This window comes from Catellatospora coxensis (assembly GCF_016862635.1).
In the GTDB taxonomy this organism is placed as follows: domain Bacteria; phylum Actinomycetota; class Actinomycetes; order Mycobacteriales; family Micromonosporaceae; genus Catellatospora; species Catellatospora coxensis.
This window is the reverse complement of record NZ_BONI01000036.1, coordinates 1-56470: the sequence shown is the minus strand read 5'-3', so window position 1 is coordinate 56470 and position 56470 is coordinate 1. Positions and strand designations below refer to the sequence as shown.

Below are 56470 nucleotides of genomic sequence, written 5' to 3'. Positions count from 1 at the left end.
GTGTGCCGGGCCGTGGACAAGGCCGACGACCTCGACCTCGTGGCGATGATCGACCAGGGCGACTGGCTGTTCAACGCCTCGGACGCCGGCGCGCAGGTCGTGGTGGACTTCACCACGCCCGACGTGGTGATGGACAACCTGCACTGGTGCATCGACCAGGGCATCAACGTGGTGGTCGGCACCAGCGGCTTCACCGACGAGCGGCTGGCTCAGGTCAAGGGCTGGCTCGACCAGAAGCCCGAGGTCGGCGTGGTGATCGCCCCCAACTTCGGTATCGGCGCCGTGCTCATGATGGAGTTCGCCGAGCGGGCCGCCCGCCACTTCGACTCGGTGGAGATCATCGAGCAGCACCACCCGAAGAAGGTCGACGCCCCCAGCGGCACCGCGCTGCACACCGCCCGCCTCATCGAGCAGGCCCGCAAGGCGGCCGGCAAACCCGCGATGCCGGACGCCACCACCGACGAGATGGCCGGCGCGCGTGGGGCCGAGGTCGGGGGCGTACGCATCCACAGCGTGCGCGCCGCAGGCCTGGTCGCCCACCAGGAGGTCCTCTTCGGCGCCACCGGCGAGACCCTCACGATCCGCCACGACTCCTTCGACCGAGTCTCCTTCATGCCCGGCGTCCTCCTCGCCATCCGCGAGGTCGTCAACCGCCCCGGCCTCACCCTCGGCCTCAACCACCTGCTCTAACCCACCCCGCCCCCGCGAAGATCGCGACGATCTTGCTTGAACTGTGGGTACGACTCGCCCCTTCCGGGCAAAGTCCCAACAGTTCGCGCAAGATCGTCGCGATCTTCGCGCGAGGGGGTGAGCGCCGAGTTGATCATGAAGTTGTGTTCACGACAGACCGCTGACCCGTGCCATAAGTTCATGATCAACGCTGTGCGGCGCGGGGCGGAACGGCGCGGCACGGCACGGCTCAGAGTGGCGCGGCACGGAACAGTGGAGCGCGGCACGGCGCGGGATGGCGCGGCGCGGGGCAGGGTGTACGGCGTGGTCTGGTGTGTGCCCCTGCCGGGACCGGGTCAGAGGGTGGTGTGGAGGCGGAGCTGGGGGACGAGGAGGTCGTCGACGTCCAGGGCGCGGGTGGCTCCGTCGGGGGCCCAGCCGGCTGAGGTGAGGAACTTGCGGGTCGCGGCGTCGGCGTCGAAGGCCCAGCACACGGCGCTGTCGAACTTGTCGCCGCGCCACAGGTCGACGCTGGCGGCCAGCAGCCGGCTGCCGTGGCCGCGGCGGCCCCAGCGGGGCTCGACCAGCATGTCCGTGATCGCCGCCACGTTCTCGCGGTCCGGCGTGTGATCCTCGTCCGCGGCCAGGGCCCCGTCGTCGAAGGGACCGGAGGCGGCGAATCCCACCACGTATTCTTGGACGGCCTGCTCGACCGCGTTCTGCTCCACGGCGACGAGGACCCGGTGGCGGGCGCTGGGGGGCGTGGTCACCGCGTCGAGCCAGCGCTGCGCCAGGAACGCCTCGTCGATCTCGTCGAGGACGTGTTTGGGCAGCACCCGGCGATAGGCGACCCGCCAGGTCGCCAACTGGATACGTGCTATCTCGCCGGCGTCGTCGGGACGCGCCGGTCGGACGAACCCGACTGCCACGCCCGAAGCGTACCGAGCCCATCCGGGCACTGATCAGGAGGTCTGAGCTTGAGCCGCGGACGGCAGATCGCGACCGTGTCGGCACTGGCCGTCGCGTCGCTGGTGTTCGTCGCGCTTTTCGCGCAGCGGCACGGCTTCTTCGACCTGAACGTCTACTACGGCGCCGTCCGGTTCTGGGCCGACGGTGGCGAGATCTACGACTTCGTCCGGCCCTACAGCACGTACGGCTTCACGTACCCGCCGTTCGCGGCGCTGACCATGCTGCCGATGGCGCTGCTGTCCTGGCCTGCCGCGATCGTGGTGAGCTCGGCGGCGACGGTGCTGGTGACCTGGTGGCTGCTGCGGCTGCTGCTCGGCCCGGTCATCGCGGCCCAGCGCTGGACGCCGTGGTTCGTGGTGGCGGTGGCGCTGTGCCTGGTCACCGTGTACGAGCCGATGCGCGAGACGTTCCTGTTCGGCCAGGTCAACATGCTGCTGCTGGGACTGGTCGCGGCGGACCTGCTGCTGTTCGCGCGCAAGGGCAGCAGGTGGGCCGGGGTGGGCATCGGCCTGGCCACGGCGATCAAGCTGACCCCGGGCATCTTCATCGTGTACCTGCTGATCACCAAGCGCTGGCGGGCGGCGGCGGTGGCGAGCGGCACGGCCGCGGCGGCGACGCTGGGCGCGGCGGCGGTCGCCCCGGACGCCTCGCGCGAGTTCTGGACGAGCGCGCTGTGGGACACCGACCGGGTCGGCGTGCTGTCGTTCATCTCGAACCAGTCGCTGCAGGGCGTGGTGGCCCGGCTGACCGCCGGTCACCCGAGCAAGGCGCTGTGGGCGGTGCTGGTGCTGGCCGTGCTGGCGGTGTGGTTCGTACGTTCCCGGGCGGCGGTGGCGCGGGGCGACGAGGTCGCCGGGCTCGCCTTCACCGGCATCATCGGCGTGCTGATCAGCCCCGTGACCTGGGTACACCACCTGGTCTGGTTGATCCCGGCGCTGGTGCTGCTGGTCGAGCGCGGCTTCGCGGCCGCGCCGGGCAGCAGGCGGCGGTGGTCGTTGCTGGGGCTGGCCGGCGTGTCGTACGTGATCCTGTCCAGCCGGGTGGTCTGGCTGTGGGAGGGCGAGGTCGGCGGGGTCGGCACGCTGCTCGGCTCGAACCTGTACGTGTGGGTGTGCCTGGCGCTGCTGTGCTGTACGCCGCTGGGCGGGTCAGCCGCGCCGGAGGCTGCAGCGCAGCTCGGGAATGTCGACGTCGCTGCCGGTGGGCCGGTACGTCGCGCGAAGGCCGTCCGGGTGTAGCCCGTGCCGGGCGTAGAAGCGCAGCGCCCGGTGGTTGTCCGCGAGCGCCCAGAGGCGCACCTCGGGCTGCGGTAGCGCGTCGAGCGCGGCCAGCAGCAGAGCGTCGCCCGTGCCCGTGCCCCAGCGGTCGGGGTGCACGTAGATGGCGAGGATCTCGCCGTACTCCGGCTGCAGCGGGCTGCCGTCGTGTTCCTGGGCACGGTACGGGCCGTGGCAGACGAAGCCGGTGACCGTGTCGCCGTCGAGCGCGACGAGGTTGCGGAAGGGGCTGTCCGGGTCGGCCAGCCGTTCGAGCCGCGACGCGGTGCGGGCGGACACGTCGAGCGCGCTCAGCACGTGGTCGGGCACGATCCCGGCGTACGCCACCTGCCAGGCCCGTACATGCAGCTCAGCGACCGCCGCACAGTCGCCCGCCGTCTCACCCCGTACAACGATCCCCATACCGCCGAGCCTACGAAAACCCCAACCCGGGAAAGGAAGGGCACCTTCACATCGCTCCGCGTCGTAGAAGGTGCCCTTCTTAACCTGGCAGCGCCGGGACCAGGCGGGTTCGGGGGAGCGCCGCGCCCGAGGGGACATACAGCCCGCAAGAGCCCTGCTCACGCGGGGTGGGGAGTTAAGAAGGCGCCCTTCCTCTACCCATGGGGACGGTAAGATGCCCTTCCTTCGGGGAGTCGTCGGGGGTGGGGGGTAGCGTCGGGCGGCGTGGAGACGGTGACGGTTGCGCAGGCGCGGAGGATGGCGCTGGCGGCGCAGGGGTTTGCGGACCGGGGGCCGAAAGGGCCGGTGGGGGCGCGGCATCTGCGCAAGGTCGTGGGGCGCACGGGGCTGTTGCAGATCGACTCGGTGAACGTGCTGCAGCGGGCGCACTACCTGCCGGCGTACAGCCGGATCGGGGCGTACGACCCCGCCGTGCTGGACGGGGCGAGCGCCCGGCGGCCGCGCTGGCTGTTCGAGTACTGGGGCCACGAGGCGTCGCTGCTGCCGGTCGAGCTGCAGCCGCTGATGCGGTGGCGGATGGCGACCGCGCAGGGCGTGTGGGGCGGGCCGCGCAACATCGCCGCGGAGCGGCCGGACCTGGTGCGGTGGGTGCTGCAGGAGGTGCGTGACCGGGGGCCGGTGACCGCTGCCGTGATCGAGCAGGATGTGCCCAAGCCGAAGGACAACTGGGGCTGGAACTGGTCGGACGTGAAGAAGGCGCTGGAGTGGCTGTTCTACGCCGGTGAGATCACCTCGGCGGGGCGGACCAGCCAGTTCGCCCGGCTGTACGACCTCACCGAGCGGGTGCTGCCCGCCGCGGTGATGAACACCCCGACGCCGGAGCCCGCGGCGGCGTACCGGGCACTCGTCGAGATCGCGGCGCGCGGGCTGGGCGTGGCCGCGGAGCCGGAGCTGCGCGACTACTTCCGGCTGCCGCTGGCCGGGGCGCGCGCCGCGATCGCCGAGCTGACCGAGGCCGGGGTGCTCATCCCGACCCAGGTCAAGGGGTGGAAGCACCGGGCGTGGCGGCACCGCGACGCCGCCCTGCCCCGCAAGGTCGCGGTGTCCACGCTGGTCAGCCCGTTCGACCCGCTGATCTGGGAGCGTTCGCGCACCGAGCGCCTGTTCGACCTGCGCTACCGCATCGAGATCTACGTGCCCCAGGAGCAGCGGGTGCACGGCTACTACGTGCTGCCGTTCCTGCACGGAGACCGGTTCGCGGCCCGGGTCGATCTGAAGGCCGACCGCCGGGCCGGGGTGCTGCGGGTGCCCGCCGCCTGGGCCGAGCCCGGGGTCGACGAGCACGCCACGGCCGAGGCTCTCGCGGTCGAGTTGCGCAGGCTGGCGGCCTGGCTGGGGCTTGGCGAGGTGGCCGCGCCCGAGCGCGGTGATCTGGCTGCCGCGCTCGCCGACGCGGGTATGCGGGGCAGTGTAAGTTCGGTGTTGTGACCGAGGCCTCCGCCGCTGTGAACCCGCACGGCCCGCAGTTCGCGGGCGACCCCTTCACGCCTCCGCCGGCCGACCGGATCACCCGGTTCACCGACTGGCTGCGCGCCCACACGCCGGTCTGGGCGGGCCCGCTGGCGGCGCTGGCCTGCATCGGCGGCGCGCTGACCTACACCCAGCTGGCCGACCCGGCCAACGTCGGCGCGAACGCGACGCCGACCTGCCTGGTCAAGATGCTCACCGGCTTCGACTGCCCGGGCTGCGGGGGCACCCGCGCCGCCTGGTACCTGATGCAGGGCGACCTGCCCGCCGCGGCCCGCCACCACATCATGTTCGTCTTCGCCGTGCCGTTCCTGATCTACATGTACGTGGCCTGGGCCGGCAACACCACCTTCAAGTGGAAGCTGCCGCAGCTCAAGATCACCCCCAAGCACCTCGCCTGGTTCCTCGGCGCCTGGGCCGTGTTCATGGTGCTGCGCAACCTGCCCTGGGCGCCGTTCACGTACTTCTTCGTCTGACCGCTCTGACCACCCTGGCCGCACGCCGGACGCCCGCTCATCGGGCGGCGTGCGGGTTCACGGCCCGACTTGCATCGACGCTGGCCTATTACATCGACTTTTCGCGATCGCGAGTCGATGTGATAGGCCAGCGTCGATAGAAGGAGGGGTGGGTCGGGGCCGGTCGGTCTGGTCAGGCGGGGACGACGCGGCGGAGGGTGATGTCGCCGGAGGCGGTGCGGACCTTCAGGGTGAGGGTGCCGGCCGTGGTCTCGGTGGGCGGTGCGGTGGTGGACATGTTCAGATCGCTGCGGGTACGCCCGGCGGCGGTGCTCAGGTCGAGCCAGGCGCCCGTGCCCGCGGCGACGCCGACGGTGATGTCGCCGCTCGCCGAGTTCAGCCTGGCCTCGCCGGAGCGGGCCACGCCGACGGCGATGTCCCCGGAGGCCGTGGTGACCCTGGCGTCGCCGTCCACCCCGCCGAGTTCAACGTCGCCGCTGGCGGTGTGCACGGTGGCGGTGCGTCCGACGTGGCCGGTCCGCACGTCGCCGGAGGCGCTGCTGGCATTCAGGTGGCCGCCGACCGTGCTCAGGCGTACGTCGCCGCTGGAGCTTTTGACCGTGACGTCGCCGGTCACCGGCCCGAGGGACACGTCGCCACTGGCGGAGCTGAACACCGCGTCGTGGTAGGTGCCCTCGCACGCCGCGTCGGCGGAGGCGACCTTGACGCTCAGTGCGCTGCCGGTGGGCAGCTCGACGCGGACGAGGAGGCGGGCGCGGCGGAACAGCCGCCAGCCGCCGTGCTCGGGGGCCTGGACCAGCAGGTGCCGGCCCTCCACAAAGCTGATCTTGGTCTCGCGTACCGCCTCGGCGCTGGACTCGCTGCTGTCCATGGCGGTGACGCTGACCGTGGCGGTGTCGCGGTCGGAGGCGACCACCTCCAGGCGGCCGGCGGCGACGCGCAGGTCGGCCCGGATGGTGCCGGTGCAGGGGAAGGTCTGGTTCATGGTCGTCTCCTGGGGTCAGGCCTGGGCCCAGCCGGTGACCCGGCGGCCGAGGTGGGAGGTGGGCGGCGGGGTGACCGGGCGCAGCGCGTTCGCGGTGGCGCGCACCAGCCAGGAGTTGACCGAGATGCCCTCGGCCGAGGCGGCCCGCTCGGCCGCCTCCTTGAGCTGCTCGGGCAGGCGCAGGGTGAGCCGGGCCTGGTCGCCGCCCTCGGTGAGCAGCGGGTCGGGCGCGGCGGCGGCCGGCTCGTGCGCCGGGGCGGCGGGCGTGGTGACCACCAGGTCGGCCTCGCGCCCGCGGATGCGCACCTCGACGGTCGGGCCGTCGAGCTTCGTGGTGATCTCGGCGCTCGCGTCGGCCAGCACCTCGATCAGGCAGAGCCGGGCCGACGCGTCGAGGGCGAGGGTCAGCAGTTCGGCGGTGCGGGCGACGTCGTCGCCGGCGGGCGCGGCCGCCGCGGCGAGATCCCGCCGCAGCGACTCGAGGTACGGGGACAGGTCCATGACATCACTATGACGTCAGAAATGACGTCACGCAAGTGTCAGTTTGGTGTCGGGTCGACGCCGCACTGATGTCAGTCGCGAGAGACGGCTGCCGCTTATCGTCTTCCGGACAATGGCGGCTATATCCCACCAGCAGGCCGGCGGCCGCGGAACGCTAAGCTGGCGCGTGTGACTGAGATGGTGAAGCCCTCCGTGCAGCTGATCGCCTGGACGAACTTCCAGGCCCCGGCCGACGTGCCGTGGGAGACCGACGCCGAGGGCGGCCAGGCGCTGGCGGAGTTCGCCGGCCGGGCCTGCTACCAGTCCTGGTCCAAGCCGAACCCGGCCACCGCGACCAACGAGGGCTACCTGCGCCACATCCTCGAGGTGGGTCACCTGTCGGTGCTCGAGCACGGCACCGCGACGTTCTACTTCACGGGCGTCTCACGTTCTTTCACGCACGAACTGATCCGGCACCGGCACTTCTCGTACTCCCAGCTGTCCCAGCGCTACGTCCCGGAGCGCGACGCGGCCATGGTCGAGCCCGAGGTGATCGCGGCCAACCCGGAGCTGCACAAGAAGTTCGTCGAGGCCAGCGAGGCCGCGGTGCGGGCGTACAACGAGCTCCTGGAGGGTCTGGAGGCCACCTTCGCGGACGTGCCGAACGCCACTCTGCGGCGCAAGCAGGCCCGTCAGGCGGCCCGCGCGGTGCTCCCGAACGCCACCGAGACCCGGATCGTGGTCACCGGCAACTACCGTGCGTGGCGGCACTTCATCGCCATGCGGGCGACCGAGCACGCCGACGTGGAGATCCGCGAGCTGGCCATCGCCACCCTCCGTGAACTGCAGAAACTCGCACCGAGCGTATTCGGCGACTTCTCGATCAGCGCCCTTCCGGACGGCTCGGAGATCGCCTCCAGCGTCTACACCTGGGAGTCCTGAGGGCCACGATGGCCCCCGTCGTATTCCGCTAGGTTGTGTGCATGACGAACAACGCTCAACGGCCGTTCGGCCGCCTGCTCACCGCGATGGTCACGCCGTTCGGCGCCGACGGGGCCGTCGACGCCGACGGTGCCGCGCGCCTCGCGGCGTACCTCGTCGACGAGCAGCGCAACGACGCGTTGGTCGTCAACGGCACCACCGGTGAGTCGCCGACCACGACCGACGCGGAGAAGGACGCCGTGATCCGCGCCGTCGTCGAGGCCGTCGGCGACCGGGCCCAGGTGGTGGCCGGGGTCGGCACGTTCAGCACCCACCACACCGTCGAGCTGGCCCGCTCGGCCGAGAAGGCGGGCGCGCACGGCCTGCTCGTCGTCTCGCCGTACTACAACAAGCCGCCGCAGGCGGGCCTGGTCAAGCACTTCACCACGGTCGCCGACGCGGTCGACGTGCCGGTCCTGCTGTACGACATCCCGCACCGCACCGGCGTCGCGATCTCCACCGACACCATGGTCACCCTGGCCGGGCACCCGCGCATCGTGGGCGTCAAGGACGCCAAGGGCGACCTCGCCGCCGCGTCCTGGGTCATGCACCGTGCCGAGTTCGCCTACTACAGCGGCGACGACGCGGCCACCCTCCCGCTGCTGTCGATCGGCGGCGTCGGCGTGGTCGGCACCTCGACCCACTTCACCGGGGTCGGCACGAAAGACCTGATCGAGGCGTACGAGCGCGGAGACGTCGCCGAGGCGCGGCGCCTGCACCAGACGCTGCTCCCGCTGTACACCGGAATCTTCCGCACCCAGGGCACCATCCTGGTCAAGGCGGGCCTGAACGTCCGCGGCCTGCCCGCCGGGCCGGTCCGCCCGCCACTGGTCGACGCGACCGAGGCCGAGCTGGCGCAGCTGCGCATCGACTGCGCGGACGCCGGCCTGCCGCTCTAGACGCCACCGGGGCGCGAAGCCCCAGCACGAAACGGCGCGCCGCGTGCCGCAGCCCTGAGACGGCGGCACCCGCGCCGGAGAACATAAGGAGTGATGTTCATTGACCTCGCCGCAACTGGAGACCGGGCGTAGCGCCAATCTGGGCGCGCCCCCGCCGCTGCCCGAAGGAGGCCTGCGGATCATCCCGCTGGGCGGGCTGGGGGCCATCGGCCGCAACATGACCGTGTTCGAGTTCGGCGGCAAGCTGCTGATCGTCGACTGCGGCGTGCTGTTCCCGGACACCGCCGACCAGCCCGGCGTCGACCTGATCCTGCCGGACTTCGCGCCGATCCTGGACCGCCTCGGCGACGTCCAGGCCATCGTGCTGACGCACGGCCACGAGGACCACATCGGCGCCGTGCCCTACCTGCTCGCCCACAAGAACGACATCCCGCTGGTCGGCTCCCAGTTCACGCTGGCGCTGATCGAGGCGAAGCTGGCCGAGCGGCGCATCACGCCGTACACGCTGACCGTCGCCGAGGGGCAGCGCGAGCGGCTCGGGCCGTTCGAGCTGGAGTTCTTCGCGGTCAACCACTCGATCCCGGACGCGCTCGCGGTCGCCATCCGCACCGAGGCGGGCCTGGTGCTGCACACCGGCGACTTCAAGATGGACCAGCTGCCGCTGGACGGGCGCATCACCGACCTGGCCGGCTTCGCCCGGCTCGGCGCGGAGGGCGTCGACCTGCTGCTGTCGGACTCCACCAACGCGGAGATCCCGGGCTTCGTCTCGCCGGAGAAGCAGATCGGCCCCGTGCTCGGTTCGATCTTCGGCAAGGCGACCGGCCGCATCATCGTGGCCTCGTTCGCCTCGCACGTGCACCGGGTGCAGCAGGTGTTCGACGCGGCCGAGGAGCACGGCCGCAAGGTCGCCCTGATCGGCCGGTCCATGGTCCGCAACATGGGCATCGCCCGCGACCTCGGCCTGCTGAAGGTCAAGGCCGGCCTGGTGGTGAACATGGAGGAGGCGGCGAGCCTGCCGCCGAACGAGATCGTGCTGATGTCGACCGGTTCGCAGGGCGAGCCGATGAGCGCGCTGGGCCGGATGGCCACCGGCGACCACCGCCACATCACGGTCGGTCCCAACGACACCGTGGTGCTGGCCAGCTCGCTGGTCCCCGGCAACGAGACCAGCGTGTACCGGGTGATCAACCAGCTGGCCCGGCTCGGCGCGAACGTCATCCACAAGGACGTCGCCAAGGTCCACGTCAGCGGCCACGCCCCCGCGGGTGAGCTGCTCTACCTGCTCAACGTCGTGAAGCCGAGCAACCTGATGCCGGTGCACGGCGAGTGGCGGCACCTGCGGGCGCATGCTCAGCTCGGCGTCGACTCCGGGGTGGACCCGTCCCGGGTGGTGCTGTGCGAGGACGGCGACGTCGTCGACCTCGTCGAGGGCCATGCCAAGCTGGTCGGCCACGTCAAGAGCCGGTACGTCTATGTGGACGGTCTGGCCATCGGCGACGTCGGCGAGAGCCTGCTGACCGAGCGCCGGGTGCTGGGCGACGGCGGCTTCATCGCGGTCACCGTGGTCGTCGACTCGGTCACCGGCAAGGTGGTGGGCGGCCCGCTGCTGTCGGCGAAGGGCTTCTCCGAGGATCCGACCGCGTTCGACCCGGCGCTGCCGCTGGTCACCGAGGCCCTGGACCGCGCGGCGCTGGACGGCGTGACCGACGCCCACCAGCTCCAGCAGATCGTCCGCCGGGTCGTCGGCCGCTGGGTCAACGAGGCCTACCGCCGCCGCCCGATGATCGTCCCCTCCGTCCTGGAGGTCTGACCCCGACTGTCCGCCGTGGACCCCCTCCCGCGTTGATCATGAACTTAGGACAACGACACGCCGTCGAACCGTTCCATAAGTTCATGATCAACGTGGAGGGGTTACGGTGTGGGGCATGGCGGGCCGTACTTCCTCATCGAGCCGTCGTCGAGCTGCCACGCCGACGAAGGCCGCGGCCGCGCGTACCCGACAGACCGGCCGCGCGCCCGCCCGGCGCGCCCCCGCGCGGCGGCCCGCGGCGCGCCGCCGGACCCGCGCCACCATCAACCCGGCCGCGATCTTCGGCCGCCTGATCGGCGGCATCTGGATGGCGATCGCGCACGGCCTCGGCTGGATGGTGCGCGCCGTCGGCTCGCAGGCGGCCAAGGCCCGCGACCTCGACCCGGAGCACCGTCGCGACGGCCTCGGCCTGCTGCTGATCGCGCTGTCCATCCTGTTCGGCGTCGCCGTCTGGGGCTCGGCCCAGGGCAGTGGCGGCACCTTCGGCGCCTGGCTGGCCGACACCACCCGCTTCTTCATCGGCGCGACCGCCGCCGCGCTGCCCCTGCTGCTGTTCGTGTGCGGCGTCCGGGTGATGCGCTCCGAGCCCGACCCCGCCCAGCGCGGGCGGGGCATCGTCGGCTGGACGGCGCTCACCCTCGCCTCGACCGCGCTGCTGCACATCGCGTTCGCCCCGGTCGAGGTCCAGCAGATGGAGCAGAGCGGCGGGCTGCTCGGCAAGCTCGTCGGCGGCGGTCTCGCCGGTGTGCTGTCGGGCTTCGTCGCGGTCCTGCTCTTCATCCTGCTGCTGACCTTCGGCGTACTGGTCATCACGGCGACACCGGTCAACAAGATCCCGGAACGGCTCGCGCACCTGCGCGACAGCCTGCTCGGCGTGGCCACCCCGGAGCGCTCCGAGGAGGACGTCGAGGACGAGCAGGAGGTCCCCGCTCCGCGGCGCCGCAAGCGGCTCACCCCGCCCGCGGCGTTCAGCCCGCCGGATCCGGACGACGACTTCGACGACGCGGCATACGAGCGGCACCTCGCCGAGCAGGAGACCGTCGCCATCGAGCGGCCGGCCAAGCGGCGCAAGCCCGACCCGCCCCAGCACACCCCGCCGCCCACCAAGACCGAGCAGATGATGCTGCCCAGCCTCGGGGGCGACTACACCCTCCCGCCCGCCAACCTGCTCAAGCCCGGCGAGGCGGCCAAGACCCGGTCCAAGGCCAACGACGAGGTCATCGCCGCGCTCGCGCACGTGTTCGACCAGTTCGATGTGGACGCGGCGGTGACCGGCTTCACCCGGGGGCCGACGGTCACCCGCTACGAGGTCGAGCTCGGGCTCGGGGTGAAGGTGGAGCGCATCACCGCCCTGTCGCGCAACATCGCGTACGCGGTGAAGAGCCCCGACGTGCGCATCCTGAGCCCGATCCCGGGCAAGAGCGCGGTCGGCGTGGAGATCCCCAACACCGACCGCGAGGACGTGGCGCTCGGCGACGTGCTGCGCTCCCGGGTGGCCACCTCGGAGCAGCACCCGATGGTGGTCGCGCTCGGCAAGGACATCGAGGGCGGCTACGTGGTGGCCAACCTCGCCAAGATGCCGCACATCCTCATCGCCGGCGCGACCGGCGCGGGCAAGTCCTCCTGCCTCAACTCGTTGCTGGTGTCGATCCTGGCGCGGGCCACCCCGGACCAGGTGCGGCTGCTGCTGATCGACCCCAAGCGCGTCGAGATGACCAACTACGAGGGCATCCCGCACCTGGTGACCCCGATCGTCACCAACCCCAAGAAGGCCGCGGACGCCCTCGAATGGGTCGTCCGCGAGATGGACATGCGCTACGACGACCTCGCCGCCGCCGGGGTGCGCCACATCGACGACTACAACCGCAAGCTGCGGGCCGGCCAGATCAAGCCGCCGCCCGGCTCCGAGCGCGTGCTCAAGCCGTACCCGTACCTGCTGGTGGTCGTCGACGAGCTGGCCGACCTCATGATGGTCGCGCCGCGCGACGTCGAGGACTCGATCGTGCGCATCACCCAGCTGGCCCGCGCGGCCGGCATCCACCTGGTGCTGGCCACCCAGCGCCCGTCGGTCGACGTGGTGACCGGCCTGATCAAGGCCAACGTGCCGTCCCGGCTCGCGTTCGCGACCAGCTCGCTGGCCGACTCCCGGGTCATCCTGGACCAGCCCGGCGCCGAGAAGCTGATCGGCCGCGGCGACGCGCTGTTCCTGCCGATGGGCGCGAGCAAGCCGCAGCGCATCCAGGGCTCCTGGGTCAGCGAGAACGAGATGAACGACATCGTCGCGTTCTGCAAGCGCCAGCGCGAGCCGGAGTTCCGCCCCGAGGTGCTCGCCCCGGTGCAGGACACCAAGAAGAAGATCGACGAGGAGATCGGCGACGACCTGACGCTGCTCGTGCAGGCGATCGAGCTGGTCGTGGTGTCCCAGCTCGGCTCGACCAGCATGTTGCAGCGCAAGCTGCGTGTCGGCTTCGCCAAGGCGGGACGGCTGATGGACCTCATGGAGACCCGCGGCATCGTCGGGCCGTCCGAGGGCTCCAAGGCCCGCGAGGTGCTGATCAAGCCGGACGAGCTGGCGGAGGTGCTGGCCGCACTCGGCGTCGACGACGACTGAGGTGCTGGCCGGGGGCATCGTCACTGGGCCCTCGCGGATCGCGTTGTGGCTGGCCGCGGTCGTGGTGATGGCCGCCTCGCCGTACCTGCACCCGCTGGCGGAGTGGAGCATCTCCTCGGCGCATTTCGTGGAGCGGCACGGCCTCATCGTGATCGTGGCGCTCGGCGAGTCGATCGTCGCCATCGGCGTCGGCGCGGCCGGGCTGCCACTGACCGGCCCGCTGATCGCGGTCGCCGGACTCGGCCTGACGCTGTCGTTCCTGCTGTGGTGGACCTACTTCGGCGGCGACGACGTACGCGCCGAGCACGCGCTGGACGCGGTGCCCTCGATGCGGCGCGGCCGGGTGGCCCTGCACGCGTTCGGCTGGGCGCACGTGCCGCTGCTGCTCGGCGTGGTCGCCTTCGCCGCCGGGGTGAAGAAGGCCACCACGTACGCCGACGCGCACGTGTACCTCCCGCAGGCGCTGCTGCTGGCCGGTGGCATCGCCGTCTTCCTGCTCGGCGACGCGCTGTTCCGCGGCGTACTGGGCATCGGCCGGCGCCGCTACCGCCTGCTCGGCGCCCTCGCCGTCCTCGCCACCGTCCCCCTCGGCGTCCTGCACACCCTGGCCCAGCTCATCACCCTCACTCTCATCCTGGCCGCCATGCTCACCCTCGAATCCCGCCGCCCCCTCCCGCGTTGATCATGAACTTATGGCACGGCTCGACGGCGTGTCCCCACCACAACTTCATGATCACCCACCTGGCCCGCCCGCCCCGGTCGGGGCGGTGAGGCGCTGCGGTTTCGGGGAAAGTGCGCCTTTGCGGGTCGGCGAAGCTGCACTTTCCCCGAAACTGCGCGAGCGCGCGAGCGCGCGGGAGCGCGGGCGGCGTCGGGAGGGGCGGGTGGCGTCAGGAGGGGGTGGGGTTGGGGGTGCGGCGGGTGCGGAGGACCGCGATCAGGGCGAACGCGCTCACGGCGGACCAGACGCCCTCCAGGAGGAGGAAGCCCCAGTCCTGGCTGGTCCAGGCGAGCCAGGCGAGCACGCCGGCGCCGAGGGTGTTGGCGATCAGGTAGCCGAGCGAGCGGGGAGTGGTCCAGCCGAGCTGGGCCGCCACGTATCCGGCCAGCACGGTCAGCGCGCCCAGGATCTGCAGGACGTCATGATTCATGATCGTGTCTTCTGCGCGCCGTCTTGTCGTTCCGGGTACGGCAGGCACTCGTCCGGGGCAGGCGCCGGAGGGCGCGGCCGTCGGCAAGGGTAGCCCGGACGGGTTAAGAAGGGCACCTTTTACTACGCATAGCGATGAGAAGGTGCCCTTCCTTACATGGAAGGCAGTAGGCGGTATGTCGCCGGGGGCCGGTAGCCTGGGCGGGTGCCAGTTGACTCTTCCCATGATCTTTCCGTGCCCGAGAACGGGCGGCGGGTCGCGCTGCTGACCCTGGGCTGCGCCCGCAACGAGGTCGACTCGGAAGAGCTGGCCGCGCGCCTGGCGGCCGACGGCTGGCAGGTCAGCACCGACGGCGAGGGCGCGGACGTGGTCCTCGTCAACACCTGCGGCTTCGTCGAGAAGGCCAAGCAGGACTCGATCGACACGCTGCTGGCCGCCGCCGACACCGGCGCGAAGGTCGTCGCCGCGGGCTGCATGGCCGAGCGGTACGGCAACGAGCTGGCCAAGAGCCTGCCCGAGGCCGACGCGGTGCTCGGCTTCGACGACTACCCGTCGATCTCCGCCGCGCTCGGCTCGGTGCTGCGCGGGGAGAAGCACGACGCGCACACCCCGCGCGACCGCCGCAAACTCTTGCCGATCGCCCCGGCCGAGCGCCGCGAGACCGGCGTGATCGTGCCCGGCCACGCCGCGTTCACCAACGACTCGCGCGGCCGTGAGGCCGCGGTGGTCGACTCAGCCACCCCGGCGCACCTGCGGCCTGTGCTGCGGCACCGGCTCGACAAGAGCCCGGTGGCCTCGCTGAAGCTGGCCAGCGGCTGCGACCGCCGGTGCTCGTTCTGCGCCATCCCGGCGTTCCGCGGCTCGTTCGTCAGCCGTACGCCCGACGAGCTGCTGGCCGAGGCCGAGTGGCTGGCCGGCACGGGCGTCCGCGAGCTGGTGCTGGTCAGCGAGAACTCCACGTCGTACGGCAAGGACCTGGGCGACCCGCGGGCGCTGGAGAAGCTGCTGCCGCAGCTGGCCGCGATCAAGGGACTGGTCCGGGTGCGGGTGAGCTACCTGCAGCCCGCGGAGACCCGGCCCGGCCTGGTCGAGGCGATCGCCACCACACCGGGCGTCGCGCCGTACTTCGACCTGTCGTTCCAGCACTCGTCCGAGCCGGTGCTGCGCCGCATGCGGCGTTTCGGCTCCACCGAGCGGTTCCTGGAGCTGCTGGACAGCGCCCGCAAGCTCGCCCCCGAGGCCGGCGCGCGCAGCAACTTCATCGTCGGCTTCCCCGGCGAGACCCGCGCCGACTACGAGGAGCTGGTGCGCTTCGTCAGCGAGGCGCGCCTCGACGCGATCGGCGTGTTCGACTACAGCGACGAGGACGGCACCGAGGCCGCGACCATGGACGGCAAGGTGGGCACGAAGACGATCCGCGGCCGGTACGACCGGATGCTGAGCCTGGTCGAGGAGCTGTGCGGCCAGCGGGCCGAGGAGCGGCTGGGCAGCCTGGTGGACGTGCTCGTGGACACCACTGACGGTCGGACCGTCGAGGGCCGCGCCGCGCACCAGGCGCCGGAGGTGGACGGCTCGACCACGCTGGTCGCGGGGGAGGGCGGCGTCGACCTCGGCGCGCTGCACCCCGGTGACCTGGTGCGGGCCCGGGTGACCGGGACCGAGGGCGTGGACCTGGTCGCCGTACCGGTGGAAATGATCGACGCGGCTTCCGCCGGTCGGCCTGCGCTGGCCGTGGTGGCTGGTTAGCGTGTCTGCCGTGCAGGAACGTTCACGCCGGGTGCCACCGCTGCTCAACGCCGCCAACGTCCTCACGGTCGTGCGCATCGTGCTGGTGCCGGTCTTCGTGGCACTGGTGATCGTTTCTGGGATGACCGACAACCGCTGGCGGATCGCGGCCGCGATCACGTTCGGCGTCGCGTCGTTCACCGACTACGTCGACGGCTGGATCGCCCGGCGCTACGAGCTGGTCACCTCGTTCGGCAAGGTCGCCGACCCGATCGCGGACAAGGCCCTGACCGGTTCGGCGCTGGTCCTGCTGAGCTGGTACGACCTGCTCCCGTGGTGGGTCACCCTGGTCATCCTGGTCCGGGAGTGGGGCATCACGCTGCTGCGCTTCTGGGTCATCCGGTACGGCGTGATCGCGGCCAGCCGCGGCGGCAAGCTCAAGACCGTGCTCCAGATCGCGGCGATCGCCTGGTACCTGTGGCCGTTCCCGGCCCCGTGGTCGGCGGTCGGCCCGTGGCTGATGGGCGCGGCGCTGCTGGTGACCGTGGTCACGGGCGTCGACTACGTCGTGGCGGCGATCCGCCTGCGGCGCGGCGCGCTCCGCCCGGCCCCGTGATCGAGGCCTACCTGAGCCGGCTCGGGGTGCCCCGCCGGGCGCCCTCGGCGGCGTACCTGCGGGAGCTGCACCGGGCGCAGGTGACCCGGGTGCCGTACACCAACCTGGAGATCATGCTGGGCCGGCCCGGCACGGTCACCGCCGACGAGGCGCTGCGCCGGGTCACGGGCGGGGTGGGCGGCTACTGCTTCCACCTGAACGCGGCCTTCGCCGAGCTGCTGCGCGCGCTCGGCTTCACGATCACGCTGCACCGTGCCTACGTGGTGTCCGCCCTCGACGAGCTGGACGCCGCGCTGAACCACCTCGCCCTGCTGGTGCACGATCTGCCGGACCCGGCGAACCCGGGCGGGCGGTGGCTGGCCGACGCCGGGCTCGGGGACGCGCTGTTCGACCCGCTGCCGCTGGTCGACGGGGAGCACGTGCAGGGTCCTTTCGCGTACGCCCTGACGGCCTCGCCCCGGCCGGAGGCCGGCTGGCGGCTGCGCCACGACCCGGCCGGGTCCTTCGCGGCCTGCGACATCGCCGCCGCCCCGGCGGTGCTGGGCGACTTCGCGGCGGCGCACGCGCACCTGTCGACCTCGGTCGAGTCGCCGTTCACCCGGTTTCTCACGGCCCAGCGCCGCACCGCCACCGGGGTCGACATCCTGCGTGGCTGCACGCTGCTCGGCATCGACGCCGCGGGTCGGCGCGAGGAGCAGCTGACCACCCGGGAGCGCTGGCGGGAGGTGCTCGCCGAACTTTTCGCCCTGACCGGCGACGATCTGGACGAGTTGTGGCCCGGCGCGGTGGCCGCGCACGAGGAGTGGCTCGCCCGGCGGGCCGCCCAGGAAGCCGGGTCCTCCGCGGTGCCGGAATCCGCCGGTCACGTGCCTGCGGCGCGGGCGGCGGCGCGCCCGGCTCCGGACCTCGCCTCATGATCGACATTTCTGGACTGGTCGGCGTGCTGGCCGCGCGCGGGCAGACCGTCGCCGCGGCTGAGTCGCTGACCGGCGGGCTGCTCACCGCGACCCTGGTCACCGTGCCCGGGGTGAGCAAGGTGCTGCGGGGCGGGCTGGTGGTGTACGCCACCGACCTCAAGCACAGCCTGGCCGGGGTGGACGCCGCGCTGCTGGCCGAGCGGGGCCCGGTGGACCCGGACGTGGCGCTGGCACTGGCCCGGGGCGCCCGCGAGCGGTGCGGCGCGGACTGGGGCCTGGCCACCACCGGGGTCGCCGGACCGGGCCCGCAGGACGGGGTCCCCGCCGGGACGGTGTACGTCGCGCTGGCCGGCCCGGACGGTCAGGCCGAGGTCAACGAGCTGCACGTCGAGGGTGAGCGGCAGCACGTACGCGACACCGCGGTGGCGGCGGCCCTGGACCTGCTCGGCGCGGCGGTCATCGATCCGTAAGACGTGATCTCTTCGTGACCTGAGCGGGGTTTGGCCGAACTGCCGTAGTGTGTATGAAAGTGGCGTCGGCCGCCGAGAGACTTCGAGACCTGCCCCGGCGGGGCGGGGTGTCGAACTGGCATGAAGAGAGTACGGTTCTTGTCAGCCGTCGGTGACAACCGGCGGCTGAGCGCATATCAGCCGAGCGTCGTGACGGGGAAACAGTACAGGGGGTGCGAACATGGTGCTTCTGCGTCGAGTGATCGGTGATGCCCTCCGTGCCCGCCGGCAGGGGCAGCACCGCACCCTGCGTGAGGTATCCACCGCTGCCAACGTGAGTCTCGGATACCTGTCCGAGATCGAGCGGGGGCAGAAGGAGGCGTCCAGCGAGCTGCTGACCTCGATCTGCGACGCGCTGGGCGCGCGGCTGTCCGAGGTCCTGCGCGAGGTCAGTGACACCATGGCCGTCGCCGAGCAGGTCGAGGGCGTGCTCACGCCGCTGCCGCGCGGTGACCAGGCGGTGGCCGAGCTGGCCCACCGGCCGCGTACCGAGGTGGCCACCGACGGCCAGGTCTCGGTCACGGTCCGCCGGGACAATCCGCTGCGCACCACGCTGCGGACCACCCGGAACATGCGGCCGGGCAACGCCGGCAACGCGCGCGGCCGCGAGGTCGTCGGCGTCTGACCCGGCGGCCGGCCCGGCTCCGCTTCGTGGCCGGCCGGGTTCAGCGCCGTGCGCCGAGGCCGAGGGTGCTCTGCCGAGGGAAGATTCCCGAGCGGGCCAGCGCGACCGCTGGCGGCCCGACGAGCTGGGCGAGTCTGCCCGCGCCCGCCGTGCCCAGTGCCCGCCACGGTCCGGTGGCGAGTTGGTCGGTGAGCCGCTCGACCTCGTCGCGGCCGGCCCGGCCCGCCTCGGTGGCCAGCCCGTCGGTGTCGAGCCAGCCCCGGGCGGTCAGGCGCTCCCGAGCGGCCTGCCACTCCTGCGGGGTCCAACCGCGGCCGGCGAAGACCTCGACCGGTGCCGCGCCGATCGCCGCGAACGAGACCAGGGCCTCGCACGGGTCCAGCGCGGCGGCGAGCAGCGCCGCAAGGTGACCGTCGCCGCGATGCTCGCGCAGCACCGAGGCGGCCTGCCACAGCACCAGATGGGGCTCGTCGGGCCAGGGCAGGTCGGCGTTGGCGGCGGCCAGTGGGCGTCCCGCGGTGACGGCGGCCTCGGCGGCGCGGCGGGCCAGCGTGGCGGCCTCGGCCAGCTCCGGCGTGCCGACGAGGTCTGGCAGGAGTCCGCGCAGCGTACGGTCCACCGCCCGCAGCCTTGAGGCCAGCACGGTTTCCGGCGTGGCGGTGTCCCAGATCGCCGGAACGTAGTCGCGGATCATGGCCGCGCTGAAGCTGTAGTAGGTCGCGGCCACCAACTCGGGGCCTGCGGCGCCGAGCGGAGCCGAGCGCCACGTGAAGTAGCTCGGCCAGCGCGTGGCGGTGTCGTAGCCCAGCGCCGCGGCCTCCTCGTTCGCCTGGGGCGCGTAGTAGATCGCCGCGTGCACCGGCTCCAGCACCTGCCACATCTGGCGCACCAGCGCCGGGGCAACCGTCTCGCTCATCGCTGTTCCTCCCGCTTTCGTGCCACTGGCAATGCATCTTGACGTCGACAAGATTTCCAGGCACGCGTGAACTTGTCAATGCCTAGATTGCGTGCCGTTTCATCCGGCGCGGGCGCGTGCCCTCCGCCGCCTGTCGCGGCACCATCGCTGTGCGCCGCTACGTCTTTTTTGATGTGGCCACATCAAAAAAGACGTGACCTGCCATCAAGCCATGTGGTCTGGCGGCACCTCTCGCAGTTGATCATGAAGTTAGGGCGGCGACGCGCCGTCGAGCCGTGCCATAAGTTCATGATCAACGCGGAAGGGGGGGTGGGTGGGGTTAGGAGATGCGGAGGAGGTCGCCGGGGGTTACGGCGAGCATGACCACGGCGCGGCCGCCGTTGACGGCGATGGCGACGCGGTCGGCGGAGTCGGCGAAGACGACCAGGCCGCCGGACGGGGCGTCGGCGAACGTGGTGCCGCGGATCGCCCGGCAGCCGCCGACGGTGAGCCGGTCGGGGAGCTGTTCGAGGGCCGAGCCGGGGGCGGCGAGCTGCACGTTGCCGAAGCGGTCGACGGTCAGCACCTCGGCCTCCAGCCAGCCGTCGCCCCAGGCCACCACCGGCTCGGGCAGCACGACCAGGCTGTCCGGCGCGACTGGTGGGCCGGCGTCGGCGGGGTCCGCGCCGCGCGCCAGGCGGGCCGCGACCGGGGCGAACACGTCGCGGCCGTGGAAGGTGCGTGACACGTTGGGGGCGAACCAGTCCTCGCTGGCGAGTTCATACGCGGCGGACGGGCCGCCGAGCGCCTGCGCGGCCCAGATCAGCAGGCCGTTGTCGGGGCCCACCAGCAGGCCGCGGGGAGTCTGCACGACCACCGCGCGGCGCGGGGTGCCGACGCCCGGGTCGACGACCGCGAGGTGTACGGCGTCGGGCAGGTACGGCACGGTCTGGGCCAGCACCGCCGCGCCGCGGGTCACGTCGCCGGGCGCGATCAGGTGCGTCACGTCGATGACGCGGGCGGCCGGGGTGGTACGCGCGATCGTGCCGTGGCAGGCCGCGACGAAGCCGTCCGACAGACCGTAATCGGTCGTGAACGAGATGTAGTCGTATCCGGGCATGCCTAAGAAGGTAGACCGATCCGGGCCGTTGTCCACTATGGTCGCCGCGGCGAGCCGATCTCCTCCGGCGCCTCGGCGTCGACGGCCGGCTGCTCGGCGTCGCGTTGCGCGGGCACGGCAGGCGCTGCCGCGTCCGAGCCACGCGCGGCCGCCGCGCCGCGGCGCTGGATCTTCCGGAACAGCAGCAGTACAGGGATCGTGCAGATCAGCGGCCCGATGATGGCCAGCGGGCGGGTCAGCCACCAGCCCAGGTCCACGTCGGCGGGCTTGTCCATGTCGTAGCGCAGCCACAGCCAGGTCAGGAACAGGAACAGCGCCATGCCGGTGGTGTGCACCAGGTAGAGCGGCAGCGAGAACTCGTTGATCAGCTCGTTGACGCGCTTCCAGCGCGGGCGTTCCAGCAGGATCTGCATCCGGGGCCGCATCAGCTCGGCGAATCCGATCTGGAACAGCAGCAGCGCCACGATGACGAAGGTCGGCGGGGCCATGTTCGAGAAGCGCTCGCCCGGCACGCCGACCATGGAGCCCGGATACAGCCCGGAGCCGACGAGACCCACCAGGCCGAACAGCCCCGCCCAGAGCAGGGCCCAGTCGTTGCGGCGAGGCGAGTCGACCACGTTCTGGTAGAAGAAGCCCGCCTGGTGGGCCAGTCCCCAGACCAGCACCATGTTGAGCCAGCCGATGTCCTCCAGGCCCTTGCCGAAGCGGGCCACGTCGACCACCATCGCCGCGCCGGCCAGCCATACCAGGGCCAGCACCCCGACCTTCTTGTGCAGCCACAGGCCGATCGGCAGCAGGGCGATCAGCATCAGGTACACGCCGAGGAACCACAGCGGGCTGACGACGAGCTTCACCGCCCGGCCGACGCCGGTGAGGTTGAAGTAGCTGCCGATCAGGCCGCCCACCGCGATCCACAGCAGCAGCACGATGCCGGCCGGGATGAGCAGCTGGCGGATGCGCCGCCAGACGAACGCGCCCATGCTGACCCCGCGCGCCTGCGCCCGCTCCCAGCTGCGGATGTGCACGAAGCCGCCGATGAAGAAGAACAGCGGCATGACCTGGAACAGCCAGGTCGCCAGCCACAGGCCGCGGGTGAAGCCGAGCGGGCTGGTGGCGTGCGGGCCGTCGGCGCGCCAGTCGAGGATCGTGAACGCCCAGTGCCAGACCACGACCACGATCAGGCTCAACGCCCGGAGGAAGTCCACATAGGTGTCACGGCGCGCGGGGGCGGCGGCAGTGGTCATGAACCGCAGCATGCCACCGGCGCGGGGCGACCCGCCAGCGCGAATCCGACACGGGTTTCCCGGGTATTTCCCTGACGGCCGCCTCGGGGACCGCCCTCAGACGCGTAGGCGCAGCCCACCCGGGTGCTCGGAGAGCCGGTTGTCAGCCACGTAACCGCAGCCCGCGCGGGGTGATCCGGAAACCCGCCGCCTCCAGCGCCGCGCCCAGCGGGCTGCCGGTGACGGACTCGCCGTCGGCCCGTTCCACGGTCAGCGGCCCGAGCGCGCCGCTGGTCACCGCTTCGGTGAGCGACGCCGCCGCGGCGGCCATGACCGACTCGTCGTCGCTGAAGGACAGCAGGGTGCGCCCGCCGCGCTCGACGTACAGGGCGAGCGCGCCGGAGACCAGGACGACCAGGGCGCCCGCCTTGCGGCCGGGGCGGTGGCCCTCGGCGGTGTGCGGCCAGGGCAGTGCGGCGCCGTACGGGTTGGCGGGGTCGGTGGCGGCCAGCACCAGGGCGCGAGGGGAGCCGTCGCGGGTGTCGGCGTACGAGCGCAGCCGGTCCACCGCCCCGGGCAGCGCGAACTGGGCCGCGCCCAGCCCTTCCACGAAGTAGCCGCGCCGGGCCGCGCCCCGGTCCTCCAGGGCGGCCAGCACCGGGTACACGGCGGCGAACCCGCCGGGCTGGTTCTCGGCGGCGACCGCGCCCCGGATCACCACGCCGTACCGTTCCAGCAGCGCGTCGGCCAGGGCCGCGGCCCGCGCGGTCGGGTCGGTGTCCCGCTCGCCGAGCGCGTGCCAGCGGCCCGCCGCCGCGGGCAGGTGCGCCGGTCCCCTGGCGGCGGCCAGGGAACGGCCCCCGGTCAGGCTGGGCCGCCGGTAGCGGGCCCGGCCGGGCGTGGGTTTGGCCCGGTGCGCGCCGCCGCCGGACAGCCGCGCCCGCACCGGGGCGAGCGTGTCGTTGCCGACCAGCCCGGCCCAGACCAGGTCCCACAGCGCGGACAGCAGCTCGTCGTGCTCGGCTTCGATCTGGTCGGCGAGCTGCCGGAAGAACAGCGCGCCACCGCCGAGTGCCGACAGCAGCGACTCGTGCACCCCCGTCCGGGCGAGTTCGGTGGGCGGGGGCAGCAGCAGCGGGGCGGCGTCGGCGAAGGCCAGCACGATCCAGCCGTCGTTGCCGCCGATCGGCCCCGCGCCGGCCCAGACGACCTCGCCGGTGGCGCACAGTTCGTCCAGGTAGGAGGGCCGGTAGTCGGCGACCCGCGCGGGCAGCACCAGGCGCTCCAGGGCCGAGGCGGGCACCGGCACACCCTGGATCTGGTCGATGGCGGCGGCGACCGCGTCGATGCCTTCGCTGCGCCGCCCGATGTGCTGCCAGGCCGGCAGGAAGCGCCCCAGCACCTCCGGCGGCACCGGCTCGATCTCCTTGCGCAGCGCGGCCAGGCTGCGCCGCCGCAGGGTGCGCAGCACCTCCGCGTCGCACCATTCGATGAAGCCGCCGTCCGAGGACGCGGTGAACTCGCCCTGCACCAGCCGCCCCGAGGCGGACAGCCGCCGCAGCGTGTGCTCGACCACCGCGACGCCCAGCCCGAACCGGATCGCGCAGTCGTCGGCCCGGAACGGGCCGTTGGTGCGCGCGTACCGGCCGATCAGGTCGAGCAGGGGATCGGCGACCGCGGCCGTGTACGCGGCGGGCAGGCCCGGCGGCAGGGCCACGCCGAGGGCGTCGCGGTAGCGGCCGGCGTCCTCGGTGATGATGTAGCGCTCCTGACCGGCGACCCGGACCGCCAGGACGCGGCCGGTGCGGGCCAGCTCGTCGAGCCAGCCGGGCTCCACGCCGCGCTCGGTCAGCTCGCCGGGGGACAGGTCGCCGAGCTGGCGCAGCAGTTCGACGGTGTCCTCGGCGTCGCGCACCCGCCGGTCGGCCCAGCGCAGCCGCAGCGCGGTCGCCTCGATGACCTCGGGGTCCAGCAGCTCGCGCAGCTCCACCCGGCCCAGCAGCTCGCCGAGCAGCGTCGGGTCCAGGGACAGCGCGGCCGCCCGGCGCTCCGCCAGCGGGGTGTCCTCGCCGTACAGGAACGCGCCCACGTAGCCGAACAGCAGCGAGCGGGCGAACGGCGACGGCTGCGGCGTGGCCACCTCGACCATGCGGATCTTCCGGGCGGCGATGTCGCGCATCATCGCCGACAGCGACGGCAGGTCGAACACGTCGCGCAGGCACTCCCGGGCCGCCTCCAGGGTCACCGGGAAGTCCGGGTACTCCCGGGCCACGTCGAGCAGCTGGGCGGCGCGCTGGCGCTGCTGCCACAGCGGCTGCCGCCGGCCCGGGTCGCGGCGCGGCAGCAGCAGCGAGCGGGCCGCGCACTCGCGGAACCGGGACGCGAACAGCGCCGAGCCGCCGACCGTCTCGGCGACCAGCGGCTCGATCTCGTCGGCGTCGAAGGCGAACAGGTCCGCGCCCGGCGGCTCCTCGGCGGTCTCCGGCAGCCGGATCACGATGCCGTCGTCGGCGGCGTGCACCTGCGCGTCGACGCCGTACCGCTCGCGCAGCCGCTGCCCGATGGCCAGCGCCCACGGGGCGTTGACCGGCGCGCCGAGCACGTTGTGCAGCACGATGCGCCAGTCGCCCAGCTCGTCGCGGAAGCGCTCGACCAGCACGGTCCGGTCGTCCGGCAGGTGCCGGGTCGCCGCCCGCTGCTCCTCCAGGTACGCCGTGAGGTTGCCGACGGCGGACGGGTCGAGATTCTCCAGCCCGGACGGGTTACGCAGGAACGCGCCCAGCGCCTTGCCGAGCGCGACCGGCCGCCCCGCCTGGTCGCCCTTCCAGAAGGGCAGCCGGGCGGGCTGGCCCGGGGCGGGGGAGACCAGCACCCGGTCGGGCGTGATGTCCTCGATGCGCCAGGAGCTGGTGCCGAGCGCGAAGACGTCGCCGACGCGGGACTCGTACACCATCTCCTCGTCCAGCTCGCCGACCCGCGACGCCTTCTCCGAACCCGCCAGGAACACGCCGAACAGGCCGCGGTCGGGGATGGTGCCGCCGGAGGTGACCGCCAGGCGCTGGTTGCCGGGGCGGCCGGTGAGCTTGTCGGCGGCGCGGTCCCAGACGATGCGCGGGCGCAGCTCGGCGAAGGCCGTCGACGGGTAGCGCCCGGCCAGCATGTCCAGCACCGCGTGCAGCGCCGACTCGGGCAGCGCGGCGAACGGCGCGGCCCGGCGCACCAGCGTCGCCAGCTCCGCGACGGTCCACTCGTCCAGCGCCGTCATCGCCACGATGTGCTGGGCGAGCACGTCCAGCGGGCTGTGCGGGAAGGCCAGCGGCTCCAGCTTGCCGCCGGTCATCCGGCCCGCGACCACGGCGCAGGACAGCAGGTCGCCGCGGTGCGTCGGGAACACCACGCCACGCGAGACCGCGCCGACCTGGTGCCCGGCCCGGCCCACCCGCTGCAGCCCGGCGGCCACGCTGGGCGGCGCGCCGACCTGCACGACCAGGTCGACCGCGCCCATGTCGATGCCGAGTTCGAGGCTGGAGGTGGCCACCACGGCGGGCAGCCGCCCGGACTTCAGCTCCTCCTCGATCTGCTTGCGCTCCTCCTTGGAGACCGAGCCGTGGTGCGCGCGGGCGATCTGCGGCGCGGCCCCGTACGACGCGCCGGACTGGGCCATGATCTGCGCGGGCGGCGGCACGGCCGTGACCAGCCGCTCGGCCGCCAGCTCGTTGAGCCGGGCGCAGAGGCGCTCCGCGCCGCGGCGGGAGTTGGTGAACACGATGGTGCTGCGGTGCTCGCCGATCAGCTCGTACACCCGCTCCTCGACGGCGGGCCAGATCGAGGCCCGGCGCGGGCCCTCGTCGTCGGCGTGGCCCTCGTCGAGCGCGGTCATGTCCTCGACCGGCACCTCGACGCTGACCTCGATGGTCTTGGCGGACTTCGGCTGCACCACGTGCACCGGCGCGGCCCCGCCGAGGAACTGCGCCGCCGCCTCGACCGGCTCGACCGTGGCGGACAGGCCGATCCGCTGCGCGGGTTTCGTCAGCAGGGCGTCCAGCCGCTCCAGGGACAGGGCCAGGTGCGCGCCGCGCTTGGTGCCGGTGACCGCGTGCACCTCGTCGACGATCACCGTCTCGACGCCGCGCAGGGAGTCCCGCGCCTGCGAGGTGAGCAGCAGGAACAGCGACTCGGGGGTGGTGATGAGGATGTCCGGGGGCCGCCGGTGGAAGGTGCGGCGTTCCTCCACGGGTGTGTCGCCCGTACGCATGCCGACCGTGATGTCCGGTTCGGCCAGGCCGAGCCGGGCCGCGGCGTGCCGGATGCCGGTGAGCGGGGTGCGCAGGTTGCGCTCGACGTCCACGGCCAGCGCCTTGAGCGGGCTGACGTAGAGCACGCGGCAGCGCCGGGTCGGGTCCTCGGGCAGCGGCTCGTGGGCGAGCCGGTCCAGCGCCCACAGGAACGCCGCCAGCGTCTTGCCGGAGCCCGTCGGGGCCACCACCAGGGCGTGGTCACCGGCGCTGACGGCCTTCCAGGCGCCCGCCTGGGCCGGGGTGGGGGCGGCGAAGGCCGCGTCGAACCAGGCCTGCGTGGCAGGGCCGAACGGGGCGGCGGGCGTGTTCATCACGACCATCCTGCCCCCCGCCACCGACAATCGCCTGGCACACGTTTCGCGTCTCGTACGGGTGATGCCGCAGGTGAGGCGTTAACCACACGCCCCGCGGGGGTAGGCCCAGTGAGTGAGACGGTTTCGTTGGGAGTCTTGCCCGGATGCGCCCGAATCACGTACCGTCTTGCTCACGATGAGTAGTCCATCGAACACGGTGTGCGGAGGGTGAGCATGACCGAACGACAGACCACACCGGCAGTCGACAGGAAGAACAGCCGCCACGAATCGGACGTCCTGCTGCGCCAGCTCGACGGGCACCTCGCCCGGCTGCAGGCGGGCCAGTCCCAGCACTCCGGCCACGAACTGGCCCTGGCCGAGCGCATCGCGGCGCACCTGCGCCAGCTGATCCGCGACACCGTGCGCGCCAGCGCCGTCGACCGCGCCCGGGTGCGCGCGGCCGTGCACTACTTCGTGGTGCGCAACCGCGACGCCCGGCACCCGCACACGCACGCGCGCCCCGCGCACGTCGACGTGTGGGTGGTCAACGACATCATCCGCGACCTCGGCCGCCATGACCTGCTGATCCCGGAGCCGGCCATCGCCTGAGCCCCGCCCAGCCCCGTCGACGCGCGACCGGCCCTCGAGCCGACCGCCGTTTTTTGTGGACGTCGGCGCCGCCCTTTTCATAGACGTTGGCCTATCACATCGACTTTGGGTCGCCGATTTTCGATGGGATAGGCCAACGTCTTTGCGGGTACGGGACGCGACGGCGGCGCGACCGTCGGGGTGCCGTCGGGGGTGCGCGGGGGCGGTCAGCTCAGGGATGAGGTGGCGAGTTTGGCGCCGAAGCCGACGAACAGGGCGCCGATGGCGCTGGTGCCGGCCGCGGCCAGCCGGCGCCGGCTGCGGAACGCGGCGGCCAGCCGGTTGCCGCTGAAGATCAGCGCGCTGAGGTAGAGGGCGCTGCAGATCTGCACGATGATCGCCAGCAGCAGGAACGACACGGCGGGGTAGGCGTACCCCGGGTCGACGAACTGGATGAAGAACGAGACGAAGAACAGGATCGCCTTCGGGTTCATCAGGCTGATCGTGAACGCCCGCCGGAACGCGTTCTCCGCCTTCGGCTCGGGTTCGGGCGTCTCCGTCGCGACCCGGCCCGCGGAGCGGTCGCGCCAGCCGCGGATCGCGCCGTACAGCATCTTCACGCCGACGAAGCCGAGGTACGCGGCACCGGCGTACTTGACGACCATGAACAGTGCGGGCACCGCGCGCAGCAGGGACGCCATGCCGGCCGCCGAGACCAGCATGAGCACGCCGTCGCCGCAGAAGACGCCCATCGCCCCGCGGTAGCCCTGGCGCACGCCGCGACGGGCCGCGACGGCCAGCACGTACAGGGAGTTCGGGCCGGGCAGCAGGACGATCGCGATCGTGCCGAGCACATAGGTGTAAAGGTCTGTAACGCCGAGCATGCCTTACATCCTCTCGTGCCCGACCCGTTCCCTACCTCGTCCGATAGGCCACCTCGGGCAGTGCCCTACGTCACCCGCGAGCCCGCCCGGCGGCGAGAATCCGCCGGAATTCCGGCCGCCGGGGTTCGGTCGAGTCCGCGATGGCGGGCCGGCGCGGAGGCCGTGCCCGCGCCGGCCCGCCATCGCGGACGACACCGCAGCTCACGGCGGGTGCCACGTTAAGAAGGTGCCCTTCCGCTACGCGGAGCGATGTGCAGGTGCCCTTCCTTCGAGGTGGTGGCGGGCGGCGGGCCATTCGGCGGCGAGCATGGAGTAGGTGACGGTGTCGCGCCACTGGCCGTCGTGGTGCATGCGGTGATGGCGCAGGACGCCCTCGCGCTGCGCGCCGAGGCGGGCGATGGCGGCCTGGGAGCGCAGGTTGTTGTGGTGGGTGTGCCACTCGACGCGCTCGGCGCCGAGGACGTCGAAGGCGCGTACGAGCAGGAGGAGCTTGGACTCGTTGTTGACGCCGGTGCGCCAGGCCTTGCGGCCCAGGAAGGTGTGGCCGATGCCGAGCTGGCGGCGTACCGGGTCGACGGCGTAGTAGGAGGTGGTGCCGAGGATCTCGCCGGTGGCGGTGGACCGCTGCACCCACGGGACGCGCTCGCCGCGGGCCTGCATGGCCAGCGCCTCGGCGACCACGGCGGCCATCTCGTCGCGGTGGCGCGGGGCGGGGTTGTGCAGCCAGCGCCACACCTCCTCGTCGTTGCCGGCCGCGGCGTACAGGCCGTCGACGTGGGACATGTCCAGCGGTTCCAGGGTGACCAGGGAGCCGCGCAGCATCACCGGCTCGTGCCAGGGGCTGCGGTCGGCGCGCAGGTAGGCGGGGGCGGGCACGGTGACGCCGGGCGCGGGTTCGGCGGGGCCGGCGACGACCCGCAGCGGCAGTACGCCTGCCCAGTGCGGCAGGGACAGGTCTTCCTCGTCGTCGCCGGCGGTGCCGGTGCGGGCGCGCACCGAGACCTCGTCGAGCGGGAGGGCGAGCAGCGCCGTCTGGGCCAGTTCCTTGGCAGACGGGGGACGGGTGCGGGCGGCGTGGCCCTCGCCGATCTTCTCGGCCAGCGCCGTGAAGACGCGCAGCTTCTCCTGCTCGTCGGTGACCAGGGTGGCGGTGCCGTGCGCGATGACCGAGCGGTAGTTGGCGCTGTGGTGGAACTGTGAGCGGGCCAGCACCAGGCCGTCCAGGTGGGTGACGCAGGCGGCGACGCGCAGGCCGGAGCGGGCCTGCAAACCCATCCGGCCGCCGCTGGAGCCGTGCAGGTAGAGCGTGTCGTCGACGCGGATGTGCAGGGTGGGCAGCGCCCGGGGCTCGCCGTCGAGCACGAAGGAGAGGGTGCAGTGCCAGGCTTCGTCGAGGATCGCGTGCGCGGCGCTGCGCTCGTAGGACATGCGCTCGCGCATCCGCAGTGCGGTGGTGCGCGAGGTCTGCGGGTAGGTGGTCACGCCCGCCTCCTTGACTCGAATACTGTACTAGTACATAGTTGCCTTTGTGTCAGTACGATATCCGATCACCGGGGGCACGGCAACGGCGATCGCGTCCTGCGTCGAGGAGGGCGTGCGCCGCGGGGCGCTCGCGCCCGGGGACGCGCTGCCCAGCGTGCGGGCGCTGGCCGAGGAGCTGTCCGTCAGCCCGGCCACCGTCGCGGCCGCCTACCAGCGGCTGCGTGACCGGGGCATCGTGGTGACCGCGGGCCGCCGCGGCACCCGGGTGCGCCCGGTGACCCCGATCGCGACCGGCCGGGCGGCGCGCGCCGTGCCCGAGGGGATGCGTGACCTCTCCGACGGCGAGCCGTACCCGGCCCTGCTGCCCGACCTCGCCCCGGTGCTGCGGCGCGTGGCGGACTCGTTCGCCGCCGGTGCGGCCCCGCTGCGCTACGCGGACGGCGGGCCGCTGCCCGAGCTGCTCGAATACGCCCGGACGCGGTTGCCGGAGTTGCCGGACGGTGCGGCGTACACCCTGGTCAGTGGGGCTTTGGATGGGATCGACCGGCTGCTCGGCGAGCGGCTGCGGCCCGGCGACAAGGTCGCCGTCGAGGATCCCGGCTGGGCGGCGCTGCTGCACCTGATCGCGGCGCAGGGCCTGGTGCCGGTGTCCATGCCGGTCGACGACGACGGGCCGCTGCCGGACGGGGTGCGCGCGGCCGTCGCGGCCGGTGCGCGCGCCGCGGTGATCACGACGCGGGCGCAGAACCCGACCGGCGGCGCGGTGAGCGCCGCGCGGGCGGCCGAGCTGCGGCCGCTGCTGCGCGACGTGTTCGTGATCGAGGACGACCACGCCGGGGAGCTCGCCGCGGTGCCGTCGCACCCGGTCGCGGGCGGGGCGCACTGGGCCTACCTGCGCAGCGCCAGCAAGCCGTACGGTCCCGACCTGCGCTGTGCCGTGCTCGCCGGGGATCCGGAGACGGTGTCGCGGGTGGAGGGGCGGCTGCGGCTCGGGCCGGGCTGGGTGTCGGGGCTGCTCCAGCGGACCCTGCTGGAGCTGTGGCGGGACCCGGCGGCGCAGCGCACCGTGGCGGCGGCCGGGCGGGTGTACGACGAGCGCCGGGACGCCCTGGTCGCGGCGTTGCGCCGGCGGGGGGTGGCGGCGAGCGGGCGGACCGGGATCAACGTGTGGGTGCCGGTGCCCGACGAGACCGGGGTGGTCACCGCGTTGCGGGACGCCGGGTTCGCGGTGGCCCCGGGGCACGTGTTCCGCACCGCCGCCGGGGCCGGGATCCGGGTCACGATCGCGACGCTGCGCGCCGACGAGGTGGAGCCGCTGGCCGCGGCCGTGGCCGCCGCCGTGCTCCCGCCCCCGGGCGCCGTGCTGCGCTGACCCGGCTTGTCATCGACGTTGGCCTATCACATCGACTCCGGGTCGCGGATACTCGACGTGATAGGCCAACGTCGATTGAAGTGCGGGCCGGTCAGCCGAAGAGGTCCTCGAAGAAGGACTCCTGGTGCTTGTGCTTCTTGTGGTGGCCGTGGCCGTGGTCGTCGTAGCGGTGCTGGTCGTGGCGGGGGTACGAGTCGTGGTGGCCGTGCTGCTGCTGCGGGGGCGGCGGGGCCTGCTGCCTGCTGCCGTGCCAGGCGTTCTCGGCCGCGGTCAGCCGCTCCAGCTCACCGCGGTCGAGGAAGATGCCGCGGCAGTCGGTGCACTGGTCGACGGTGACGCCGTTGCGCTCGTACTGCCGCATCTGTCCGTGGCATTTCGGGCATGTCATCTGCATGCGCCCGAGCCTAGCGAGTCGCGTCCAGAGTCGATCATGGGTAATCCTCGGGCCGGGAGCCGGGACGGGCCGTACGGTGACGGCATGACGACGTTACACGGCGAGCGGGTCACGCTGCGGCCGGCCGGCCCGGAGGACGTGGACGGCCTCGCCGCGATCCGGGCCACGCCGGAGGTCCGCGTCCGGTGGCAGGGCGAGGATCTCGCCGCGGAGATCAAGGACGACCTGGCCGATCCCGATCTCGAACTGCTGGCGATCGAGCACGAGGGCCGGGTCGTCGGCGCCATCCAGTGGCACGAGGAGACCGACGCCATGTACCGCCACGCGGGCATGGACCTCTACCTCGACCCCGGGGTGCACGGCCGCGGCCTGGGCACCGACGCGGTACGCACGCTGTCCCGGCACCTGATCCACGAGCTGGGGCACCACCGGCTGGTGATCGACCCCGCCGCGGACAACACCGCGGCCATCGCCTGCTACGCCAAGGTCGGCTTCCAGCCGGTGGGCGTGATGCGCCGGTACGAACTCGGCCCCGACGGCTCCTGGCACGACGGCCTCCTGATGGACCTGCTCCCCGAGGACCTGCGCTAGGGGCGGGGGCGGGGCGGCGCGGACGGGCCCGGTCGGGCAAGGTAGGGGAAGCGCCCACACCCCTTACGCCCCCGGGAGCCCCTCATGACGTCCGCCGTCGCCGCGCACAGCGCGGTCCAGGCCAGGACCATTCGCCTGCTCATGGTCGTCGAGGTCGTCAGCGGCCTGGGCGTGGCCATGGGCATCTCGGTCGGCGCGCTGCTCACCCGGGCGATGGCGGGCACCGCCCTGTCCGGGGTGGCGCAGAGCGCGGCGGTGGTCGGCGGCGGTGTGCTGGCCGTGCCGGCCGCGACCCTGATGAGCCGGTACGGCAGGCGGCCCGGCCTGGCCCTGTGCTATCTCACCGGCGCGGTGGGCGGGGTGGCGGTGCTGGCCTCGGCGGCGCTCGACTCGATCCCGCTGCTGTTCGTCGGCTTCTTCCTGTTCGGCGCGGGCAGCACGGCGAAGCTGCAGTCCCGGTACGCCGCCACCGACCTGGCCGAGCCGCAGCGCCGGGGCCGCCAGCTGTCACTGGTGGTGTGGTCCACCACGTTCGGCGCGGTGATCGGCCCGAACCTGGCCGCCCCGCTGGGCGGCTCGCTGTCCCGGTTCGGCATCCCGGAGCTGGCGGGCCCGTTCGCCTTCGCCTCCGCCTCGTTCCTGCTCAGCGCCCTGCTGCTCACCCTGTTCCTGCGCCCCGACCCGCTGCTGCTCGCGCAGACCGCGGCCGGTGTGCGCACCCCGGCGGACCAGACCACGGCGACCGCCGGAGCGGCGCTGCCCGCGGGCGCGCCGGTCTCCGGAGGTGCGGCGGCCGGTGGCGTCGCGGCGGCGGCAGGGCAAGGCGCGGCCGACAGGGTGGCGGGCGGTGGCCCGGCCGAGCGGCACACGCTGGGCTCGGCGGCGCGGGCGGTGCTGGCCTCGCCGGCGGCCCGGCTGGGCATGACCGCGATGGCGCTGGGCCACCTGGTCATGGTCGCGGTGATGGCGATGACGCCGGTGCACATCGGCGAGACCCACAGCGCTCCGGACACCCTGCGTATCGTCGGCTTCGTGCTGAGCGTGCACGTGGCCGGCATGTACGGCCTGTCGCCGGTGGTGGGCTGGCTCACCGATCGGGTCGGCCGGGTGCCGGTGATCCTGGGCGGGGTGGCGCTGCTCATCGCCGCGTGCGCGCTCGCCGCGACCGCGGGCCACGACACGGCGCTGCTCACGGTGGCGCTGCTGACGCTGGGGCTCGGCTGGTCCGGGACCATGGTGGCCGGCTCGACGCTGTTCACCGAGTCGCTGCCGGCGGCGGTCAAGCCCCGCGCGCAGGGGCTGTCCGACCTGGTGACCGGGCTGTCCGGGGCGAGCGCCGGGGTGCTGTCCGGGATCGTCGTCGAGCTGGCCGGGTATCCGGTGCTGGCCCTGCTCGCGGCGCTGACCACGATCCCGCTGATCGCGCTGGCGCTGCGGCCCGCGACGCTCGCGGCGGTGAAGGTGGCAGACTAGCCCGATGCGACGGACCGACTTCTACGAACGGCTGACCGAGGTCTTCGGCCCGACCTACGCCGCCAGCGTCGCCGCCGACCAGGTGCTGCCGCAGCTGGGCGGGCGGACGATCGACACCGCCCTGGCCGACGGTGAGGAAGTGCACGTGATCTGGCGTGCCGTGTGCGACCAGTACGCCGAACGGGTGCCCGGCCGCCTGCGCTGACCGGTTTGCGTGTGCGAGCACACCTACGGCGTGGCAGGATGGCGCTCGTACACGTGTTCGGCTATCGTCCACAACCAGTGCTTTGGCATGCCGCGGTTGTCCACAGGCTCGGCGTGCCCGTATCGCCTTTGTCGGACCCAGCGCCTAGCGTGTCGGCGTGACGAAGAAGGCTGCGAAGTCGGCGACTGACAGTGCCCTAAAAGAGGTGGCGACGAAGATGGCGGCTAATCCCGATAAGAGCAAGGCTCTCGACCTGGCGCTCGCCCAGATCGACAAGCAGTTCGGCAAGGGCTCGGTGATGCGCCTCGGCGAGCGGCCGCAGGTGCAGATGGCGATCATCCCCACCGGCTCGATCGCGCTGGACGTGGCGCTGGGCATCGGCGGCCTGCCGCGCGGGCGCATCGTCGAGATCTACGGCCCGGAGTCCAGCGGCAAGACCTCGCTGGCCCTGCACGCCATCGCGAACGTGCAGCGCTCCGGCGGCATCGCGGCGATCATCGACGCCGAGCACGCCCTCGACCCGGAGTACGCCAAGGCCCTCGGCGTCGACACCGACGCCCTGCTGGTCTCCCAGCCGGACACCGGTGAGCAGGCGCTGGAGATCGCGGACATGCTGGTCCGCTCCGGCGCGCTGGACCTGATCGTGATCGACTCGGTGGCGGCGCTGGTGCCCCGCGCCGAGATCGAGGGTGAGATGGGTGACAGCCACGTCGGTCTGCAGGCCCGCCTCATGAGCCAGGCGCTGCGCAAGATGACCGGTGGCCTGCACAGCTCCAACACCACCGCGATCTTCATCAACCAGCTGCGCGAGAAGATCGGCGTCATGTTCGGCAGCCCGGAGACCACCACCGGTGGCAAGGCGCTGAAGTTCTACGCCTCGGTGCGCATGGACATCCGCCGCATCGAGAGCCTGAAGGACGGCACCGAGGTCGTGGGTAACCGCACCCGCGTCAAGGTCGTCAAGAACAAGGTCGCCTCGCCGTTCAAGCAGGCCGAGTTCGACATCATGTACGGCAAGGGCATCTCGCGCGAGGGTTCGCTGATCGACGTGGGCGTCGAGCAGAACATCATCCGCAAGGCCGGCGCCTGGTACACGTACGAGGGCGACCAGCTGGGCCAGGGCAAGGAGAAGGCGCGCGAGTTCCTCAAGGAGAACCCGGACGTCGCCGCCGAGATCGAGAAGAAGATCCTGGAGAAGCTGGGCGTCGGCCAGTCGAGCGTGTCGGACGCCGCGGGCGGCCCGGCGCTGCCGCCGGTCGACTTCTGATCGGCGCCTGAGGCCGGACAGACCCATGGTGGGACGACGCCGCGGTGCGCGCACCGGCCGGGGATGGGACGCGAAACCGCCCGCCCCGGCCCGCCCCGCGCGCCCCGGCGACGACCCCGAAGGCTGGACCGGGCCGCCGGACGACGACGCGTCGGCCGGCCGCCGTCCGGCGGGTCGGTTCGGGTCGGCCTCCGGCGACGGCCCGGCCGGTGACGACGGGTCGCCGCGGGCCGAGCGGGCCGCGAAGCGCCAGGCGCAGCGGGACCCGCACGAGGTCGCGCGGGAGATCTGCCTGCGGCAGCTCGCGGTGCGACCGCGCACCCGGGCGGAGCTGGCCGCCGCGATGCGGGCCAAGGACGTGGCCGACGAGGTCGCCGAGGCGGTGCTGGACCGCTACGACGAGGTCGGCATGATCGACGATGCGGCGTTCGCCCGGGCCTGGGTGTCCAGCCGCCATCACGGCAAGGGGCTGGCGTCCCGGGCGCTGGGGCAGGAGCTGCGGCGGCGCGGCGTGGACGCCGAGGTGGTCACCGAGGCGCTGGCCGAGCTCGACGACGAGACCCAGGCGCAGACGGCGTACGAGCTGGCGGTGCGCAAGCTGCGTACGACGCGGGGCGAGCCGGACGCGGTGTTCCGGCGGGTGGTGGGCGCGCTGGCGCGCAAGGGCTATCCGGGCGGGATCGCGGTGCGGGCCGTGAAGGACGCCCTGGCCGCCCGCAGCGCCGAGGACGCGGAGCTGGCGGAGCTGCTCGACCCCGACCTTTTCGACACGCCGGAGCAGTGATTTTCTCGGCCTTCGGTCGGGTTCGCGACACGCCGGGCGCGGCGCGGGTTCGCCGGTCAGGTCACGGTTCGGCATCGGTGGGCTGCGTGACAACCGGACACAATGGGCGATGCGTCCGTCTTGGTGTCCGATCATGAGTTCTTGACCGGACCGCCATCGGCAACCTAGCCTCGCAGGAGAGGTATCACCGACCAGTACGTGTTAAACCACACAACATAGAACGTGTAACAGTACGACAACAGTTTTGCCTGGTGAGGATACGCGCAGCCGCTGTACCCCTGCGGCTGCCTACATGTAGTCGCAGCTCAGGGCCGTTGAAGCGGTTCGCGGGCTTTGGTGCGCCGGTCGCATCCGCCGAAAGGGCGGGTGTCGCCGGGCCGTGCCGTGCGCGTCGTGTGACGGGTCCGCACAGCTGGTCGGGTTGCCTCCGCGCCGTCACACCGTGTCGGCGGTTCGGAGCGTCAGGAGGCGGCCATGACCGAGTTCGACGGGCGAGTGGCATGACCACGATGGAAGGGCTGCTGCTGGCGGCGATCGTCCTCCTCGCGCTGATGGTGGCGGGGATGCTGGCGGTCGGCGTGCGCCTGGTGCGCCGGCTGGCCGCCCCCACCGCCCCGACCGGCCAGCCGCTGAGCGTGATCGTGGACGACCCGGAAGCCGTGGCCGAGCGCGAGCGCCAGCGCCAGACCCTGGTCGAGCTGCAGAACTCCGTCTCCGACGCGCAGACCGCCCTGGAGGGCGAGCGCCGCTCCGTGGCCGCCGCCCGCGCCGAGGCCACCGCCGTACGCGCCGAGAACGCCGCCGCGAAGGCCGAGGTGACCACCTCCCGGGCCGAGGCGCAGCGGGTGCTGGACGCGGCCCACGCCGAGGCCGACACCGTGCTGCAGCGGGCCCACCGGCAGGCCGAGGAGGACGCCGAGCAGGTCCGCTCGACCGCCCGGCGCACCGGCGAGCGCGAGATCGCGATGCTCACCTCCACCGCCAAGGACCAGGCCGCCGAGGCCGAGCGGCGGCTGCAGCGCCTCGACGAGCGCGAGCGTATGCACGCCGCCGAGGCCGAGCGGCTGGCCGAGCGTGAGCGCCAGAACGTCGAGGAGGCCGAGCGCCTCGCCGAGCGCGACCGCCGCATCGCCGCCGCCGAGGCCGAGCTGGCCAAGTGGGAGCTGGGCCTGCAGAGCAAGGAGCAGGAGCTGGCCCAGGCGCAGGAGCAGCGGCGCAAGGAGCTGGAGCGGGTCGCCGGGCTGACCGCCGACGCCGCCAAGACCGAGCTCGTCGAGACGATCGAGGTCCAGGCCAAGCGCGAGGCCGCGCTGCTGGTGCGCGACATCGAGGCCGACGCCCGGTCGACCGGCGAGTCCCGGGCCCGGCACATCGTGGTCGACGCGATCCAGCGGGTGGCCAGCGAGCAGACCGCCGAGAGCGTGGTCAGCGTGCTGCACCTGCCCAGCGACGAGATGAAGGGCCGGATCATCGGCCGGGAGGGCCGCAACATCCGGGCCTTCGAGACCGTCACCGGGGTCAACCTGATCATCGACGACACCCCCGAGGCGGTGCTGCTGTCCTGCTTCGACCCGGTGCGCCGGGAGGTCGGCCGGCTCACCCTGGAGAAGCTGGTCCTCGACGGGCGGATCCATCCGCACCGCATCGAGGAGGTGTACGACGTCGCCCGGTTCGAGGTCGAGCGGATGTGCCAGCGCGCTGCGGAGGACGCACTGGTCGAGGTCGGCATCACCGACATCCACCCGGAGCTGGTGACCCTGCTGGGGCGGCTGCGCTACCGGACGTCGTACGGGCAGAACGTGCTCAAGCACCTGGTCGAGACCGCGCACATCGCCGGGATCATGGCCTCGGAGCTGAAGCTGGACCCGGAGCTGATCAAGCGCTCGGCGTTCCTGCACGACATCGGCAAGGCGCTCACCCACGAGGTGGAGGGCTCGCACGCGCTCATCGGCGCGGACGTGGCCCGGCGCTTCGGCGAGAGCGACGAGGTCGTGCACGCGATCGAGGCGCACCACAACGAGGTGCAGCCGCAGACCATCGAGGCCGTGCTGACCCAGGCGTCGGACGCCTGCTCGGGCGGGCGGCCGGGGGCGCGGCGGGAGTCGCTGGAGGCGTACGTCAAGCGGCTGGAGCGCATCGAGGAGATCGCCGGGGCCAAGAGCGGCGTCGACAAGGTGTTCGCGATGCAGGCCGGCCGGGAGATCCGGGTCATGGTGCGGCCCGAGGAGGTCGACGAGATCGGGGCGGCGGTGCTGGCCCGGGACGTGGCCAAGCAGATCGAGGAGGAGCTGACCTACCCGGGTCAGATCCGGATCACCGTGGTCCGCGAGTCGCGTACGACCGAGATCGCCCGCTGAGCCGCAGACCCGGCGCACCGCCCGGGCACGGGAGAAAAGATCGCCGTTGGCGGTCAGAACGTGAGGTCGAACCTGACGTTCTGACCGCCAACGGCGATCTTGTCAGTGCGTGGGCGACGGGGGTGAGCCCGGTCAGGCGTCCAGGACGACCGGCTCGCTGGCGGCCAGCTCGGTCGCCGCGGCGGCGGGCTTGTGCGCCCGCACCCGGGAGACCCGGCGCTGGACGTAGGCGGCCAGCTGCGACAGCGCGTAGTTGATCGCGATGAAGACGGCGCCGATGATCACGTACATCTGGATCGGGTTCTGCAGGATCTGGATCATCTGTTGCGCGACGGCGAGGATGTCCTCGTACGTGATGATGTAGCCGAGCGTGGTGTCCTTGAGGATCACGACGAGCTGGCTGATCAGCGCGGGCAGCATGATCCGGAACGCCTGCGGCAGCTGCACCAGCAGGATGGCCTGGAACGGGGTCAGGCCGAGGGAGTCGGCCGCCTCACGCTGGCCGCGCGGCAGGCCCTCCATGCCGGAGCGGATGATCTCGGCGATGACCACGCTGTTGTAGATGCTCAGGCCGATGACCAGCGGCCAGAGCGGGTCGCTGATGCCGGAGATCCGCCAGGCGAAGAAGATGGTGACCAGCACCGGCAGGCCGCGGAAGACCTCGACGCAGAACCGGGTGATGCCCCGCAGGGCGGTGTTGAGGCCGCGCAGGGCGTAAGCGGCGGCCGCCGGCAGCCCGGCGTAGCGGCGCTTGGCCTGCTCCTTGAGCAGCATCCGGACGACGGCCAGCAGCGTGCCGGCCAGCAGCGAGCACACGATGGCCAGCGCGGCGGCGGTCAGCGTGGCGATGATGCCGAGCCGGATGCGCTCCCACACCAGCGGCAGGTTCGGGTCGGCGAGATCGACCAGCGGGCCCCACTTGACCGCGGTGAACTGGCCCTTGGCCTCCAGTGGCCGGTAGACGAGGTAGTAGGCGCCGGCGAGCAGCGCCACGCCGATCAGCACGGCGGCGATGGTCGTGCGGCGGCGGGTGCGGGGGCCGGGGGCGTCGTACAGGACGCTCGACTGGGGGCTCATCGGGCCACCGCCCGACGGTTCTCGACCCGGTCGATGAAGATGCCGAGCGGCACGGTCATGATGAGGTAGCCGATCGAGATGCCGATGAAGACGGGAATGATGGGGTTGCCCCCCGAGGACGTGAGGTTCTGCCCCGAACTGAACAGCTCGCCGGTGACGCCGAACGCGCCGGCCAGTGCCGAGTTCTTGATCATTGCGATGATGACGCTGCCCAGCGGCACGATGGCGGCCCGCCAGGCCTGCGGCAGCACGATCGAGAGCAGGTTCTGCCGGAAGGTGAGGCCCAGCGAGCGCGCCGCCTCGGCCTGCCCGGCGGGCACCGCGTTGACGCCGGAGCGGATCGCCTCGCAGACGAATGCCGCGGTGTACACGCTGAGCGCGATCACCGCGAACCGGAAGTACGGCAGGTCGATGCCGAGCCGGTCGAAGACCGACGACAGGCCGGGGACGCGCAGGAAGTCGGCGTTGGAGCCCAGCTCCGGCAGGCCGAACGAGGTCAGGAAGAAGACGATCGTCAGCGGCAGGTTGCGCACCAGCGTGACGTAGGTCGCGCCGGCCCACCGCAGCGACGGCACGGGAGAGATCCGCATCGCCGCCACGATGGTGCCGATCAGCAGTGCCCCCGTGGCCGACAGCACGCAGAGCTGGAGGGTGAGCCAGAACCCGCTGACGAACACGTCGGCGTTGTCGATCAGGACATCCATCGGCTCACCTCTCCAGCACTACGTCAATCGGGGTGGATCAGTAACGGTTCACGGCCGGGCCGGTGGGCACGTTCGCGTCGAACTTGCCCGCGGTGTCGGTCCACGCCTTGGCGTAGCGGCCGTCGGCGTAGATCTTCTCCAGCAGGTCGTTGATGAAGGCGCGGAACTTGGCGTCGCCCTTCTTCACGCCGATGCCGTACGGCTCGTCGGTGAACTTCGAGCCGGTCAGCTTGTACGCGCCGTTGCTCTGCGAGACGTAGCCCAGCAGGATGACGTTGTCGGTGGTCACCGCGTCGACCTGCTTGTTCTTCAGGGCGTCGACGCACTTGGTGTACACGTCGAACAGCACCAGCTGGGTGGCCTTGTCCTTGAGGAACTTCTCGATGTTCGTGGCCGGGGTGGAGCCCTGCACGGAGCAGACCTTCTTCGCGCCGTCCTTGAACGAGTCCGGCCCGGTGATCGAGCTGTCGTCCGAGCGCACCATCAGGTGCTGGCCGGCGACGTAGTACGGGCCGGCGAAGTCGATGCGCTGCTTGCGCTTGTCGTTGATGGTGTAGGTGGCGATCACCACGTCGGCGTCGCCCTTCTCCAGCACCTCTTCACGAACGGCCGACGGGGTCGCGATCCAGTTGATCTTGTCGGCGGAGATGCCCAGCTCGGCCGCGATGATCTTGCCGATCTCCACGTCGAAGCCGGCCGGCTTGCCGTCCAGGCCCTTGAGGCCGAAGCCGGGCTGGTCGAACTTGGTGCCGATGGTGATCTTGCCGGCGGTGCTCAGCTTCTCCATCGTGGTGCCGGCTTCGAACTTCGAGGTGGTCGGCGTGGTGCCGGGGTCCTCGCCGCCGCAGGCCGCCGCCCCGAACGCCAGTACGGACACGGCGGCCAGCGCCGCGAAACGCTTCAGACGCATGCTTCCTCCTCATATCTCCCGCCGCCGGAGGCGACGAAGCTCGTTACCCAACCCGCCGCGACCGGCGGCGGAGTCATCACCGGCCCGCCGGAGGGTCGCTCCGGGGGGCCGGCAGAAGCCGATCAGTGGGACAGCACCTTCGACAGGAAGTCGCGGGCCCGCTCGCTCTTGGGGTCGCCGAAGAACTCGGCCGGCGGCGCCTGCTCGACGAGCTGGCCGTCGGCCATGAAGACGACGCGGTCGGCGGCGGCGCGGGCGAAGCCCATCTCGTGGGTGACCACGATCATGGTCATGCCCTCCTTGGCCAGCGACGTCATCACGTCGAGCACCTCGCCGACCATCTCCGGGTCCAGGGCGCTGGTGGGCTCGTCGAACAGCATCGCCTTGGGCTGCATGGCCAGGGCGCGCGCGATCGCCGCGCGCTGCTGCTGGCCGCCGGACAGCTGGGCCGGCAGCTTGTTGGCCTGGTTGGCGATGCCGACCCGCTCCAGCAGCTGCATGCCGCGGGCGCGGGCGCTCGCCTTCGACTCGCCCCGCACCTTGATCGGCGCCAGCGTCACGTTGTCGAGGATGCTCTTGTGCGCGAAGAGGTTGAACGACTGGAAGACCATGCCGACCTCGCTGCGCAGCTTCGCCAGCGCGCGGCCCTCGGCCGGAAGCTCCTTGCCGTCGAAGCGGATGGAGCCCGAGTTGATCGTCTCCAGCCGGTTGACGGCGCGGCACAGGGTCGACTTTCCGGAGCCGGACGGGCCGATGACCACCACGACCTCGCCGCGTTCGACGGTGAGGTTCACGTCGCGCAGCACGTGCAGGTCTCCGAACCACTTGTTCACCGCGTCCAGCACAATGAGCGGTTCGTGGGACATGCCACCGTCCTTTCGGCGTTCGTACATCGTCGTCCCACCGACCTTAGGGCCGCCGAAGCGACGGGAACGGCGCTGGATGGTCACAGCCGGGTAACTTCCCCGGATTCCGTACCCGTGCCCGCGACCGGATACCCTGGTCGATTGAGATGACCAGTCAGCCTGAACCCCAGAGCGCGCCCGCCCGCACCTACGAGGTGCGCACGTACGGGTGCCAGATGAACGTGCACGACTCCGAGCGCATCTCGGGCCTGCTCGACGGCGCGGGATACGTGCGGCTCGACCCGGCCGCCGAGCCCGGCCGCACCCCGGACGTCGTCGTCTTCAACACCTGCGCGGTGCGTGAGAACGCCGACAACCGCCTCTACGGCAACCTCGGCCATCTGCGCCCGGTCAAGGACAAGCACCCCGGCATGCAGATCGCGGTCGGCGGCTGCCTGGCGCAGAAGGACCAGGGTGAGATCGTCAAGAAGGCGCCCTGGGTCGACGTGGTGTTCGGCACCCACAACATCGGCTCGCTGCCGGTGCTGCTGGAGCGGGCCCGCCACAACGAGCAGGCGCAGGTCGAGCTCCTGGAGTCGCTGGAGGTCTTCCCGTCGACGCTGCCGACCCGGCGCGAGTCGACGTACTCCGGCTGGGTGTCGATCTCGGTCGGCTGCAACAACACCTGCACCTTCTGCATCGTGCCCAGCCTGCGCGGCAAGGAGAAGGACCGCCGCCCCGGCGACGTGCTCGCCGAGGTCGAGGCGCTGGTCGCCGAGGGCGTGCTCGAGGTGACCCTGCTGGGCCAGAACGTGAACACGTACGGCGTGGAGTTCGGCGACCGGCTCGCCTTCGGCAAGCTGCTGCGGGCCACCGGGCAGCTGCGGGACAAGGGGCTGGAGCGGGTGCGGTTCACCAGCCCGCACCCGGCGGCGTTCACCGACGACGTGATCGAGGCGATGGCCGAGACCGGCAACGTGTGCCACTCGCTGCACATGCCGCTGCAGTCGGGGTCCGACGCGGTGCTCAAGGCGATGAAGCGCTCGTACCGGTCCGACCGGTACCTGTCGATCATCGAGAAGGTGCGCGCGGCCATGCCGGACGCGGCGATCACCACCGACATCATCGTGGGCTTCCCGGGGGAGACCGACGCCGACTTCGAGGAGACGCTGCGGGTGGTGCGCGAGTCGCGGTTCGCGAGCGCGTTCACGTTCCAGTACTCGATCCGGCCCGGCACGCCCGCGGCGACGATGGACGGCCAGGTGCCGAAGGCGATGGTGCAGGAGCGGTACGAGCGGCTCGTGGCCACCCTGGAGGAGATCACCTGGGCGGAGAACAAGAAGCTGGTCGGGCGCGAGGTCGAGGTGCTGGTCGCGGTCGGCGAGGGCCGCAAGGACCAGGCCACCGGGCGGATGTCCGGGCGGGCCCGGGACGGTCGGCTCGTGCACTTCGCGGTGGCGCCGGAGCAGGTCGCGCTGGTGCGGCCGGGCGACATCGTGCACACCGTGGTCGACTACGCCGCCCCGCACCACCTGAACTGCGACGGGGCGCTGGTGTCGCACCGGCGCACCCGGGCCGGGGACGCGTACGAGGCGGGGCGGGTGGCGCGTACCGCCGGGGTGATGCTCGGCCTGCCCACCATCGGCAGGCCGCCGGCCCAGCCGGTGCCTGCCGACTCCGCCTGCACCACCTGCTGACGTCCACGGGTGGCGTTGCCCCGCTCGGCCCGGTGCGCGAGGCGGGCGTGGTACGCGCCCAAGGTCGTTCGACTTGCCTGGCACATGGGTGAATGCGTGCTCAAGATACGCACAGGTGCCGGGCAAGTCCGGCGATCTTGGGCGCCGGCCCGTCGTGCCGACGATGCCGGTCACCGCGCCCTGGTCCGGTGGGCAAGTGGCCGGGCAGTGGGTCGAAGATCGCTGTTGCGGGCGAGCGGGCGAAACCTGCGGTTGAACCGCGGATCCTGACCCGAAACGGCGATCTTCGCCGGGAACCGCAGCGCCGCACCTGCGGTCACCGTTAAGAAGGGCACCTTCTACATCGCATAGCGATGGGAAGGTGCCCTTCCTTTGTTCGAAACGCGGGGGTGAGCAGCGACGATGATTCACGAAACGCCGCTAAGTCCGAATCCCGGTAGTCTCGGCTGAATCAAGTAATCTGTCGTGGTTTTTCCTCCATCTCCCCGGGAGACCGCATGCGAACAGGTGTTTGGCTGGTCGGTGGGCGGGGGTCGGTCGCCGTCACCAGCATCGTCGGAGCAGTCGCGCTACGTGCGGGCCTCGCCGAGCCCACCGGGTGCGTCACGGAACTGCCGCAGCTGCGCAGCCCCGCCCTGCCGGGCCTGGCCGACCTGGTGTTCGGCGGGCACGACGTGATCGCCACCCCGATCCTCAAGAAGGCCGACGCGCTCGCCGACGCGGGCGTGCTGCCCGGCCGGCTGGTCACCGCGCTGCAGCCGGAGCTGGCCGCCATGGACGCCGAGGTGCGTCCCGCGCCGCGCGGCGCGACCCAGGCCGAGACGGCCGCGCTGGTCGCCGCCGACATCGACGAGTTCCGCCGCCGCCACGAGCTGGGGCGCGTCGTCGTCGTCAACGTGTCGTCGACCGAGCCCGCCGCCGAGCCGCACGAGGCGCACGCCGCGCTCGACGTGCTGCGGGAGGCGCTGCGCGGCCCGGTGCCGGTGCTGCCGCCCAGCTCGCTGTACGCGTACGCGGCGTTCACGGCCGGGTGCTCGTACGTCGACTTCACCCCGTCGACCGGGGCCCGGCTGCCCGCGCTGGCGCAGCTGGCCCACGAGCGCGGGGTGCCGTACGCCGGGCACGACGGCAAGACGGGGGAGACCCTGGTCAAGTCGGTGCTCGCGCCCATGTTCGCGATGCGGGCGCTGGCCGTGCGCAGCTGGTCCGGTGCGAACCTGCTCGGCGGCGGCGACGGGGCCAACCTGGCCCAGCCCGCGCCGAACGCGGCCAAGGCCGCGAGCAAGCAGCGGGTGCTCGCCGAGACGCTGGGCTACCAGCCGCAGGGCGACACCCGCATCGAGTACGTCGAGGACCTGGGCGAGTTCAAGACCGCCTGGGACCTGGTCACCTTCCGCGGGTTCCTGGGCACCGCGATGCGCCTGGAGTTCAGCTGGCACGGCTGCGACTCGGCGCTGGCCGCGCCGCTGGTGCTGGACCTGGTCCGGCTCACCGCCGCCGCGCACCGCGCCGGGCGCAGCGGGCCGCTGCCGGAGCTGGCGTTCTTCTTCAAGGACCCGCTGGGCGACGTCGAGCACGGGCTCAGTGCCCAGTTCGACGCCCTGGTCCGGATGGTCGAGGGCCTGGCGTGACCGCGCTGACCGAGGCGCAGCGCGCCGCGGCGCTGCCCGCCGCCCGCGCCCTGCGCGCCGCTCAGGGCCAACGCCACCCCGCCCGCCCCGCCGACCCCCGCCAGCTGGCCGCCCGACCGGACTCCGCTGTCACGCATGACCCCCTCCCGACTCCGGTGGATCTTGTGCAGTCGATGTCGTCAGGACGACACGAAGTGCACAAGATCCACCGTGTTGACGCGCCGTCCGCGCCCGCGCGGACGCCGGGAGGCCGGGGGAAACCCGGCGCGGTGACACGCCATGACGGCGAGCCCGCCAGACGTGGCACAAGGGCAGGACATGCTGCCGCGCGCGGAGCCGGTGAGTCGGGCGGTCCGACGGCTGCCCGGCGAGCGGGCTCTCGCGGTGGCCGCTGGACGGCCGTGCTGCGGGCTGTGGCCGAGCTCGTGCGCGCCCCCGCTGCGCTGTCGGTGCCCGGAGACGTGATCGCCGGGGCGGCGGCCGCCGGGACGCTGAACCGGCGTACGCCGGGGCTGGCGGCGGCGTCGGTGTGCCTGTACTGGGCGGGCATGGCGGCCAACGACTGGGCCGATCGGGAGCTGGACGCCGTCGAGCGCCCCGAGCGGCCGATCCCCAGCGGCAGGGTGTCGCCCCGGGCCGCGCTGGGCCTGGCCGCCGGGCTCACGGCGGCAGGGGTCGGGCTGGCCGCGTGGGCGGGCGGCCGCCGCGGCCTGGCCACGGCCGTGCCGCTGGCGGCGACCGTGTGGGCGTACGACGTGAAGGCGAAGAACACCGCCGCGGGACCGGCGGTCATGGCCGCCTGCCGGGGGCTGGACGTGCTGCTCGGCGCGGCGGGCGGGCGGGCCGCGAAAGCGGTGCCCGCGGCGCTGACGGTGGCCGCGCACACGTACACCGTCACCGCGCTGTCGCGGCGCGAGGTCTCCGGCGCGGACGCGACGCTGCCGGTGGCGACGCTGGCCGGCACGGTGGCCGTCGCCGCGACCGCAGCCGGGGCGAGCCGGCGCAAGGGCTGGCGCGCCGTGCTGCCGGTGGCGCTGGCCGGCTGGTACCTGACCCACTACGGCCGGGCGCAGGCCCGCGCCGCCGCGCAGCCGGACGCGGCCCGGGTCCGCGCCGCCGTCGGCTCCGGGATCACCGGCCTGCCGACGCTGCAGGGCACGCTCGCCGCCCGCACCGGGGCCGGGGGCACCGGGCTCGCCCTCGCCGCTCTCGCGCCGCTGGCCCGGCGCCTGGTCCGGAGGATCTCGGCCACATGAACCTGCGCTTCGGGTACGGCACCAACGGCTTCGCCAACCACCGCCTCAGCGACACGCTGGCCGTGCTCGCCGACCTCGGCTACGACGGCGTCGCGCTCACCCTCGACCACCACCACCTCGACCCGTACGCCCCGGGCCTGGCCCGCCGGGTCTCCGGCCTGGCCACCCGGCTGATCGAGCTGGGCCTGTCGGTGGTGGTCGAGACCGGCGCGCGTTACCTGCTCGACCCGCGGCGCAAGCACGCGCCGACGCTGCTGCACGACGAGCGCGAGGTGCGGCTCGACTTCCTGCTGCGCGCCGTGTCGATCGCGTCCGACCTGGGCGCTGAGGCCGTGTCGTGCTGGTCGGGGGTGCGGCCGCCGTCGGTCGATCCGCAGCTGGCCTGGGACCGGCTGGTCGACGGCTGCGCCCGGCTCACCGAGGCCGCGTCCAAGGCGGGCGTGCCGGTCGGCTTCGAGCCGGAGCCGGGCATGTTCGTGCAGGACCTGGCGGGCTGGCGGGCACTGCACCGGGCGCTGGGCATGCCGCGCGCGTTCGGGTTGACCCTCGACATCGGGCACTGCCGGTGCCTGGAGCCCGAGCCGGTCGCCGACTGCGTGACGGCGGCCGCGCCGTGGCTGGTCAACGTGCAGATCGAGGACATGCGCCGGGGCGTGCACGAGCACCTGGAGTTCGGCGAGGGCGAGATCGACTTCCCGCCGGTGCTGCGGGCGCTGGCCGACGCCGGATACCGCGGCCTGGTCGGGGTGGAGCTGCCCCGGCACTCGCACGCGGCGCCGGAGGTGGCGCGGCGCTCGCTGACGTTCCTGCGCGCCGCGGCCGGGCAGTCCGGCGGCGCCGACCGGACCGCCGCCACAGCGGGGCAGCGGGCCCCGGGGCAGCGCCGCCCGGCCGGGGCGGTGCCCGCGCCCGAGGCGCTGCGGGCCGCGCTGGCCACGGTGGACGACGGCGGCTGGCTGGACGAGGCGCTGCGCAGGGTGGCCGCCGACCCGTCCGTGATCAGCCGGCTGTTCCCCGCCGCGGCCCGCCGCTGCGGACGCGCCGAACTCGGCGTGCCCGGCTGGACCGCCGACGAGGCGGCCCGCGCGGTGCTGCTGGCCACGCTGCCCGCCGACCGCGCGGCGGTGCAGGCGCGGGCGCTCTACCGGCACGGCGACGCGGCGGAGAAGCGGGCGGTGCTGCGCGCGCTGCCGCTGCTGCCGCTCGGCGCGAGCGCGGTCGAGCTGCTGCACGACGCGATCCGCACCAACGACACCCGGCTGGTCGCCGCGGCGCTGGGGCCGTACGCCGCGCACCTCGACCCGGCCGCGTGGCGGCAGGCGGTGGTCAAGTGCGTGTTCATGGGCATCCCGCTGACCTGCGTCGACGACCTGGACCACCGGGCCGACAGCGAGCTCGCCGCGATGCTGGCCGGGATCGCCGACGAGCGCCACGCCGCCGGGCGCGAGCTGCCCGCCGACGCGGCGGCGCTGCTGGCCCGCCTCAAAGCCGAGAAGGGGATCTGATGCGCATCTTCGACCCGCACGTGCACATGACCTCACGCACCACCGACGACTACGAGGCGATGGCCGCCGCCGGGGTGCGCGCCGTGGTGGAGCCGTCGTTCTGGCTGGGCCAGCCCCGCACCAGCCCCGGCTCGTTCGCCGACTACTTCGACGCGCTGATCGGCTGGGAGCCGTTCCGGGCGGGGCAGTTCGGCATCCGGCACTTCGCCACCATCGCGCTGAACCCGAAGGAGGCCAACGACCCGCGCTGCCGCGAGGTGCTCGAACTGGTCCCGCGCTACCTGGACAAGGACGCCGTGGTCGCGGTCGGGGAGATCGGGTACGACTCGATGACCCCGTTGGAGGACCTCGCCTTCGCCGCGCAGCTCGCGCTGGCCGTCGAGTACGACCTGCCGGCGCTGGTGCACACGCCGCACCGGGACAAGGTCCGCGGCACCCAGCGCAGCCTGGACGTGGTGAAGGAGTCCGGCATCGACCCGGGCCGGGTGGTCATCGACCATCTCAACGAGGTGACCGTGGAGCTGGTCCGCGACACCGGCTGCTGGCTCGGCTTCTCGATCTACCCGGACACCAAGATGTCCCCGCCGCGCATGGTGGAGCTGCTGCGCCGTCACGGCACCGAGCGCATGCTCGTCAACTCGGCGGCCGACTGGGGCCGCTCCGACCCGCTGCTCACCCGGCGTACCGGCGAGGCGATGCTCGCGGCCGGGTTCAGCGACGACGACGTGGACCGGGTGCTGTGGCGCAACCCGGTCGAGTTCTACGGCGCGTCCGGACGGCTCGACCTGTCGGACGCCGACGCGCCCGCCGACTTCGCCGGGAACTCGATCAAGCGGGGCGGCGCCTGATGCGGCTGGCGCACGCCGACGGGCAGACGGTGCACCTGAGCTACTGCACCAACGTGCACCCGGCCGAGGACCTCGACGGCATCGTGGCGCAGCTCGACACGTACGGCACGGCCATCCGCCGTGAGCTGGACGCCGACGTGCTGGGGCTGGGCCTGTGGCTGGCCGCCCCGGCGGCGTCCGCGCTGGCCGCCGAGCCGCCCCTGCGCCGCAGGCTCCGACGCGAACTGGACGCCCGGGGGCTGGAGGTGGTCACCCTCAACGGTTTCCCGTACCAGTCGTTCCAGGCAGAGGTCGTCAAGCACGCGGTGTACCACCCGGACTGGACCACCCCGGAACGCCTGCGCTACACGCTCGACCTGGCCGTGGTGCTGGCCGACCTGCTGCCCGACGACGCCGTGCGCGGCTCCATCTCGACGCTGCCGCTGGCCTGGCGCGAGCCGTGGGACACCGAGCGCGCCGGGACGGCCGGGCGGGTGCTGGAGGAGCTGGCCGACGGCCTGGCCGCCATCGCCGGGCGCACCGGCCGCACCGTGCAGGTCGGCTTCGAACCCGAGCCCGGCTGTGTGGTGGAGACCACCGAGCAGGCCGCCCGGCTGTGGTCCGGCATGGACGGCGACTGGCTGGGCGTATGCCTCGACCTCGCGCACCTGGCCTGCGCCTGGGAGGAGCCCGCCGCGGCGCTGTCCCGGCTGGCCCGCGCCGGGCTGCCGGTGATCAAGGTGCAGGTGTCCGCGGCGCTGACCGCCGACGACCCGGTCGCGGCGCAGGCCGTGCTGCGCGGGTACGACGAGCCGCGGTTCCTGCACCAGACCCGCGGCTCGCGCGGCGAAGCCGCCGACGACCTCGGCGAGGCCCTGGACCGGCTGCTGCCGCGCCCGCGCCGCACCCCGCAGCCGTGGCGGGTGCACTACCACGTGCCGCTGCACGCCGAACCGGCCGCGCCGCTCGGCAGCACCCTGCCCGAGCTGCGGGTGGCGCTGAAGGAGCTGTTCGGCGGGCCGACCGCGGGCTGCGACCACGTCGACGTCGAGACGTACACCTGGAACGTGCTGCCGCCCGCGCAGCGGCCGGTGACCCCGGCGCAGCTGGCCGCGGGCATCGCCGCCGAGCTGGCGTTCGCCCGCGACGAGCTGATCGCGCTCGGGCTGGCCCCGGGCGGCCCCACCGCACCGCTGGGAATGATGGAGCTGCAGGAGGTCCGCCCGTGGACACCGTGACCCCGCTGGTCGTGCTCGACGTCGTCGGGCTGACCTCCCGCCTGCTGGAGCACATGCCCCGGCTGCGGGCCGTCGCCGACGCCGGCTTCTCCGCGCCGCTGGGCACCGTGCTGCCCGCGGTGACCTGCTCGGCGCAGTCGACGCTGCTCACCGGGGTCATGCCGGCCCAGCACGGCATCGTCGGCAACGGCTGGTACTTCCGCGACCTGGGCGAGGTGCTGCTGTGGCGGCAGCACCACGCGCTGGTCGGCGGCGAGAAGGTGTGGCAGGCGGCACGCAAGGCCCGGCCCGGCTACACGGTCGCCAACATCTGCTGGTGGTATGCCATGGGCGCGGACGTGGACTGGACCGTCACGCCGCGGCCGGTGTACCGCGCCGACGGGCGCAAGGAGCCCGACTGCTACACCGACCCGCCGCAGCTGCACGACGCGCTCACCGCGGAACTCGGCACGTTCCCGCTGTTCCAGTTCTGGGGACCGGGTGCGGGCATCGCCTCGACGCGCTGGATCGCTGGGGCCGCCCGGCACGTCATGGCCGCGCACGCCCCGGACCTGACCCTGGTCTACCTGCCGCACCTCGACTACGACCTGCAGCGCTTCGGCCCGTACGGCCCCGAGGCCGCCGCCGCCGCCAACGAGCTGGACGGCGTGCTCGCCCCGCTGCTCGACGACGCCGCAGCGCGGGGGGCGACCGTGGTGGCGCTGTCGGAGTACGGCATCACGCCGGTGCGCCGGCCCGTGAACGTCAACCGGGCCCTGCGCGCCGAGGGCCTGCTGCGCGTGCACACCCAGGCCGGTATGGAATACCTGGACCCGTGGACCTCACGCGCCTTCGCGGTCGCGGACCACCAGGTCGCGCACGTCTACGTGGCCGACCCCGCCGACCGGGCCGTCGTCGCCAAGATCTGCGCGAACCTGCCCGGCGTGGCCCAGGTGCTCGACGAGCCCGGCAAGGCGGCGTACGGCCTCGACCACCCCCGCTCCGGGGAACTGGTCCTGGTCGCCGAGCCCGACGCCTGGTTCACGTACTACTACTGGCTCGACGACGCCAAGGCTCCGGACTTCGCCCGCCTGGTCGAGATCCACCGCAAGCCCGGCTACGACCCCGCCGAGCTGTTCTTCGACCCGGCCGCCCCGGCCGCCGCCAAACGCCGCGCCGCCACCGCCCTGCTGCGCAAGAAGGCCGGCATGCGCTACCTGATGAACGTCGTCGGCCTCGACGCCGGCGCCCGCGCCGTCCGCGGCTCCCACGGCCGCCTGCCCACCGACGCCGCCGACGGCCCCCTCCTGATCTGCTCCGACCCCACCGCCCACCGCGACGCCTTCGCCGCCACCGACGTCAAACCCCTCCTCCTCCACCTCTCCGGCCTGACCTGACCTGCGGGGGGAGGACCTCGCCGGCCCGGTGCGGCGGTCGCAGTCGGGCCGGCGAGACCTGGCGCCCATCCCGGCGATCGCCGGTGGATCGATGCAGGGCGCCAGGTGCCATGTTCCCGGCGCGTCCATTGTCCTAAACGGATGGACTCGCCGGGGCGGGGGTCAGGCGCAGGCCGCGCCGTTGAGACGTACGTTGCTCGGGGCCGGCGACGACGGCCCGGTAGCGGTGAAGCCGATGACCGCCGTCGCGTTCGGGGCCAGCGACGTGTTCCAGCTCGGCGCGGCGGCCGTGAACGTGGTGCCGCTCTGGGTGACCGTCGCGTTCCAGCCGTTGGTGAGCGCGACCCCGCTCGGCACGGTCCAGGTCACCGTCCACGGGTTGACGGCGCTGGTCCCCGTGTTGGTCACCCGCACCTCGGCCTGATACCCGCCCTGCCACGAGTTGGTGATCGCGACGACCTTGGTGCAGGCCCCGGTGCCGGGGCTCGGCGGCGTGGACGGTGAGGCCGACGGCGAGATCGACGGCGACGGCGAGGTGGACCGGGACGGGGAGGGCGACGGCGAGGCCGAGCGCGAGGGGGAGACCGAGGGGCCCGGGGTGGTCGGGTTCGGGTCGCCCGACGGCGGGTTCAGGTACGGCTGGAGGATGTTGTACTTCGTCTGGTTGATCGAGTACCAGTCGTCCAGCGCGATGCCGCCGGTGTCGCCGGAGTTCGGGTTCCACGACCAGTACGTGAACGACAGCCCGTTCTCGCCGATGTAGCTCATCAGCTTGGTCAGCCACTGCGTGTCCAGCGGGTTGGCCAGCGTGCTGCCGAACTCGCCGACCAGGATCGGGGCCACGTTCTGCTTGGCGAGCTTGCCCCAGAAGAAGTCCCAGACCGCGGGCAGGTTGTTCGGGAAGTTCGGGTCGCTGAACCACTTCTGCCGGTCGTACACGGAGATGCCGTAGTCGTGCGGGGCGTAGACGAGCCGGTTGGCGACGTTCAGCCGGACCGGCTTGTCGATCGCGGCGGACAGGTTGCCGCCCCACCAGTCGCAGGCCATCGGGTCGTCGGGGATGTTGTCCCACTCGTTGGCGACGCCGCCGGACAGGCAGCTCACGCCCTCGACGAAGATCAGCCAGTTCGGGTTGGCGGCCAGCACCGCGTTGCCGATGCGCTCGGCGGCCAGCCGCCAGTCGCGGGCCTGCACGTCGCAGCCCCAGCAGGCGCCGGTCGCGTTCGGGTCGGTGCCCTCGGCGTGCGGCTCGTTGAACAGGTCCGCCCCGATCACCGTCGGGTTGCCGGCGTACCGCTGGGCCAGCATCACCCAGTCGGCGATCATGCTGGCCTCGGAGACCGACGCGGTGTACCAGAGCGGGGTCTGCCCGGCCGCGGTCGGCCGGTGCCGGTCCAGGATGACCCGCATGCCCTTGCTGCCCGCGTAGGTGATCACCTTGTCGAGGATCTGCAGCGGCGAGTTGCCGACCAGGTCCGGGTTGGTGAAGTCGTTGATGCCCGTGGCGACCGCCCCGGCCTTGAGCGCGTCCCCGGAGTACGGCACGCGCAGGGTGTTGAAGCCCAGCGAGGCCATCCGGTCGAGCTGGCCCTTCCAGGTGGCGGGGGCGTTGGCCCACAGGCCGTGGAAGGTCTTGTTGTCGGTCTCCATGCCGAACCAGTTGATGCCGGTCAGGCGCACCGTGCGGCCGGTGCTGTCGACGATGTTGCGGCCGCTGGTGCGCAGGTAGCCGGTGCCGGTGTCGGCGCTGGCCGGTCCGGCGGAGAAGGTGATCGCCACGAGGGCGGTGGACGCGGCGGCGAGCGCGGCGGCCAGGGCCGCGGTGAACGCGGTCGTGCGAGTCTTCCAACGCATTTCGGATTGCTCCATCCACAACGGACGTGCGTGATCGGGAAATGCGTGCCTGCCCTGGCTCCGGGGTACATCGTGCACCGCCGATGGCGTACACAGCAAGGGGGCGGCCGCTCGCGCGACCGCCCCCTTGGTTCAGCTGTCAGCTCAGCTCGACTTCTCCGCCAAGGCCAGGAAGTTCTTCTTGCCGGCCAGGGCCTGCTCGGCCTCCTTGATGCGCTTGGCGTCGCCGGCGGCCTGCGCCCGCTCCAGCCGCGCCTCGGCCTCGGCGACCTGCTCGCGCATCTGCTTGAGCAGCGGGTTCGCCGACGGCTCGGTACGCCGCCAGGCGGCGTCCATGGCCTCGCGGACCTTGTCCTCGACCGCGCGCAGGCGGCGGTCCAGGCCCGCCACGTTCTCGCGGGGGACCCGGCCGGTGTCGTGCCACTGGCCCTGGATCTCGCGCAGCGCGTTCTGCGCGGCCTTCGGGTCGGCGTCCACGTCGAGGGCCTCGGCCTGGGTCAGCAGCTCCTGGCGGCGCACCAGGGCGGCCTTCTGCTCGTTGTCGCGGGCCGAGAAGACCTCGCTGCGGCGCGTGAAGAACGCGTCCTGCGCGGCGCGGAACCGGTCCCACAGCTTCTGCTCGGCCTCCTTGGAGGCGCGCGGCGCGGCCTTCCAGTCGGCCATGAGCTCCTTGAGCCGGGCCGCGGTGGCCGCCCAGTCGGTCGACTCGGCGAGCGACTCGGCCTCGGCGACGAGGTCGTCCTTGGCGGTCTGGGCCTGCTTGCGGGCGGCGTCGAGCGTCGCGAAGTGGCCGCCGCGGCGGCGGGTGAAGCTGTCCCGGGCGACCGAGAACCGCTTCCACAGGTCACCGTCGGTCTTCTTGTCGACCCCGCGAATGGTCTTCCACTCGTCGAGGATCTCCTTGAACCGGTCGCCGGTCGCCTTCCAGCTGGTGGACTCGGCGGCGAGCTTCTCCGCCTCCTCGACCAGCGCGGTCTTGCGGGCCACGGCCTCGACCCGGGCGGCGTCGCGAGCGGCCTTGGCCGCCCCGGCCTTCTCCTCGGCGAGGGTGGTCAGGCCGTCCAGGCGGGTCGACAGGCCGTCGATGTCACCGACGACGTGCGCCTCGTCCATGCCGGCGCGCAGCCGCTTGACCGTGGTCAGGGTCTGCGCGGCGTCCGCGGCCCCGGACTTGAGGCGGGTCTCGATCAGGTCGACCTCGGTGACGAGATCCTCGTACCGGCGGACGAAGTGCGCCAGCCCCTCTTCCGGGGTGCCGGCCTGCCATGATCCGACGGCGCGCTCGCCCGCGGCCGACTTCACCCAGACCGTGCCGTCCGCGTCCACCCGGCCATACGATGCCCAGTCGCTCATGATGTGCCCATCCTCGTTCTTCCCGACCGAACCCCGCCACTCGTGCGAGGTCGCCGCCACAGCGCAGTTGACCCGTTACACCGGGGAGAGTAGTTCGTCTCTCCTTCAGCATTGTCACAGGTCCGGCTGGACGCGCGGCGCGCGCCCAGGACAAGGTGACCTTACGGGGTCTGCGCCGACACCGCACCTGCTCCGCCCCGCTGCGCAGGGCACGATCCGATTACGGTTGTCCCGTGCGGGTGAACGAGACAGGTGTGAAAACGGACGCAACGGTGATCGCGGTCGTCGGTCCGACCGCGGCGGGAAAGTCGGCGCTGTCCCTCGCGCTAGCTCACACCCTCGACGGTGAGGTAGTCAACTGCGACTCCATGCAGTTCTACCGCGGAATGGACATCGGCACCGCCAAGCTCACCCTCGCCGAGCGCGAGGGGGTGCCGCACCACCTGCTCGACATCTGGCCGGTCACCGAGCCCGCCAGCGTCGCCGAGTACCAGCGGCTGGCCCGCGCGGCGATCGACGACATCCAGGGCCGGGGCAAGGTCGCGCTGCTGGTCGGCGGGTCAGGCCTCTACCAGCGGGCGGTGCTGGAGGACTTCTCGTTCCCGGGCACCGATCCCGACGTGCGCGCCCGGCTGGAGGCGGAGCTGGCCGAGGCCGGCCCCGGGCCGCTGCACGAGCAACTCCGCGCGGCCGACCCGGTCGCCGCTGACAAGATCCTTTCAAGCAACGGGCGCCGCATCGTACGGGCGCTCGAGGTGATCGAACTCACCGGAAAGCCGTTCACCGCCTCGCTGCCCGACCCCGTCCCGGTGTACCCGGTGCTGCAACTCGCGGTGGACCGGGCCGACCTCGACGTGCGCGTCGAGCAGCGGGTCGGCAAGATGTGGGCCGACGGGCTGGTCGACGAGGTGCGCGGGCTGCTCCCGGCAGGCCTCGCGGGCAGCCTGACCGCGTCGCGGGCGCTCGGCTACCAGCAGGTCCTGGCGTACCTTGACGGTAGGTGCACCGAGCAGCAGGCCCACGACGACACCGTCACCGGGACGCGCCGCTTCGTCCGGCGCCAGCGCTCGTGGCTGCGCCGCGACCCCTCGGTACGCTGGCTCGACGGCGCGGCCCCCGACCTGGTGGCGCAGGCGCTGCGGATGGTGAGGGAGACGCCGTGAAGTTCACCAAGGGACACGGCACCGGCAACGACTTCGTGATCATCGAGGATCTCGAAGGCACCGTCGAGCTGACGCCCGCCCTGGTCGCGGCCCTGTGCGACCGGCGCTTCGGCATCGGCGGCGACGGCGTGCTGCGGGTGCAGCCCTCGGCCGACCCCGCTGCGGTCTACTTCATGGACTACTGGAACTCCGACGGCTCGCTGTCGGAGATGTGCGGCAACGGCGTCCGCGTCTTCGCCCGCTACCTGCACACCACCGGCCTGGCCGGCGACGAGATCCCGCTGTCCACCCGGGGCGGCCTGCGCACCGCGTACGTCGAGGGCGACCTGGTCCGGGTCGACATGGCCCCGCCCGCGCTGCTCGGCGACTCGACCGCGGTCATCGACGGGGTGACCTACCCCGGCCTGGCGATCTCCATGGGCAACCCGCACCTGGTCTGCGACGTGCCCGCTTCCGTCGCGGCGGCCGTCGACCTGTCCCGCGCGCCCGAGACCGACGCGGTGCTGTTCCCGGCCGGGGTCAACGTCGAGTTCTCGGTCAAGCTGGGCGAGGACCACCGGCGCATGCGGGTGTACGAGCGCGGCTCCGGCGAGACCATGTCCTGCGGCACCGGCGCGACCGCCGTCGGCGTGGCCGCCCTGCACACCAGCGGCCGCGACACCGGCACGGTCACCGTCGACGTCCCCGGCGGCCGCCTCGAAGTGACCCGCGACGCCCGTACCTCCTGGCTGGCCGGCCCCGCCGTCCTCACCTTCACCGGCGAACTCGACCCCGCCGCCCTGGTCCCGCGCCCCTGACCTCGGCCCGCTCCCGGAACATGGTCCGCGGTCGCTCGCAGGCGAAACCCCTGAGGCCCGCGGCGGCGCAGTCGCATCCGCTGGTGTCAGGTATGGCAGGGTCCGCGGCGCACCTGCTCTTGTCGTGCTGAGGCCCGATGTGCGGTGCGTCTGCCTTGCGAGTCCGTTATGGGAGTTCTGCCGCTGGCACTCCGCGCCATGATCCGTTTTTGTGGACGATAGCCGTCGCTATGGCAGCACCCGGCGTCCACAAAAACGGATCATGATTACCGGACGGGCAACGCCGGCACCGGCCCGCGCAGTGTCCGTCGCGGCTCGGCTGTGCCGGAGACCTTGACCCGGCAGCCGGGGGAGCAAGGCCGCGACGCTCACCATGATCACT

At 72.6% G+C, this 56470-nt stretch carries 49 protein-coding genes and 1 riboswitch (1 of these 50 cut by a window edge); of the genes, 31 read left to right on the top strand and 18 right to left on the bottom strand.

Translation table 11 applies throughout. From position 1 onward, the window contains the following. On the top strand, positions 1-690 hold the 3' portion of the coding sequence (gene dapB, locus Cco03nite_RS21390; RefSeq protein ID WP_203693931.1) for a 4-hydroxy-tetrahydrodipicolinate reductase. The gene continues 66 nt to the left of window position 1, outside the view; the window shows 690 of its 756 coding nt (coding positions 67-756); its start codon lies beyond the left edge, outside the window; its stop codon occupies positions 688-690. Positions 691-1025: 335 nt separating this feature from the next. Here the strand turns inward: dapB and Cco03nite_RS21385 are convergent, their stop codons facing one another. Continuing rightward, positions 1026-1598, bottom strand: coding sequence for a GNAT family N-acetyltransferase (locus Cco03nite_RS21385; RefSeq protein ID WP_203693930.1), 573 nt, complete (start codon positions 1596-1598; stop codon positions 1026-1028). Between the two features lie 42 nt (positions 1599-1640). Between Cco03nite_RS21385 and Cco03nite_RS21380 the strand changes: the two genes are divergently transcribed. Further along, positions 1641-2876 (top strand): glycosyltransferase 87 family protein, encoded by a 1236-nt coding sequence (locus tag Cco03nite_RS21380; protein WP_203693968.1) that lies wholly within the window; start codon positions 1641-1643, stop codon positions 2874-2876. On the opposite strand, the gene Cco03nite_RS21375 is transcribed toward Cco03nite_RS21380, so the two are convergent. Continuing rightward, entirely contained in the window at positions 2787-3317 is a 531-nt protein-coding gene (locus Cco03nite_RS21375) for a GNAT family N-acetyltransferase (protein ID WP_203693929.1), read from the bottom strand. The genes Cco03nite_RS21380 and Cco03nite_RS21375 overlap by 90 nt on opposite strands. Before the next feature lie 297 nt (positions 3318-3614). Between Cco03nite_RS21375 and Cco03nite_RS21370 the strand changes: the two genes are divergently transcribed. Together Cco03nite_RS21370 and Cco03nite_RS21365 are read left to right on the top strand one after the other, a co-directional pair. Then, positions 3615-4805, top strand: coding sequence for a winged helix-turn-helix domain-containing protein (locus Cco03nite_RS21370; RefSeq protein WP_203693967.1), 1191 nt, complete (start codon positions 3615-3617; stop codon positions 4803-4805). Next, complete coding sequence (locus Cco03nite_RS21365; RefSeq protein WP_203693928.1) at positions 4802-5320, top strand: DUF2752 domain-containing protein; 519 nt, start codon at positions 4802-4804, stop codon at positions 5318-5320. Before Cco03nite_RS21370 ends, Cco03nite_RS21365 begins: the two co-directional genes overlap by 4 nt. A 172-nt stretch (positions 5321-5492) precedes the next feature. On the opposite strand, the gene Cco03nite_RS21360 is transcribed toward Cco03nite_RS21365, so the two are convergent. After that, positions 5493-6305: a DUF4097 family beta strand repeat-containing protein gene (locus Cco03nite_RS21360; RefSeq protein ID WP_203693927.1), complete on the bottom strand. Its 813-nt coding sequence runs from the start codon at positions 6303-6305 to the stop codon at positions 5493-5495. Positions 6306-6320: 15 nt separating this feature from the next. After that, positions 6321-6806: a toxin-antitoxin system HicB family antitoxin gene (locus tag Cco03nite_RS21355; protein WP_203693926.1), complete on the bottom strand. Its 486-nt coding sequence runs from the start codon at positions 6804-6806 to the stop codon at positions 6321-6323. 177 nt (positions 6807-6983) lie between these two features. On the opposite strand from Cco03nite_RS21355, the gene thyX reads away from it, so the two are divergent. From thyX to Cco03nite_RS21330, 5 genes are all read left to right on the top strand, one after another. Next, positions 6984-7727 carry an FAD-dependent thymidylate synthase gene (gene thyX, locus Cco03nite_RS21350; RefSeq protein WP_203693966.1) on the top strand — a complete coding sequence of 248 codons (744 nt, stop codon included), beginning with the start codon at positions 6984-6986 and terminating at the stop codon, positions 7725-7727. A gap of 41 nt (positions 7728-7768) precedes the next feature. Beyond that, complete coding sequence (gene dapA, locus Cco03nite_RS21345) at positions 7769-8665, top strand: 4-hydroxy-tetrahydrodipicolinate synthase (RefSeq protein ID WP_203693925.1); 897 nt, start codon at positions 7769-7771, stop codon at positions 8663-8665. A 139-nt stretch (positions 8666-8804) separates the two neighbouring features. Next, positions 8805-10475 carry a ribonuclease J gene (locus Cco03nite_RS21340; protein ID WP_275412067.1) on the top strand — a complete coding sequence of 557 codons (1671 nt, stop codon included), beginning with the start codon at positions 8805-8807 and terminating at the stop codon, positions 10473-10475. A 115-nt stretch (positions 10476-10590) separates the two neighbouring features. Further along, positions 10591-13086 (top strand): FtsK/SpoIIIE family DNA translocase, encoded by a 2496-nt coding sequence (locus Cco03nite_RS21335; protein WP_203693924.1) that lies wholly within the window; start codon positions 10591-10593, stop codon positions 13084-13086. Between the two features lies 1 nt (position 13087). Further along, positions 13088-13768, top strand: coding sequence for a low temperature requirement protein A (locus Cco03nite_RS21330; protein ID WP_239167535.1), 681 nt, complete (start codon positions 13088-13090; stop codon positions 13766-13768). Positions 13769-13976: 208 nt separating this feature from the next. Here the strand turns inward: Cco03nite_RS21330 and Cco03nite_RS21325 are convergent, their stop codons facing one another. After that, complete coding sequence (locus tag Cco03nite_RS21325; protein WP_203693923.1) at positions 13977-14237, bottom strand: CBU_0592 family membrane protein; 261 nt, start codon at positions 14235-14237, stop codon at positions 13977-13979. Between the two features lie 12 nt (positions 14238-14249). Further along, positions 14250-14317, bottom strand: a riboswitch (guanidine-III (ykkC-III) riboswitch). Positions 14318-14471: 154 nt separating this feature from the next. Here Cco03nite_RS21325 and rimO point away from each other — a divergent pair. The 5 genes from rimO (at position 14472) to Cco03nite_RS21300 (ending at position 18629) form a co-directional block, all read left to right on the top strand. Further along, a complete protein-coding gene (rimO, locus tag Cco03nite_RS21320) occupies positions 14472-15983 on the top strand; it encodes a 30S ribosomal protein S12 methylthiotransferase RimO (RefSeq protein ID WP_203693922.1) in 1512 nt (503 codons plus the stop codon). A gap of 10 nt (positions 15984-15993) precedes the next feature. Beyond that, positions 15994-16578 carry a CDP-diacylglycerol--glycerol-3-phosphate 3-phosphatidyltransferase gene (gene pgsA / locus Cco03nite_RS21315; RefSeq protein WP_203693921.1) on the top strand — a complete coding sequence of 195 codons (585 nt, stop codon included), beginning with the start codon at positions 15994-15996 and terminating at the stop codon, positions 16576-16578. Continuing rightward, entirely contained in the window at positions 16575-17495 is a 921-nt protein-coding gene (locus Cco03nite_RS21310; RefSeq protein ID WP_203693920.1) for an arylamine N-acetyltransferase family protein, read from the top strand. The genes pgsA and Cco03nite_RS21310 overlap by 4 nt, the downstream gene beginning before the upstream one ends. Next, positions 17492-17965, top strand: a complete 474-nt coding sequence (locus Cco03nite_RS21305) for a CinA family protein (RefSeq protein WP_203693919.1) — start codon at positions 17492-17494, stop codon at positions 17963-17965. Before Cco03nite_RS21310 ends, Cco03nite_RS21305 begins: the two co-directional genes overlap by 4 nt. A 220-nt stretch (positions 17966-18185) precedes the next feature. Further along, positions 18186-18629, top strand: coding sequence for a helix-turn-helix domain-containing protein (locus tag Cco03nite_RS21300; protein WP_203693918.1), 444 nt, complete (start codon positions 18186-18188; stop codon positions 18627-18629). A gap of 40 nt (positions 18630-18669) precedes the next feature. Here Cco03nite_RS21300 and Cco03nite_RS21295 read toward each other — a convergent pair whose 3' ends face one another. From Cco03nite_RS21295 to Cco03nite_RS21280, 4 genes are all read right to left on the bottom strand, one after another. Beyond that, positions 18670-19545, bottom strand: coding sequence for an SCO6745 family protein (locus Cco03nite_RS21295; protein WP_203693917.1), 876 nt, complete (start codon positions 19543-19545; stop codon positions 18670-18672). A gap of 319 nt (positions 19546-19864) precedes the next feature. Next, on the bottom strand, positions 19865-20644 hold the full coding sequence (locus Cco03nite_RS21290; RefSeq protein WP_203693916.1) for an SAM hydrolase/SAM-dependent halogenase family protein: 780 nt from the start codon (positions 20642-20644) through the stop codon (positions 19865-19867). Positions 20645-20679: 35 nt separating this feature from the next. Next, complete coding sequence (locus tag Cco03nite_RS21285; RefSeq protein ID WP_203693915.1) at positions 20680-21888, bottom strand: acyltransferase family protein; 1209 nt, start codon at positions 21886-21888, stop codon at positions 20680-20682. Positions 21889-22030: 142 nt separating this feature from the next. Continuing rightward, complete coding sequence (locus Cco03nite_RS21280) at positions 22031-26485, bottom strand: ATP-dependent helicase (RefSeq protein WP_203693964.1); 4455 nt, start codon at positions 26483-26485, stop codon at positions 22031-22033. A 207-nt stretch (positions 26486-26692) separates the two neighbouring features. On the opposite strand from Cco03nite_RS21280, the gene Cco03nite_RS21275 reads away from it, so the two are divergent. Further along, positions 26693-27067, top strand: a complete 375-nt coding sequence (locus tag Cco03nite_RS21275) for a hypothetical protein (RefSeq protein ID WP_203693914.1) — start codon at positions 26693-26695, stop codon at positions 27065-27067. A 206-nt stretch (positions 27068-27273) separates the two neighbouring features. On the opposite strand, the gene leuE is transcribed toward Cco03nite_RS21275, so the two are convergent. Both leuE and Cco03nite_RS21265 read right to left on the bottom strand, forming a co-directional pair. Continuing rightward, positions 27274-27930, bottom strand: a complete 657-nt coding sequence (gene leuE / locus Cco03nite_RS21270; protein ID WP_203693913.1) for a leucine efflux protein LeuE — start codon at positions 27928-27930, stop codon at positions 27274-27276. Between the two features lie 237 nt (positions 27931-28167). Further along, positions 28168-29370 (bottom strand): bifunctional pyridoxamine 5'-phosphate oxidase family protein/GNAT family N-acetyltransferase, encoded by a 1203-nt coding sequence (locus Cco03nite_RS21265; RefSeq protein WP_203693963.1) that lies wholly within the window; start codon positions 29368-29370, stop codon positions 28168-28170. 88 nt (positions 29371-29458) lie between these two features. Between Cco03nite_RS21265 and Cco03nite_RS21260 the strand changes: the two genes are divergently transcribed. Then, positions 29459-30784, top strand: coding sequence for an aminotransferase class I/II-fold pyridoxal phosphate-dependent enzyme (locus Cco03nite_RS21260; RefSeq protein ID WP_203693912.1), 1326 nt, complete (start codon positions 29459-29461; stop codon positions 30782-30784). 91 nt (positions 30785-30875) lie between these two features. On the opposite strand, the gene Cco03nite_RS21255 is transcribed toward Cco03nite_RS21260, so the two are convergent. After that, positions 30876-31178, bottom strand: coding sequence for a TFIIB-type zinc ribbon-containing protein (locus Cco03nite_RS21255; protein WP_203693911.1), 303 nt, complete (start codon positions 31176-31178; stop codon positions 30876-30878). An 84-nt stretch (positions 31179-31262) separates the two neighbouring features. On the opposite strand from Cco03nite_RS21255, the gene Cco03nite_RS21250 reads away from it, so the two are divergent. From Cco03nite_RS21250 to rny, 6 genes are all read left to right on the top strand, one after another. Further along, on the top strand, positions 31263-31769 hold the full coding sequence (locus tag Cco03nite_RS21250) for a GNAT family N-acetyltransferase (RefSeq protein WP_203693910.1): 507 nt from the start codon (positions 31263-31265) through the stop codon (positions 31767-31769). A gap of 84 nt (positions 31770-31853) precedes the next feature. Further along, positions 31854-33242, top strand: a complete 1389-nt coding sequence (locus Cco03nite_RS21245) for an MFS transporter (RefSeq protein ID WP_239167533.1) — start codon at positions 31854-31856, stop codon at positions 33240-33242. A gap of 4 nt (positions 33243-33246) precedes the next feature. Beyond that, positions 33247-33447: a DUF3046 domain-containing protein gene (locus tag Cco03nite_RS21240; protein ID WP_203693909.1), complete on the top strand. Its 201-nt coding sequence runs from the start codon at positions 33247-33249 to the stop codon at positions 33445-33447. A 217-nt stretch (positions 33448-33664) separates the two neighbouring features. After that, complete coding sequence (recA, locus tag Cco03nite_RS21235) at positions 33665-34714, top strand: recombinase RecA (RefSeq protein ID WP_203693961.1); 1050 nt, start codon at positions 33665-33667, stop codon at positions 34712-34714. 25 nt (positions 34715-34739) lie between these two features. Then, the gene (locus Cco03nite_RS21230; RefSeq protein ID WP_203693908.1) at positions 34740-35498 is read left to right on the top strand and encodes a regulatory protein RecX; all 759 of its coding nucleotides are present in this window, start codon (positions 34740-34742) and stop codon (positions 35496-35498) included. Between the two features lie 500 nt (positions 35499-35998). Then, the gene (rny, locus tag Cco03nite_RS21225; RefSeq protein WP_203693907.1) at positions 35999-37855 is read left to right on the top strand and encodes a ribonuclease Y; all 1857 of its coding nucleotides are present in this window, start codon (positions 35999-36001) and stop codon (positions 37853-37855) included. A 132-nt stretch (positions 37856-37987) separates the two neighbouring features. On the opposite strand, the gene Cco03nite_RS21220 is transcribed toward rny, so the two are convergent. From Cco03nite_RS21220 to Cco03nite_RS21205, 4 genes are all read right to left on the bottom strand, one after another. After that, the gene (locus Cco03nite_RS21220) at positions 37988-38932 is read right to left on the bottom strand and encodes an amino acid ABC transporter permease (protein ID WP_203693906.1); all 945 of its coding nucleotides are present in this window, start codon (positions 38930-38932) and stop codon (positions 37988-37990) included. Beyond that, positions 38929-39636, bottom strand: coding sequence for an amino acid ABC transporter permease (locus Cco03nite_RS21215; RefSeq protein ID WP_203693905.1), 708 nt, complete (start codon positions 39634-39636; stop codon positions 38929-38931). The genes Cco03nite_RS21220 and Cco03nite_RS21215 overlap by 4 nt, the downstream gene beginning before the upstream one ends. 37 nt (positions 39637-39673) lie before the next feature. Then, a complete protein-coding gene (locus tag Cco03nite_RS21210; protein WP_203693904.1) occupies positions 39674-40546 on the bottom strand; it encodes a glutamate ABC transporter substrate-binding protein in 873 nt (290 codons plus the stop codon). Between the two features lie 122 nt (positions 40547-40668). Then, complete coding sequence (locus Cco03nite_RS21205) at positions 40669-41412, bottom strand: amino acid ABC transporter ATP-binding protein (RefSeq protein WP_203693903.1); 744 nt, start codon at positions 41410-41412, stop codon at positions 40669-40671. 146 nt (positions 41413-41558) lie between these two features. Here Cco03nite_RS21205 and miaB point away from each other — a divergent pair, with 146 nt between their 5' ends. The 7 genes from miaB (at position 41559) to Cco03nite_RS21165 (ending at position 50921) form a co-directional block, all read left to right on the top strand. Beyond that, a complete protein-coding gene (gene miaB / locus Cco03nite_RS21200) occupies positions 41559-43088 on the top strand; it encodes a tRNA (N6-isopentenyl adenosine(37)-C2)-methylthiotransferase MiaB (RefSeq protein WP_203693902.1) in 1530 nt (509 codons plus the stop codon). Between the two features lie 497 nt (positions 43089-43585). Next, positions 43586-44719 (top strand): inositol-3-phosphate synthase, encoded by a 1134-nt coding sequence (locus tag Cco03nite_RS21195; protein ID WP_203693901.1) that lies wholly within the window; start codon positions 43586-43588, stop codon positions 44717-44719. Between the two features lie 404 nt (positions 44720-45123). Then, positions 45124-45975 (top strand): SCO3242 family prenyltransferase, encoded by an 852-nt coding sequence (locus Cco03nite_RS21190; protein ID WP_373314289.1) that lies wholly within the window; start codon positions 45124-45126, stop codon positions 45973-45975. Further along, on the top strand, positions 45972-47480 hold the full coding sequence (locus Cco03nite_RS43080) for an EboA domain-containing protein (RefSeq protein WP_308440661.1): 1509 nt from the start codon (positions 45972-45974) through the stop codon (positions 47478-47480). The genes Cco03nite_RS21190 and Cco03nite_RS43080 overlap by 4 nt, the downstream gene beginning before the upstream one ends. After that, positions 47480-48328: a TatD family hydrolase gene (locus Cco03nite_RS21175; protein WP_203693900.1), complete on the top strand. Its 849-nt coding sequence runs from the start codon at positions 47480-47482 to the stop codon at positions 48326-48328. The genes Cco03nite_RS43080 and Cco03nite_RS21175 overlap by 1 nt, the downstream gene beginning before the upstream one ends. Further along, positions 48328-49545 carry a metabolite traffic protein EboE gene (gene eboE, locus Cco03nite_RS21170; RefSeq protein WP_203693899.1) on the top strand — a complete coding sequence of 406 codons (1218 nt, stop codon included), beginning with the start codon at positions 48328-48330 and terminating at the stop codon, positions 49543-49545. Before Cco03nite_RS21175 ends, eboE begins: the two co-directional genes overlap by 1 nt. Then, positions 49533-50921: an alkaline phosphatase family protein gene (locus Cco03nite_RS21165; protein WP_275412066.1), complete on the top strand. Its 1389-nt coding sequence runs from the start codon at positions 49533-49535 to the stop codon at positions 50919-50921. Before eboE ends, Cco03nite_RS21165 begins: the two co-directional genes overlap by 13 nt. Positions 50922-51083: 162 nt before the next feature. Here the strand turns inward: Cco03nite_RS21165 and Cco03nite_RS21160 are convergent, their stop codons facing one another. Next, entirely contained in the window at positions 51084-52775 is a 1692-nt protein-coding gene (locus tag Cco03nite_RS21160) for a cellulase family glycosylhydrolase (RefSeq protein WP_203693898.1), read from the bottom strand. A 144-nt stretch (positions 52776-52919) separates the two neighbouring features. Then, positions 52920-54128, bottom strand: a complete 1209-nt coding sequence (locus tag Cco03nite_RS21155; protein ID WP_203693897.1) for a DUF349 domain-containing protein — start codon at positions 54126-54128, stop codon at positions 52920-52922. 254 nt (positions 54129-54382) lie between these two features. On the opposite strand from Cco03nite_RS21155, the gene miaA reads away from it, so the two are divergent. After that, positions 54383-55291 (top strand): tRNA (adenosine(37)-N6)-dimethylallyltransferase MiaA, encoded by a 909-nt coding sequence (miaA, locus tag Cco03nite_RS21150; RefSeq protein WP_239167531.1) that lies wholly within the window; start codon positions 54383-54385, stop codon positions 55289-55291. Further along, positions 55288-56088, top strand: coding sequence for a diaminopimelate epimerase (gene dapF, locus Cco03nite_RS21145; protein ID WP_203693895.1), 801 nt, complete (start codon positions 55288-55290; stop codon positions 56086-56088). Before miaA ends, dapF begins: the two co-directional genes overlap by 4 nt. Positions 56089-56470: the final 382 nt, after the last annotated feature.

Excerpts from the sequence above, each read along its gene's own strand:
- Cco03nite_RS21210 (WP_203693904.1), bottom strand. The coding sequence starts at position 40,546 with ATGCGTCTGAAGCGTTTCGCGGCGCTGGCCGCCGTGTCCGTACTGGCG.
- Cco03nite_RS21280 (WP_203693964.1), bottom strand. The coding sequence starts at position 26,485 with ATGGTCGTGATGAACACGCCCGCCGCCCCGTTCGGCCCTGCCACGCAG.
- Cco03nite_RS21355 (WP_203693926.1), bottom strand. The coding sequence starts at position 6,806 with ATGGACCTGTCCCCGTACCTCGAGTCGCTGCGGCGGGATCTCGCCGCG.
- miaB (WP_203693902.1), top strand. The coding sequence starts at position 41,559 with ATGACCAGTCAGCCTGAACCCCAGAGCGCGCCCGCCCGCACCTACGAG.
- Cco03nite_RS21205 (WP_203693903.1), bottom strand. The coding sequence starts at position 41,412 with ATGTCCCACGAACCGCTCATTGTGCTGGACGCGGTGAACAAGTGGTTC.
- Cco03nite_RS21370 (WP_203693967.1), top strand. The coding sequence starts at position 3,615 with ATGGCGCTGGCGGCGCAGGGGTTTGCGGACCGGGGGCCGAAAGGGCCG.
- Cco03nite_RS21305 (WP_203693919.1), top strand. The coding sequence starts at position 17,492 with ATGATCGACATTTCTGGACTGGTCGGCGTGCTGGCCGCGCGCGGGCAG.
- Cco03nite_RS21220 (WP_203693906.1), bottom strand. The coding sequence starts at position 38,932 with ATGAGCCCCCAGTCGAGCGTCCTGTACGACGCCCCCGGCCCCCGCACC.
- Cco03nite_RS21360 (WP_203693927.1), bottom strand. The coding sequence starts at position 6,305 with ATGAACCAGACCTTCCCCTGCACCGGCACCATCCGGGCCGACCTGCGC.
- Cco03nite_RS21195 (WP_203693901.1), top strand. The coding sequence starts at position 43,586 with ATGCGAACAGGTGTTTGGCTGGTCGGTGGGCGGGGGTCGGTCGCCGTC.
- Cco03nite_RS21240 (WP_203693909.1), top strand. The coding sequence starts at position 33,247 with ATGCGACGGACCGACTTCTACGAACGGCTGACCGAGGTCTTCGGCCCG.
- dapA (WP_203693925.1), top strand. The coding sequence starts at position 7,769 with ATGACGAACAACGCTCAACGGCCGTTCGGCCGCCTGCTCACCGCGATG.
- Cco03nite_RS21285 (WP_203693915.1), bottom strand. The coding sequence starts at position 21,888 with ATGACCACTGCCGCCGCCCCCGCGCGCCGTGACACCTATGTGGACTTC.
- Cco03nite_RS21275 (WP_203693914.1), top strand. The coding sequence starts at position 26,693 with ATGACCGAACGACAGACCACACCGGCAGTCGACAGGAAGAACAGCCGC.
- Cco03nite_RS21160 (WP_203693898.1), bottom strand. The coding sequence starts at position 52,775 with ATGCGTTGGAAGACTCGCACGACCGCGTTCACCGCGGCCCTGGCCGCC.
- Cco03nite_RS21175 (WP_203693900.1), top strand. The coding sequence starts at position 47,480 with ATGCGCATCTTCGACCCGCACGTGCACATGACCTCACGCACCACCGAC.
- Cco03nite_RS21155 (WP_203693897.1), bottom strand. The coding sequence starts at position 54,128 with ATGAGCGACTGGGCATCGTATGGCCGGGTGGACGCGGACGGCACGGTC.
- eboE (WP_203693899.1), top strand. The coding sequence starts at position 48,328 with ATGCGGCTGGCGCACGCCGACGGGCAGACGGTGCACCTGAGCTACTGC.
- Cco03nite_RS21375 (WP_203693929.1), bottom strand. The coding sequence starts at position 3,317 with ATGGGGATCGTTGTACGGGGTGAGACGGCGGGCGACTGTGCGGCGGTC.
- Cco03nite_RS21245 (WP_239167533.1), top strand. The coding sequence starts at position 31,854 with ATGACGTCCGCCGTCGCCGCGCACAGCGCGGTCCAGGCCAGGACCATT.
- Cco03nite_RS21295 (WP_203693917.1), bottom strand. The coding sequence starts at position 19,545 with ATGAGCGAGACGGTTGCCCCGGCGCTGGTGCGCCAGATGTGGCAGGTG.
- rny (WP_203693907.1), top strand. The coding sequence starts at position 35,999 with ATGACCACGATGGAAGGGCTGCTGCTGGCGGCGATCGTCCTCCTCGCG.
- Cco03nite_RS21215 (WP_203693905.1), bottom strand. The coding sequence starts at position 39,636 with ATGGATGTCCTGATCGACAACGCCGACGTGTTCGTCAGCGGGTTCTGG.
- Cco03nite_RS21265 (WP_203693963.1), bottom strand. The coding sequence starts at position 29,370 with ATGCGCGAGCGCATGTCCTACGAGCGCAGCGCCGCGCACGCGATCCTC.
- recA (WP_203693961.1), top strand. The coding sequence starts at position 33,665 with ATGGCGGCTAATCCCGATAAGAGCAAGGCTCTCGACCTGGCGCTCGCC.
- Cco03nite_RS43080 (WP_308440661.1), top strand. The coding sequence starts at position 45,972 with ATGAACCTGCGCTTCGGGTACGGCACCAACGGCTTCGCCAACCACCGC.
- leuE (WP_203693913.1), bottom strand. The coding sequence starts at position 27,930 with ATGCTCGGCGTTACAGACCTTTACACCTATGTGCTCGGCACGATCGCG.
- Cco03nite_RS21335 (WP_203693924.1), top strand. The coding sequence starts at position 10,591 with ATGGCGGGCCGTACTTCCTCATCGAGCCGTCGTCGAGCTGCCACGCCG.
- Cco03nite_RS21230 (WP_203693908.1), top strand. The coding sequence starts at position 34,740 with ATGGTGGGACGACGCCGCGGTGCGCGCACCGGCCGGGGATGGGACGCG.
- Cco03nite_RS21255 (WP_203693911.1), bottom strand. The coding sequence starts at position 31,178 with ATGCAGATGACATGCCCGAAATGCCACGGACAGATGCGGCAGTACGAG.
- Cco03nite_RS21325 (WP_203693923.1), bottom strand. The coding sequence starts at position 14,237 with ATGAATCATGACGTCCTGCAGATCCTGGGCGCGCTGACCGTGCTGGCC.
- Cco03nite_RS21250 (WP_203693910.1), top strand. The coding sequence starts at position 31,263 with ATGACGACGTTACACGGCGAGCGGGTCACGCTGCGGCCGGCCGGCCCG.
- Cco03nite_RS21290 (WP_203693916.1), bottom strand. The coding sequence starts at position 20,644 with ATGCCCGGATACGACTACATCTCGTTCACGACCGATTACGGTCTGTCG.
- thyX (WP_203693966.1), top strand. The coding sequence starts at position 6,984 with ATGGTGAAGCCCTCCGTGCAGCTGATCGCCTGGACGAACTTCCAGGCC.
- Cco03nite_RS21300 (WP_203693918.1), top strand. The coding sequence starts at position 18,186 with ATGGTGCTTCTGCGTCGAGTGATCGGTGATGCCCTCCGTGCCCGCCGG.